This is a genomic window from Bacillus sp. AFS077874 (assembly GCF_002566505.1).
Lineage (GTDB): Bacteria > Bacillota > Bacilli > Bacillales > Bacillaceae_G > Gottfriedia.
The window spans coordinates 1-52,628 of record NZ_NUYF01000051.1; the positions used below are offsets into that span (position 1 = coordinate 1).

Consider the following 52,628-nt stretch of genomic DNA (forward strand, 5'->3'; position numbering starts at 1 on the left):
TTTAGTTTTCAAAGTTCACCTTGTCGCTCTGAGGCGACTTAAACATCTTAACATTTTATCTTGAATGTTGTCAATGTTTTTTTTAAAAGTTTTTTTCGTTGTCATTTCGTATTAATGTGACAACGTTTAATAATATAACACCTATAAAAACAAAATACAATACCTAATTTTAAATTCTTTTTATTCAGATAGTTTCTACCAGATTCCAATAAATAAATGATGTCCTTATTCTATTAAAAAGATACATCCAATCATAAAAAAACTGGCTAAAAGTATTCCTTTAGCCAGTTCGTTAAATCTTATTTATGTCTCATTAATGGGAACAATAGAACGTCACGGATTGAAGGAGAATTAGTTAACAACATAACTAATCGATCAATACCTATTCCAAGACCACCAGTTGGTGGCATACCATGCTCTAATGCTTCGATGTAATCATCATCCATCATATGTGCTTCGTCATTACCAAGCTCACGTTCTTTAAGCTGTGCTTCAAAACGCTCTTTTTGGTCAATTGGATCATTTAACTCTGTAAATGCGTTAGCATGTTCACGTGCCACAATAAATAACTCAAAACGATCAGTAAAACGTGGATCGTCAGCATTCTTTTTCGCAAGCGGTGAAATTTCTACAGGGTGTCCATAAATAAATGTAGGTTGAATTAATGTTTCTTCAACTTTTTGTTCAAAGAATTCGTTAATAATATGACCAACAGACATATTCTCATTAACTTCAACATTATGTTCTTTAGCATATTGTCTTGCTTGCTCAACTGACATCTCTGGCCAGAAATCTACTCCACAAGCTTCTTTAATCGCATCTACCATATGAAGTCTAGTCCATTTTGGCTCTAGGTTGACTGTGTACTCACCGTAAGGAATAGTAGTAGTACCTAAAACTTCTTTAGCGATATGAGCAATTAGATTCTCAGTAAGTTCCATAATGTCTGCATAATCAGCATAAGCTTCATATAATTCAATCATCGTAAACTCTGGGTTATGACGAGTAGAAATACCTTCATTACGGAATACACGACCAATTTCATAAACTTTTTCAAGTCCACCTACAATTAGTCGTTTTAAGTGTAACTCAATTGCAATACGCATATATAATTCCATATCAAGCGCGTTATGATGAGTGATAAACGGTCTTGCAGAAGCTCCACCTGCAATAGCATGTAGCATAGGAGTTTCAACTTCTAAATAACCTTGGCTATCTAAATAACGTCTCATAGATTGGATAATTTTACTGCGAGCAATAAATGTTTGTCGGCTATCCATATTCATTAGATCTAAATATCTTTGACGGTAACGTTGTTCAACATCTTGTAAACCATGGAATTTATCAGGAAGTGGTAATAACGCTTTTGAAAGGAATGTATATTCTTTAACTTTAATAGATAATTCCCCTACATTCGTTTTAAATACCACACCAGTAACACCTACAATGTCACCTAAATCAGTAATATCAAAGATTTCATATTGTTCTTCGCCTACAGCATCTTTACGAACATAGATTTGAACTTGTCCATTTAAATCTTGAACATGTGCAAATCCGGCTTTACCTTTACCACGTTTAGTCATTACTCGACCTGCTAATGAAACAACAATCGCTTTTTCTTCTAATTCTTCCTTAGAAAACTGGTCAAATTGTGCTAATAAATCATTTGAAGAATGTGTGCGCACAAACTTTTTACCGAATGGATCGATACCTTTTCCTTCAAGTGTTTTTAATTTCTCCCTACGTATAAGGGCTTGATCATTTAATTCTTCGTGACTCATTTTCTCAACTCCACGTAATTATTCAATAAATATTTAAATACAATATGATTTTAATAGAAAAACTGCCAGTATTTCGATCTGGCAGTTTTGTTTACTATAACTTATTATATTTTGTCAAGCGAAACCTGTCAAACTTACAAAGCTTGAGTAGCTTTCATTTTTTCTTCCACTTCATTAACGTATGTTGTTAATACTTCAACCATTTGGGTACGAGTACTAACCTCGTTAATTTGATTTCGAACTAATGCAGTGCTTTTCAAACCTTTTAAATACCATGCTGCATGTTTTCTCATTTCCATTACAGCTACATGTTCATTTTTCAAATCAATTAAACGATCTAAATGCAATAAACAGACATCAATTTTTTCACGTGCTTCTGGTTCAGGCATTAATACACCAGATTCCAAGTATTTAACAGTACGATAAATCATCCATGGATTTCCTAATGCAGCACGACCAATCATTACACCATCACAGCCTGTTTCATCTAACATACGCTTAGCATCTTGAGGAGTCTCCACATCACCATTACCGATTACAGGAATCGAAACCTGATTTTTAACTTCTTTAATCCAGCTCCAATCAGATTTCCCCTCATACATTTGATAACGAGTTCGTCCATGGACCGCAACTGCTTTTCCACCCGCTGCTTCAACTGCTCTTGCATTATCTACAACATAAATATGATCGTCATCCCATCCAAGACGCATTTTAACTGTAACTGGTTTACTTACATTCTGTGCTACAGCATATACCATTTCATGAATTTTGTTTGGGTCTAAAAGCCATTTAGCTCCTGCGTCTACTTTTGTAATCTTAGGAACAGGACATCCCATATTAATATCAATAATATCTGCATTCGTATTTTCGTCAACGTACTTAGCAGCTTCAACTAATGTTGATTTTTCACCACCAAAAATTTGTAAGCTTAATGGCTTTTCACGTTCATCCATATAAAGCATATCTAATGTTCTTTTATTATTGTGAAGAATTGCTTTATCACTTACCATTTCTGCGCAAACTAAACCTGCACCAAATTCTTTTACGGTTAAACGGAAAGCTGAGTTACAAACTCCGGCCATCGGTGCTAATACGACGGGATTTTTCATCTCGATGTCACCAATTTTCAGCACATCCCATCCTCCTTCTATTACAATAAAACTCTATATTGATAATTCCTCTACACTTACTTTTAATTGTTTTGCACAATCATGCAAAAATTGTTCAGTCGGCATACGATTCCCTCGCTCAACTTCACCTAACACAGAAACAGAAACTCCAAGGTTTTTTGCAAAGCCTTCTTGGGTAAAACCTTTTAATTTTCTAAAAGCCCTAATCCGTCTACCCCACTTTTCAGCTTCCATAATCGAACTCCTTTATCCTCTAAAAATTTAGTTTCAACCTTAATTGATTGGTTAATTTCTTTTAAGGGGATTAATACAAAGCTTCTTTCAAACATTCTCGGGTGCGGTATTCTTAGGTGCTCAACTTCTATATCTTCGTGATTATAGAGTAAAATGTCAAGGTCTATCGTTCTTGGACCCCAACGCAATTCCCTTTTTCTGCCAAGACCTTTTTCGATTCCTTGCGTAACATCAAGTAATTGAAGTGGTGTCAAATTGGTAGAAATTTTAATAACGAGATTTAAAAATGGATCTTGGTCTGTGTATCCAACTGGGTCTGTTTCATAGATAGAAGAGATTTGTTCTACTTGAATGTCGGGATGATTCTCTAATTCCCTAATTGCCTTTGTAAGAAAACCTTCTCGGTCGCCTATATTTGTTCCTAAACTTAAATATGATTCATTTTTCATATGCGACCTCTTGTTATTTCAACTGCTACAAAATCATAATGTCCTGGTATTGGTGGATCTGGTTTTATGACTTTTACAGTACATTGTTGAATTAAATCATATGTATTTAATATTTGTTTGGCAATTTCTTCAGCCACTGATTCAACTAAATCATAAGACTGACCTTGAACTACTTCTTCGCAGGTTTTAAATAAGTCTGCGTAACTTACTGAATACGCCAAATCATCTGTTTCTCCTGCTTTTTTTGTATCTAATTCGACAATTAAATCCACATTAAATCGTTGCCCTAATGTTTTCTCCTCTTTAAATACACCATGGTATCCATAAAACCTCATACCTGTTACGTAAATTTTATCCATTTTTTACTCCAATCTTTAACATAGCGTCCATCATTTTAGCCATACGGGAAATCGCTAATACATCATGTACTCGTACAATTTCGCAGCCTTTCGTAATACCTAAACAGACTGTAGCCCCTGTACCTTCCATTCGCTCATGTACTTCAGTACCAAGAACCTCCCCTATAAACCTTTTTCTAGAAGTACCAAGTAACACAGGATAATCTAGCGCTTTGATTTGCTCCATTTGGTTTAAAACTTCTAAATTCTGCTCAGCTGATTTCGCAAAACCAACACCTGGATCCAAAATAATCATTTCATCCTTTACGCCTGCGCGTTTTGCTATACTAATACTTTCAACTAAATCACAGACAAGATCACTCATTAAACTATAATAGTTTTCATCTGTTCGATTGTGCATTAAACAAATTGGAACATTGTACGCAGCAGCCACTTCAGCAATTTTAGGGTCTTTCTTTGCCCCCCAAACATCATTAATGATTGTTGCGCCAGCTTCAACGGCTTGTTTTGCCACTTCAGATTTATAAGTATCAATGGAAATTGGCACATCAATTTCTTTAGATAATGCTTTAATAATCGGAACAACTCTTCTTAACTCTTCGTCTTCGTCAACTATGGCAGCCCCAGGTCTTGTCGACTCCCCACCTACATCTATGATTTTTGCTCCATCAGCAATTAACTTCTTTGCATGTTGTATCGCTAATTCAATCTCGTTGTATCGACCACCATCAGAAAACGAGTCCGGGGTTACATTTAAAATCCCCATTACAATAGTTTCATTCTGAATTGGTAATGAGTAATTTCCACAAATCAAGGGTTTTGTTGCTCTTCTCACGCTTGTTCACTTCTTTCCATTTCATTCATGCTTAATAAGGATTTTCGGTGCAGTCTATAGTCCTTTTGCAAATCCTTTATTATGCTACTTTCACTAACATTAAAGAGCCGCTCGCCAATTACTGTAACGGGAATAATTTCTTGGATTGAGTTTGAAATAAATATTTCATCCGCTTTAAACAGCTCTTGCTCCGTGTAGAAGCCCTCTTCAACTGTCATCCCTTTTAATTTAGCCCAATGAATCACGAACTGTCTCGTTATCCCATTCAAAATTCCCGTATCAACGTGTGGTGTATATAATCGATCTTGGTTAATAAAGAAGAGATTTGAAACGATACCTTCTGAAAGAAACCCATCTTCGTTTAAAAAGATTCCTTCTATATTTGGTGAGTTACCAATCTCTTTTTTCCCGATAATATTATTTAAATAATGATGAGACTTTAATCGCTCTTTTCCTTCAGGAGAGTTTCGAGGGGTATTTAGTATTACCCCTTCTTTCTCTAAGATATTACTTTCATGCATAGGTTTAATAAAAATGATGGTATTTGGATTCGAATATTTACCAGTGTATAAACCTATTTCACCTTCACCTGCTGAAACATTCAAACGTATATACGCATCTTGTAATCCATTTAATTCAATTAAACTATTTAAAATCGTTTGTATTTCCTCATCTAGCAAATTCCACTCGATATTCAGGTTCAATAACGACTTTCTTAAACGCTTTAAATGATCAAATAATAAAAATGGATGCCCATTATAGATCCGAAATGTTTCAAATACTCCTAAGCCATATAAAAAGCCATGATCAAATGGAGATATTTTCACTTCATGATCGTTCAAGTATTCTCCATTAAAATATAGTTTCATACTGTACTCCTAGACGGTTTATATGCTTGTAAAAAGTTTCTAAGCATTTCTTTACCGAATTGTGACATAATCGATTCCGGGTGAAATTGTACTCCTTCAATCGGTAATGTCTTATGTTTTAAAGCCATGATTTCTCCCTCATTCGTCCAAGCTGTTATTTCAAGCTCCTCAGGGAACGTTTCTTTTTTTACAATTAAAGAGTGATATCGTGTAACATCAATTGGTGATGGTAAATCATTAAATAATCCTAAACCTTCATGTGTAATTGCCGATGTTTTTCCGTGCATTAAGCGTTCTGCACGCACTACGTCTCCTCCAAACACTTGAGCGATTGATTGGTGACCTAAGCATACGCCTAAAATTGGGATTTTCCCAGCAAAGTGTTCAATTGCTTTTAAACTGATTCCAGCTTCGTTCGGTGTACAAGGACCTGGTGAAATCATCAAATAAGACGGGGCTAATGCTTCGATTTCTTCTAAAGTAATTTCATCATTTCGTTTTACAATTAACTCTTCACCTAATTCGCCTAAATATTGAACTAGATTATAGGTAAATGAATCATAATTATCAATCATTAATATCATTTTACATTCCCACCCAACTTTGCTTTTTCTTCGCTTACTTTCTTAGCTGTCCATAAAGCTTGAGCTTTCTTAAGACTTTCTAAATACTCATGTTTTGGATTAGAATCAATAACAATACCAGCACCAGCTTGTACAAATGCTTGCTGATCTTTTGTAATCATTGTTCGAATCGTAATATTTAACTCCATATCTCCTGTGAAGCTAATCCATCCAACAGAACCTGTATAAATGCCACGCTTGGTTGGTTCTAGTTCTTCAATAATTTCCATCGTACGGATTTTTGGAGCTCCTGTTATTGTTCCCCCGGGAAATACTGCTTTTAATAAATCAAATGAATCTTTATCCTTTTGTAGCTCACCTCTAACATTTGAAACAAGGTGCATTACATGCGAATACTTTTCGATTACTAATAGTTCGTCTACTTCAACAGTTCCATATTCACATACTCTTCCTAAATCATTGCGCTCTAGATCAACTAGCATAATATGCTCAGCTTGTTCTTTTTCATTTGAACGTAGTTCTTCCATCAGTTGTTGTTCTTCTTCAACTGTTTTACCACGAGACCTTGTACCTGCAATTGGTCTTGTCCAAACTTCTTGATCACGCTTTGCTACTAATAGCTCTGGTGAGCAACTAACAATTTGAAACTCGTCAAAATCTAAATAGGACATATATGGTGAAGGATTTATTTCTCTAAGCTGCTCATATATATACAGTGGATCTGTTACAAGCGTCTCAGATTGTAGCACGGATAAATTCACCTGGAATACATCCCCCGCACTGATATATTCTTTAACGTTTCCAACAGCATCCGTAAATTTTTGTTCAGACATATAAATTGTTTTTTCAACCTCTTCGGTAGAAATTCTTCTAGATAAATCAATTTGCTCTATTTCACTAATGAAGAATTCTTCTAAAGAGTCAATTCGTTCTTGTGCCTTAACAGCATTATTCATTTCATCTATAACAATAAAATATAATTGATTTTCTTGATGGTCAAAAACAACCACTTCATGGAAGATTAATAAATAAACATCTGGAATATTGTAAACATCCTCAGCCATTGTTGGTAGGTCTTCGATATAATGGTTACAGTCATATGTGAAATAACCGATTGCTCCGCCTTGAAATGGTGGTAGGTCATCTCTTTTTTCCACTGTGTATTTAGATAGATATTCCTTTGCTAAATCAATTGGATTTCCTTCATACTCCACTTTTTCAGAGCACTCTTCAATCCCTACTTCGACCGTTAATTTATTATCCTTTCCATATAACTTCGCAACAGGATTAGATGCCATAATTGAATATCGTCCGTCACGACCACTCTCAAGAAGTACGGCATTCTTTTTCTCTTTTGCCGTTTCTACAAAGTATTTAAAGAAAGGTGTAGTATAATTGATAACTTTTGAAAAGATTTCATAATTCATGTGAATATCCCCCTCTGATAGCGCTTCTTTTTTCATTTTACACAAAAAGTAGGAAGTATACATCAAAGCATTTTATGGAAAAACAAAAAACCCCTTTGCAGCTAGCAAAGGGATTTTAAATTTATCATTTAATCCACCAAAAAAAAATTACTCAAATTGGAATAATGCTGTACTTAAATAACGCTCTCCATTACTTGGAATAATCGCAAGTACTTTTTTACCTTTTCCAAGTTTTTTTGCAACTTGTAATGCAGCACTGATTGCAGCACCAGAAGAGATACCTACAAGTATACCTTCTTCTTTTGCTACTTTTCTAGCTGTCTCCATTGCATCGTCATTTTTGATTTTAACGATTTCATCATAAATATCCGTGTTCAATGTTTCAGGTATAAAACCTGCTCCAATACCTTGAATTTTATGTGGACCTGGTTTACCACCTGATAAAACTGGAGAGTCTTCAGGTTCAACAGCGACAATATTAATCCCAGGGTAAGCTTCTTTTAAAACAGCTCCTACACCAGAGATTGTTCCTCCAGTACCTACTCCTGAAATAAATGCATCAAGTTGGTCTCCCATTTGCTCAACAATTTCAGGACCAGTTGTTAAACGGTGGACTTCAGGATTTGCAATATTATTAAACTGTTGTGGAACGAAATATCCATTTTCTTTTGCTAATTCATCAGCTTTACGAATTGCTCCTCCCATTCCTTCAGGGCCTGGAGTTAGAACTAATTCTGCGCCATATGCACGTAATAAGTTTCGTCTCTCAATACTCATTGTTTCTGGCATTACTAGAATTGATTTATAACCTTTAGCAGCTGCTACCATTGCTAATCCGATACCAGTATTTCCACTAGTTGGTTCAATAATTGTATCACCTGGTTTTATTAAACCTTTTTTCTCAGAATCCTCAATCATCGCAAGAGCAATACGATCTTTAACACTGCTACCAGGATTCATAAACTCTAGTTTTAAGTATATTTCCGCGCTGTCCTCGTCTACTAATCTGTTAAGTTTTACAATTGGAGTTCTACCGATTAATTCGTAAACTGAATTTGCAACTTTCATTTCATCCACTCCTAATTCCTAGTATATTGACCTGTTTAATATACATTATGTAAAAAACAAAAGAATCTGTCAATTACTTTCTCCTATACATAACTTGTATGAAATTCATAATAAATTATGAAAAGAAAGCTCGACAAATCCCTTTAATTTTCACCTACAATTTGTTAATTAATTCTTTTAATTGTTCACCAGAATAATGATAAGGTTGATTACAGAAATGACACGTTACCTCTGCTTCTCCATCCTCTTCTAAAATTAATTCTAATTCTTGTTTACCAATACTTAAAAGAGCACCCTCAATTCGCTCTCTTGAGCATTGACATTGGAATTTTACATCCATCGTTTCTAAAACTTTAACTTCTTCTTTTCCTAACACTTCATATAAAATTTCTTCTGGAGTCAGGCCTTCTTCAATTAGTTTAGATACTGGTTTAATCGTTTTTAAACGATTTTCAATTTTCGTGATACATTCTTCACTAGCGCCAGGTAAGATTTGAATAATAAATCCTCCACTTGCTAAAATCGAATGATCTGGGTTTACTAATACGCCGACACCTACAGATGAAGGTGTTTGTTCAGATACAGCAAAATAGTAAGTAAAGTCTTCACCAAGTTCACCTGATACAATAGGTACTGAGCCTGTGAAAGGTTCTCTCATACCAATATCTTTAACAACTGAGATTGTACCTACAGTCCCCACCGCTTTTGCTACATCAATTTTTCCATGTTTGTTAAGTTCAGTTTGTACATGTGGATTTTGAACATATCCTCGGACTTCACCTTTTGCATTACTATCGACTAAAATATGGCCAATAGGACCATTACCTTCAACCTTTAAAGTTAACTTCTCATCGCCTTTTAACATAGCACCCATCATCGTAGCAGCTGTTAGTGTACGACCTAATGCAGCAGAAGCGTTTGACCAAGTGTCATGACGTTCTTGAGCTTCTTTTACAATATTTGTTGATCTAACGCTATATGCACGGACTTCACCGTTAAAAGCTAATGCTTTTACTAAATAATCTTTCATGTTGTACCCCTTTTTATGAATTTCGTTTATAAATTAAATGTAGACCTTTTAATGTTAAATATGGATCCATGACATCAATGATATCCGATTCCTTAGATATTAATGATGCAAGTCCGCCTGTTGCTATAACAGTAGGTTCTACCTTTGCTTGATCTTTCATTCGTTTTACAATGCCTTCAACTTGACCGACATAACCATATAGGATTCCAACCTGCATTGCTTCTACAGTTGTACGACCGACAATATTAGAAGGTCTTGAAAGCTCTATACGAGGCAGTTTTGAAGCCTTTGTATAGAGTGCTTCTGTTGAAATATTGATGCCTGGTGCAATTGCTCCACCGATGTAATTTTTATTTTCATCTATATAACAATATGTAGTAGCTGTTCCGAAATCTACAATAATCAGCGGACTTCCGTATTGTGCAATTCCAGCAACGGCATTAACAATTCGGTCTGCGCCAACTTCTTTCGGATTATCATATTTTATGTTTAAACCTGTTTTTATACCAGGACCAACGATTAGTGGCTTTTGTTTAAAGTATTTTGTTGCCATTCTTTCCAGTGAGAACATAATCGGTGGGACTACTGATGAAATAATAACTGCATGAAACTCATCAAAACCAATACCTGCATATTCAAGTAATGAACCAATGACCATACCGTACTCATCTTCCGTTTTATAACGATTCGTCTCAATTCTCCAATGATGTATTAACTCATCTTCTTGGTAAACACCTAAAACAGTATTTGTATTTCCTACATCGATTACAAATAACATATACTCCACCGTCTCTCCATTTCAAAAATAAAACTTTTATTTTATATTTTTTGTCTCAAGTACATTTTTTAATCACTATAAAAATAATGATAACACAAGTTGATAGTAGTTTAAAAATAGATGCTTTCTGCTGTGGACATGGATCGTTTTGGTTTATTAAAACGCTTCAATGAACCTAATTTCCCCATGGTCTTGGCTTACTTGACTTTTCACCAATAAACAAAATTAAGAGTGTCTATAAAGACACTCTTAATTTTTTATTCAGTGATTTTAGGCTCAGTTGGTTCATCTTTCTTTTTAGAAATGTTAACTTTAATCTCATCATTTGAAGATGGAGATGTAGGAAGTGTACCTTGTTCCCAAAGACTCTTAATTCCTTTTGCATCTAAAGTTTCTACTTCTAATAAAGTGTTAGCAAGCAAGTCTAATTTATCGCGATGCGTCTTAATAATATCAGTTGCCTTTGCATAACATTCTTTAATGATTGTTTGAATCTCAACGTCGATTTCATAAGCAATTTTATCACTATAATTTTGTTCATTATTAAAGTCTCTACCAAGGAATACACTTCCTCCTTGAGATTGACCAAACTGTAATGGACCTAGTTTATCGCTCATACCGAACTCAGTAACCATACGACGAGCAATACCTGTTGCACGTTGGAAGTCATTATGAGCTCCTGTACTTACTTCACCAAATACCACTTCTTCAGCAACACGTCCACCAAGTAGACCTGTAATTTTATCAAGCAATTCTGGTTTTGTCATAAAGTAACGATCTTCTTTTGGAAGCATTACAGCATAACCACCAGCTTGACCACGAGGTACAATTGTTACTTTATGAACCATTTCAGCCTCATCTAACACTTGGCCGATAACCGTATGTCCAGCTTCATGGAATGCAACAATTTTTCGCTCTTTTTCAGATATAACTTTATTTTTCTTAGCAGGTCCCGCAATTACACGGTCAGTTGCTTCGTCAATATCAAGCATATCGATTTTCTTTTTATCACGACGAGCCGCAACTAATGCCGCTTCGTTTAATAAATTCTCTAAATCTGCACCAGAGAAACCAGGAGTTCTTTGAGCAATAGCTTTTAAGTCTACCTCTGGTGACAATGGTTTATTTCTTGAATGTACTTTTAATACCGCTTCACGTCCTATTACATCTGGACGATCTACCGTAATCTGTCTATCAAATCGACCTGGACGTAATAACGCTGGGTCTAAAACATCTGCACGGTTTGTTGCAGCGATGATAATAATACCTTCGTTAGCACCGAAACCATCCATTTCAACAAGTAACTGGTTTAATGTTTGTTCACGCTCATCGTGACCTCCACCTAATCCAGCGCCACGTTGACGACCTACAGCATCGATCTCATCAATAAATATGATACAAGGAGCGTTTTTCTTCGCATTTTCAAATAAATCACGAACACGAGAAGCACCGACCCCTACAAACATTTCAACGAAATCTGAACCACTGATTGAGAAGAATGGAACTCCAGCTTCTCCAGCAACAGCTCTCGCTAATAATGTTTTACCTGTTCCAGGAGGTCCTACTAATAGTACCCCTTTAGGAATTCTTGCACCTAATTCAGAAAATTTACGAGGATCTTTCAAGAACTCTACTACCTCTACAAGCTCTTGCTTCTCTTCATCTGCACCTGCAACATCTTTAAATCGTACTTTCTTTTTCTCGTCATTATAAAGACGAGCTTTGCTCTTCCCAAAGTTCATAACACGGCTTCCGCCACCTTGTGCATTATTCATTAGGAAGAAGAAAAGAATGAAAATAATTACAAATGGAATGAGTGAAGTGAAGATTTGCACCCATGCACTTGTTGTTTCAGCTGGATTCCAATTAGCCTTTATTTTATAGTCAGCAACTGCTTTGTTAACTATTTTTGTCGTTTCGTCACTAATTGGTACTTGAGTTTGGAAAGATTCGCCTTTTTTTACATCTGTAAAATGACCTCTTACTATGTACACTCCATTTTTAGGTTGGATAGATGTTAAACTGCTAACATCTCCTTTTTGTAACTTAGTATAAAATGTATCGTAACTTACTTTCTTAACTTGAGATTCTGGCCCATTGAAATATGTAACAACACCAATCACAACTAAGAAGATTAATATGTAAAAGACTGTATTACGGAAAATTCGATTCAATTCCAAACCTCCTCTCTTTCAATTTAATTACTTTATATAGTAGCATAGTTATACCATGTAAACAAACGAATAAAACTTGACTTATTTCGTGTAAACTTCAGGCTTTAAAATGCCAACATACGGCAGATTTCGATAACGTTCAATATAATCTAAACCATACCCTACTACGAAAGCATCTGGTACTTCAAAACCAACTAAATCAGCCTCGATATTTGCTTTACGTCCGCTTGGCTTATCTAATAAAGTAACGATTTTAACTGTATTAGCTTTGCGGTGTTTAAATAGTTCAACTAAATAATTTAAAGTTAGACCACTATCAATAATATCTTCTAGAATGATTACATCTCTTCCTTCAACAGAAGTATTTAAATCTTTTACAATTTTTACTTCACCAGAAGAAACTGTACTATGTCCATAACTAGAAACATCCATAAAATCAATTTCGATATATGTATCAATATGCTTGATAAGGTCAGACATGAACGGAAGAGCTCCTTTTAAAACACCCACTACTAGTGGAAAGCGGTCTTTGTACTCTTCTGTTAGTACTGCACCTAATTCTACTACTTTTTGTTGAATTGCCTCTTCACTTACTAATACTTGTTGAATGTCTTGTTTCATTTTTTCCTCCTAGAAACTCTTAGAAACCACCTGTATTGCAATGAGTGACTCATCTGTCGAAAAATTTCTTTCAAATGCAGATTTCTTTACGAAAGGTACCCATAATATATTATTTTGACTATCCGTAATTATTGGCCATTCATCACGTAATGATTGTTTCATTTTTTCATCAATAAATATATCTTTTAACTTTTTTGACCCATTCATACCCTTTAATGACATTCGATCACCATTCTTTCGATTCCGAACAATGAGTGGAAAAGAAACATCCTTGACAGAACAAATAAACATGTCATTTTTTTGTTCAAAACATTGATTGTTTAATTCAACTTTAATTGAAAAACCATTTGGTAGTTCGTACTCGCCAGGCTCATTAATAGAAATAGTATAATCCTTCACATTCACTTGTTCGAATGTAAAGAGGCATTCATTATATGAGCGTGTGACAAAAAGTCCTCCAGGCAAATGCTGCTCCCACTTAGATTTTTCATTTCGTAATAATGTCAGAATTGAATTAAGATGCCCTTGTGTCAAGCCTTTGGGGATAGATAGGTAGACATAATCTAATATTAGTTGAATACATCTTCTTTGTAAAGATATAGGCACATTTAAAAACTGTTGAACGTCAATAGTGACTGCTTGCTTTTCTTTATTTTTTATAACTGTATTCATTGCGTCTTCAGTTAATTCCATTAAATATAGATCATCTTCCAATTGCTGTCTACTAAACTGCTGGAATCTTTTATGTGCAGTTGGATTTTCTTCAAAAATAAAAGGTAGAATATGATGTCTAAATCGATTTCTCGTGTAAACATCTTTATCATTACTTGGATCTGTTCGAGGGATAATACTTTGTTCATAACAATATGTAGTTAATGCTTGTTTTCTTAAACTTAAAAATGGACGAATAATTTCGCCTGTACTAAAAGATCTCTTTTCCCTAATGCCAGCGTAACCGACCTGCGAGCTACCTCTTACTAACCGCATCAAAATCGTTTCAACTTGGTCCTCTCCGTGATGACCTAGCGCTAAATAATTCGCTTTATATTTCTTCATCGTTTCGTCAAAAAAACGATATCGACATTCCCTTGCCGCCAATTGACTACTTAATCCCGTTTCCTCGATATACTGATTCACATTTATACTCTTACCTTCATATTGAACGTTATTTTGGAGACACCAGTTCTTAACATATTCCAAATCATCTAAAGATTCTTGCCCTCTAAACATATGATCTACATGTGCAATAATAATCGAGAACTCATATTCCTCTCTAATTGATAAAAAAGAATGAGCTAACGCCATCGAGTCTGGACCTCCAGATACACCGATCACAATTACACTATTTCTGATAATATTGTTTTGTTTTATAAATTCCCTTAATTGATTAATTACCATTTACCTATACTCCTAATGAAAGTAAAATTCATATCTATATGTTACCATTCACACACTTGGAGTACTATAATTTACAGCTGATAATAAAAATATAATGCATAGGCCAAGCCCATTAACAAGAGAATGGTCGATGTTTCGAACCAGTGAATTCTTTTTTTCTTTTGCTTCACTTGGACGTTGTTCCCTGCTCTTGTCTGTGTTGATTGGTTAGGTTTTTGATTCTGACTAGTTGAATTTCTAGGTTGATTTGTAGACTGGCTATTTTTTTTTGAATGTGTTGATTGATTAGCAGTCTGATTTTGCTTTTTCGATTGCCTTGTTTGATTCATCGTTTGTGCTGTAGTAGCTTGATCCTTTTTACTCTTCTTCTTTTTTGTAGCATTTATCTTTTGTTCATACATTAATAGAGCTTGTTTCATAGCACTTGCATTAACATACTCTCCTCTTAATCCCTTCATTAGAAATTCTTTATATGGATTAAGGGTTTGTGTTTGCGTTATTACTTGTTCTATTTGATCTATTCCTAACCCGTTTTTTAAAAACTGCTTTTTACAATGCAAGTGGATAAAAATCATCGTAACAGCAAATAAGTCATAGGAAACTTCTGCTTTTCTAGAACCTAAGCCCCAGTAACCACGATCAAAGAACTCCGTAAACTCTTTAACTGCACGTCCAATTTGAGTAACTCCTCCAAAATCAATCCACTGGATTTTATTTGGTTCTTTCGTAACTAGTAGATTATCTGTTTTTAAATCCCCAAAAATAAAGCCTTTATGGTGCAATTTATCTAACAATGACAAAACTTGTATGATAAAAATACTACTCCATTCCATTCCATTTCTTTCAATAAATTTAGGTAAACTTACACCATTAACGTATTCCATAACATAGTAATAGCAGCATTCATTTGTTCCTGGATTTATATAGTCATCTACATCGATAAAAGAAGGCCCAAGGATTGAATCCTGGACCTGTGTGATTTTTTTTAAAACATTTACTTCGTTCGTGATATTAGTAGAATCTTTACTCAGCTTAATAGCAACATCTCCAGTTTTTCCAGAAGCTAGGTAAACTGTTCCATTTGCTCCATTTCCAAGTAAACTCTTAATTTCGTATTTGTTTTTATTCCACTTTCCAGTAATGAGAGTCCCAGGCGCTAAATTAATCTGCCCATTCAATTGATTGTTCATCATCACCATTATTACCTCTATCGTAGTTTTGTTCGTTAAAATAGTTTAAAGCCTCACGTAGAGCAGGTCCGGTTGGCGTCATACCGCCCATCGTTAACTTAGGAAAAATTGTGTTTAGTTTTTCTAACTTAGGTGTCCAATCTAGTAATTTATCTACATCGTCATGTTTCCCGGGAAATATAAATAACGAGTAGGCATTTTCTCCTGTTCTTGAGTTTAAACTAATTTGTAAATCAAATAATGATTCCTTAACAGTTTCTAGTTTGTCTTTCATACTAGCACTCGTATCTACTAAAATAATAACTTCTAAACCTACAGTTTCACCGATATCCTCTACAACCTCATATACCTCTTCTCGCTTTGAAGGAGGCAGTGATTCTATCGAATTGCTATCGCCTAATATTTGCTTTAATTCTTTATTAACAAATCCTTGAATTGTTTGTGTCATCGCTTTTCTAGTAACCATTTGGACAGTTTGAGAAAGTTGCTTTGTGTAAACGACTTGACTAATCCCTCCACCCGCTCTGGCAATTTCCTCGATTTCCTTTAAACCGTCACCACTTTGTACATTTTCATCTAAAATTCCAATTACATTTACTGTAATACCGTATTCTTGTGCTAGGCTTGAAACAGCTAACGGATCTTCACCATGGTTTGAATAACCATCAGTTATTAATAGAATTTGTTTTAACTTTCCCTTATACATACAAAATCCCCTCCGCGTAAAAGTTGTTACCATTTTGTCCAATTACGGGAGGGGATAAACCTTTATTTATTTTATTTTACTAAGCCATTGCACTATATGATGAGATAGATGACCACTCTGGCAAGTTTCGTTTAACAACAGCAACCACAACTGTCATATCATCATTAATATCACCTGTATTCGAACGAATAACTTCCTCGAGTAACAATTCTGCTACTGATTGTGGATCATCCGTTTCAAATTCACTTATTTTACGTTTCATCCACATTTCGTAATTTTCAACATGTTTAGGACCTTCAAAAATACCATCACTCATCATAATTAATAAGTCTCCAGCTTTAAGCTGCTCACTTACGACTTCTACATCAAATTCATCAATGATCCCAATTGGTAAATTACTACCTTCAATTTTGATTACTTGTTTGCCTCGTTTCACAAAGCTTGGCGATGAACCAATTTTTAAGAATTTTGCTGAAGCATCGTGTAAATCGACCATCGCTAAATCTAGTGTAGCAAAGACCTCTTCAGTAGTACGTAAAGATAGAATTGAATTAATCGATTTAATAGCGACGGTTTCTTCAATACCAGAATTTAATATTTTTTGAAGTAGTTTAAGTGTTTCATTACTTTCAATATGAGCTCGCTCACCATTTCCCATGCCATCACTAATCGCAATAGCGTGCTTTCCTGCTCCAACATCCATTATTTTAAACGCATCACCCGATATAAAGCCTCCACCTTTAGCTGCAGTCGCAACCCCGGTTTCAATAACAAATGCCTTATCTGATCCAAATGTAACTAAGTAATTACCTCCATTTGGTATTGTCGCTGCCTCTTCTTTTAATACGACAATCGTCTCTTTTAAAATATCTGATAGAATTGGCGCAATTAATTTTTGGCATTCACCGTACTCGTTTTCAAATGGAATTAATATATCTATATCGATATTACCTTGCTCTAAGTTATAAATTTCTACTTGGCTAACGTCAATTCCAAAGTTTAATAAAGCTTGTAGGATTTGGTCTTCCTGTAATTGATGATTTTCTTTTTCTCGTTGAATCTCTTTTGCAAAATCGACCATTACTTTTGAAACCCCACGCAATTGCTCTGCCACTAATCTTCTACTTTCTTGAACTTGTTTTTTAAGTCTTTGATTTGCACGGAAGTAGAAAACCTCTTGCTTCATTAAATCGGCCATTTTTGAAGAGCGTTGGCAATACTTCTCCCACTCTCTCATAAATTGGCCATTCTTAATGAGCTGATCCTTTTCAACTAAATGCATCATATTTTCCATGTATTGATATGTTCGGTCACCATTGTTTGACCAGCAATGGTCCTTTTTCATACAACTATTACAGCACTTATTTGAAATACTACAAATAAATAGTTCTTCATCAGTTAGTTCGTCCTCAATATGCGCAAACTGGCTAGGCTGTGAAAAACTTGCAGATAAGGCTTCAAACACGTTTGAAAATTGAGTAATCCGATTGGCTGTCAAATCTCTTATTTTACGCAAGTATTGTTGTTGATCTGTAGAATGTTCTTCTGTTCCTGGTACTAGTTTAGCTAATTGTTTAAGTAGGAAAGATGGTGTTATTAAGAATAAGACAATCGCTATTACTGATTCAATGATTGAAAAAATAATATCTGATTGTTTCTCAGCATAAAAGCTAATGAGGCATGTCCCAATTAATAGACCAGCTGCCGCACCTAATCTTTTTCCCTCTTTAAGGAGGCCACCAAGTAATCCAGAGAATGCTAATAAGCTCATTTGATACAGACTCGAAACACTCGCTAAACTTAGTATAAGGCCCGTTACAACCCCTACTGTACAACCGACCGTTCCTCCAGCTACGAAGGCAAATAGTAAGACGATATATCTAGTAACAATATGCTGAATAGATAAATCTTGAATATACCAATCAGTCGTCCCCGTCACAACTGAAGCTAAAAGAATAACTAAACAGACGATTTCTTCAACACCTAAAAGCTGTTTTCTTTTAGGAATAGCGAGTAGAGGTACACTTTGGAAAAAGATCATCGTTAAAATAAAACTTAATCCCGCTTCAACTGATGCCATCAAAACATCATACATCAAAACTTCTTGTTGAAAAGCATAAGTAATTAATAGATGACTAATAAATACTGATAAAAAAACTTGAAAAGGTACTAAACCTATATAATGTCGTTTAACTCTAGCGAAGAAAATATTAAGGATAAAAAATAGGATAATTGTGGCAAATGCATAACTAACCGTTTCAATTGATACAGTTAATGAACCGATCATAAGAGCAACAAAAGCTATTCCTGTACGCTCACGTTTCATCATATAAACTGAGGCAAAAAACGGTAATACAAACGGGAGTATATGTGATAGTATCAACGCTCGTCCTAATAAAAATCCCGTTAAAAAGATTAGTAACCCAAAGTCAAAGAATGCTCTCTCTAATTTGGATTTAATTGATTTAGAAGATTGCCGAAATACTGATTGAAATCCATTAGTAGGGACCAAGCTTGCTGAAGAATTAGAAGACCCTCTTTGCAGTTTCGTCATATTTCCACCTCATCCGAATTGGTTTATTGAACATATTTTAACTTGTCCAATTGAAGGAATATGTCAAAATGACAAAGGCAATTAAAAGTTTTCTTCGACGGAAAAAGCTTTTACGTACAACTGTTTTACAAAATATGAGAAAAGCTTGCAGCATAATTTCTCTAATAGGGTAAAAGAAACGCAATTATTAAATTTTATGTCAATCGAAATTCAGAATAAAGAGAGAAAGTATGGAATGAAGAATGGGATTAAGAGACGGAGACGCATGTTCCTGAAAAAGAAAAAAAACGCCTAGCCTCTCTTATAGAGACCAAACGTTTTTGTTGTTGTATGACCCGTACGGGATTCGAACCCGTGTTACCGCCGTGAAAGGGCGGTGTCTTAACCGCTTGACCAACGGGCCGTTAAAGGGAATGGTAGCGGCGGAGGGAGTCGAACCCACGACCTCACGGGTATGAACCGTACGCTCTAGCCAGCTGAGCTACACCGCCATTATCTTTAAACGACAAGATTTATATTATCATGGTACTAATTACCCGTCAACAGTTTTTGCAAAAGTTATTTTATTATTTTTTTCATACAAAAACGCACCCATTAAAGAGTGCGTGTTCTATATACCTATTTATGTCCTGAAAAGGTAGGAAATTAGCCTCGACGAGCTCCACGGCCACCACGTTTAGATTCTGTGTTGCGTTTTAATGAAGCTAGACGGTCTTCACTGTCTTTTAAAAATTTACTCATTTTTTGATCAAATGTTTCTTTAACCGGACGTTGATCCGAACGGTTTTGATTTTTGCCACGGTTACCACCACCGCCGCCTCCATATGAAGGTCTGCTTTGACGAGGTCTTTGCTCACGCTCTCCCTCTTTAACTGGTGGACGTTCTTTCGCTTTTTTGATTGAAAGACCGATTTTACCGTCTTTTTCAACATTGATTACTTTTACTTCTACTTCATCGCCAACTTTTAAATGTTCGTTAATATCTTTAACATAGTTGTCAGCTACTTCACTAATGTGAACAAGCCCAGTTACTCCTTCTGGTAACTCTACAAAAGCACCAAAATTTGTAATCCCTGTAACTTTCCCACTAACTTTGCTGCCTACCTCAATTGACATAAAAAAAATGCTCCTCCTTAAAAATGTTTAACTGGATTTACTATATTATATAAAATTATAAAAACAAGTGTCAATGAAACGATAATTACTTGATATTAGGAAAAATTATTTCTCCCTTTTTAGAAAAAAATAAGTTTTTTCTAGCTAACTCAATAATATATTGATCATCGTTCAATTGGTCAATCATGCGCTTTGAATCCTCTACCGTACTCTTTGTTTTCTTTAAATCAACCTTTGCTAGTTTTAATTGCTTTACTTTAGATGAATACACATGTTGTTGTGTTACATAGTGAGATTGTAATAAAAAGAATAGGGGGACAGTTAATAAGCAGAATAATGAAATTCGCACTAAAAACTTTTTAAAACTCCTTCTCCTAGGCTTAACACCATGTTCCTCAACTAAAGTAATATTTTGTTTATCTTCAACTTGTCTAGTTAAATCCAATTTTCTCGCATGTTCCACCTATTTCTTCCTCCTATCTAAAAGGTCCTTTACTTTTTTAATAGTAGTAAGGAAGATATTCTTGAATTTTCCGAAAACTCCTTTAAATTGGATTAAATAGTTTTTGACTCGTTTTGGCACAAAAAACCAACATACTCTGCCGAAAAACAAAAGAATTGATAGTACAACGTTGTAAACTAAACGGATTAGTCGAATAAGGAGTCCATAAATAAACAAAAGAATGACGATTATTACCTGAATAATCCACTTTATAGGTTTTACAATAAATATTACGATTAACTTTACTATAATGCGATAAATGCTAATAACCAGCTGAATAACAAGCTCTAATATTTTTTTATAAATAGTTCGAAAAAGACTTTGATATGCCGCATAACCACATAGTAAAGCTAGCAGTAAATAAAACCTAAGTGCACCTTCATTAACTAAGTATAATACATAAAAAACTAGTAGTGCTTGAAAAACCCAAAATAAAATATCAGTTGCAAATACAATCAATCGATTACGAGTACCTCGATATAAAAAACGATGGTATGTATCTAGTGCCATACCAAGATAAGCACCCATACCGACCATCGCTATCATTGAGTAGAACTGAACGTTTAAGCTCATTTAAATAGCTTGCTAAAGATTCCTTTAGCTTTCCCCGAGTTGTATTCGTCAATATAACAAAGTTCATTAATCTTTCCCTTGATTGCTACATGACCTTTTTCTACATCGAGGTTTTTCATTTGTAAATTATGACCTTTAATATGCAAAAAGCCTAAAGCTGTTTCTAATAGGAACTCTTCACTATCAAAGCTCTCAACCTGTTTTACTCCAGTAATCTCAAGATATCTTCTACTTTTTAACGATAAATCCTGCTCGATTATTTGGCTTGTATTTTTCGCATTTAACTCATACGGATTATTCATACTAGTCCCTCCATTTACATAAACTGTACCGCTTGTGAATCGATTCCTAATACAGTGTTATTTGTACAAGTATATGAAGGGACAACTTTTTTAGAACAAGCTATCTGACAGTTTTTCCTCGCTAATGATTGTATACATTGCATCTGCTTCTTCTTTTCGAACGGTCTCTTTAAGTAAATTAATTTTTGCTGTAACAATTTTTTGTCCGAATCGAATTTTTAATTCGTCATTTACTTTGACTTCTGTAGATGCTTTTGCAACTGTTCCATTGATCGTTATTCTTCCTTGATCAGCTACTTCTTTCGCAAGTGTACGACGCTTAATAATTCTCGATACTTTTAAAAATTTATCAAGTCTCATAATTTATTCTCCTCAATTCTCATTCAATTAGACATTATTCATATTTTTTAGCTTCATTCCATATCTCATCCATTTCTTCAAGAGATACATCAGAAAATGTCTTATTTATTTCACGAAGTCTTGATTCAATATATTGAAAACGTTTTGTAAATTTCATATTTGTTTTTAAAATCGCTTCTTCAGGATTTACATCAATAAAACGTGCTAAATTAACAATACTAAATAACAGATCACCAAGTTCCGCTTCAACTTTAGACTGATCATTCAATTTGATGGCATCGAGAACTTCAGCTAACTCTTCGTTAACCTTATCTACCACTGGAGGTAGTTCCTTCCAATCAAACCCTACTTTCGCGGCCTTACTTTGAAGTTTCTCTGCTTTTAATATTCCTGAAAGTTCCTTTGGTATGCCTGAAAGAATAGATTCAATGACAGGTCCTTTTTCAGCTTGTTTTAACTCTTGCCAATTTTTTAATACGTCTTCCTCATCATTTACATGAACTGTTGAAAAAACGTGAGGGTGACGATAGATTAGTTTTCTTACTAATCCTTGAATTACATCTTGGATTGAGAAGTAACCTTCATCTTCTCCAATTTGGGCGTGTAACATGACTTGAAGTAATACATCTCCAAGTTCTTCAATAATATGATCGTCATCTTCTTCATCGATTGCTTCAAGTAGCTCATAAGCCTCTTCTAATAAGTACTTCTTTAATGACTCATGGGTTTGCTTTTGATCCCACGGACATCCATTAGGGCCTCTTAAAGTAGCAATGACAGAACGAAGTGTTTCAAATTGATGATATAGATCCTCTTCGTTTATAACTGGAGGTACATAAACACTTGTCAAATTATTAATTGATGTATCGCGATCTAACTCATACAGTGGTACTCTTCTTATTTGCTCATCTGAACTACCTGCTGCCGTAACGATTACGACTTCATAATCATCAGGAAGCTGCTCCATTAGCTTTAATTTCGCATGTGAGGCAGTCATTTGATCGTAAACCTGGCAGATGATCAAATGCTGTCTAAACGTAATCGACTCCGCCTCTAAATCCGTTGCATCAACAAACTGGAAGCCTTCGATTGGATCAATTTTCAAACTTGTAAACATTGCATCTAAGAAGCTTTGTCCACCTTTGATGTCTAGCTGGATATTTCCTTTATCTGCAAGCTCTATTAATAGCTGAACAGTTTTTTCCGCTACAAGAGGATGGCCTGGTACAGCATATGTAATTGCACCTGCTTCAGAAGCTTTCACCAGTAGTTGAACAATTTCTTGATATACCTCTTCAAAACGATCATGTTTTTCATAAATTTCATCGAATGATTGGAACGTTAATCCTTCTATTTCTAATTCACTTATAACAGGGTGGTCTTTTGTACGTAAATAAAGATTGTCAGTTTTTTGTAACTCTTTATAGATACCAAATGGAAGCTGATTAAGGTCACCTGCTCCTAAACCTAAAACTGTAATCTTGTTCATTTTGATCCTCCTGTTCTTTTAAGAAAGCCATTTCTGTAATTTTTCACTTTTAACGATTGAACTTAGCTCTTCTACTGTAAATAACTTAATTTTTATTAATACAATCGCGAATACGATTGCACCTACAACCGCTGAAGATAGTGCCTCAACTAACATTCTTAAACGAAGTGGGTTAATAAACATCGCATATTTTTCAAAAACATATTCATAACCATATACACAACCATACATAACGGCTACAGATACTAATAATTTCACAATAAACTTAAAATCAAAAAATGCTACTTTTGACAATTTATATATATAAGCTAAGTTCAAAATCGTAACAATAATTAAAGCAGATACCGTTGAATAAGCTGCTCCTTTAGATCCGATTTGCTCCATTAAAATAACATTTCCAATAAATTTAACACAACCTCCAGCAATAACATTTAAAGCTGGAATTAAACTTTTACCTAATCCTTGTGCAATTGAAGATGTCGTAATCGATACCCCAGCAAAGAAGATCGATATACATAAAACAGTTAGGACATCCGTTCCTAGATCATTTCGATAAAGCATGATATTGGTCGGATGGATAATTGAAATTAAACCAATTGTTGCAGCTGCTCCTACTACAATACTTACTCTAATGGCACCTGAGATTCGATTATTAATAGAATGATGTTCTTTTCGAACTAATTCACTTGATAAGTACGGAATTAGGGCCAGTGAAAACGATGAAGCAATGACAGAACCTAATTGAATTAGCGGAAATCCACGATCATAAATACCCTTTACTAGCTTAGCGCCTTCAACATGATATCCATATTGTACTAATAACGGATAAAAAGAGAGTGAATCGATAAACTGAATGAATACAAGTACTAAACTACTTAAGCTTAGTAGGATACCTTGATATAAAATTGTTTTTAATTCTAAACGATAGGTTTTAAGTAAACCAAATGATGGTATGGTCAAACCAGATCCACGAAAAGAAACCCAATAAAAGAAGTACAGTATCGCTGCTATACTACCAAGTATTGAACCTGAAACAGCCCCTGCACCTACAATATAAAGATTGTCGGTCGTTTGCATTAAATAAAGTGAAAGCACTAAAATCGTAATAACTCGAATTAATTGCTCAATCACCTGACTGACTGAAGTAGGCCCCATATCCCCTAAACCTTGATAATATCCTCGAAATGCTGAAGTGATTGGGACAAATAAAAAGCCAACACTAACAACACGAATTAACATCGCTAGATGATCATCACGCATAAACTTCGCTATACTATTACTTCCTATGTATAAAGTAAAGAAACACAATATACCAATGACTAACAACATCATAAATGTTGCATAAACCAAATCTTTAGCCCCTTTGTCATCTTTTTTCGCCAATCTTTCAGCAACATAAGATGATAAAACTAAAGGAAAGCCATATGTAGAAAAAGCTAGAGCAATTGCGTAGACAGGATATACCTGTTGGTAAATATAGTAACCTAAATCGCCGGCAATATTTTGATATGGAATTTTATAAAACGCACTTAGTACTTTCGATAATAATGATGCTATTGTTATGAACAAAGCCCCTTGTAGGGCTGCTTTTTGCTTAGCTTTTTGCAAAAGGATAACAACTCCTTTGTTAGACGGTTCACCCTTTAATGTATTACATTAATAGGGCTTATGTAAAGAGTTGCCAAAAGAAAAAACCTCTCTTTTCCAATTTTAGCAAGTAATGGGTTTCTTTAAATGTAAATCCGGTAGTTTATATTAAAGGGAAAAAACAAAGACCAGTTAAGGTAATATTCCTTTACTGGCCCATGTTTACTTCATATATTATTATTGCTCCATTTGTCTAGCTAAGAAGTTAGTAGCAGTATCGATTGCTTTCTTTTCAACTTCAGATATTGTTTTATCCTTTGAAAAGATAACAACAGCTCCAATTGGATCCCCACTTGCGATGATTGCTCCTACTGCATAGGATTGATATTTTTCAATTACACTTTCGATAAATGAAGCTTCCCCAGGCTCGCTAACTACTTTTGAGTTACGCTCCGCCATAGTTTTTTCGATAATATCACCAATGTTTTTGTTTAAGTATTCTTTTTTAGAAGCTCCTGCAACTGCTACAACTGAATCTCGGTCACTTATAATGACAGTATGTCCAAGTGTGTCGTAAAGTGCATCAGCGTATTCCTTCGCAAAATCACTTAATTCACTAATTGGTGAATATTTCTTTAAAATGACTTCTCCATCTCGGTCCACAAATATTTCTAATGGATCACCTTCACGAATCCGTAAAGTTCTCCTAATTTCTTTTGGTATTACTACTCGACCTAAATCGTCAATTCGACGAACTATACCTGTTGCTTTCATACTTGTAAAGCGCCTCCTCACTTACTTGCATGTCTACGTTGGTGAAAGATATCCGAGTGACAATGAGGTAAGGTCACCCTTAATTAATGATAGTATCCTACACAACGAAAGTTCTATACAAAATAAGTGAGATTTTTTAACACCTTTACTAAAAATATAGTACTGTAAGCACTTTTTGGTAACTTTTAATTGCTATATCGCCTAATTAAAGCAACGATTCCCTAAGCATTTACACTTTCTTTTTTCACATTCTTTAATCCATTAATTAAACCTTCAAGCGTAGTAAGCCAGTCAGCTGGATTTTTTCCTTTTACGTCTAGCGTTACTTTTAATTTCGATCCATCCATGCCCAAACCAATGCCTCTACCGAATGAATTACATAATTGGAACAACTTCCCACCATCAATATTAGCACTTGCCTTCTCAGAGAAATAAACACTTACTTCTGATTTAACTTGTTTAATCAGTTCAATCTTCTCGGCAATAGCTAAAAGTTTAATATGAGCAACCTGACATAGGTAACCTACTTCTAACGGGAAATCGCCAAAACGGTCCATTAATTCCTCTTGTAAATCATTTAACTCTTCAAACGTTTCAACACGTCTAAATTGCTTGTACATCTCAATTTTTTGCTTACTATCTTGAATATACGTATCAGGTAAATATGCATCTACTTCAATGTCAATTTCAATTGAAATGATATCTTCTTTCTTAACCCCTCTACGTTGTTCGATTGCATCTTTTAACATTTGAGAATATAAATCGAAACCAACCGAATCAATAAATCCATGTTGTTGAGCTCCAAGTAAATTTCCTGCACCTCGTATTGATAAGTCACGCATAGCGATTTTGAAACCTGAACCTAGTTCTGTAAATTCTTTAATTGCTTGTAGACGCTTCTCGGCAACCTCAGTCAATACTTTATCCTGTTTATATGTGAAGTAAGCATATGCCACTCTATTCGAACGTCCTACGCGCCCTCTTAATTGATAAAGCGTTGATAGACCCATTCGATCTGCATCATATACAATCAATGTATTAACATTTGGAATATCCACGCCTGTTTCGATAATCGTCGTACTTACTAATACGTCATATTGGCCATCTAAAAAGGCATACATAACTGACTCTAGTTCCCCTTCATTCATTCGACCATGTGCTACAGCTACTTTTGCATCTGGTACAAGCATCGAAATCTGTTCAGCCATACGTTCAATATCTTCAACTCGATTATATAAGAAATATATTTGTCCATCTCGAGCAAGCTCTCTTTCAATCGCTTCTCTTACTAATGCAGCATTATATTCAACAACATATGTTTGAACTGGAAAACGATTTTCTGGCGGTGTCTCAATAACTGATAAATCTCTTACTCCTAACATCGACATATGCAATGTACGAGGGATCGGAGTTGCAGTTAACGTTAAAACATCTATATTTGCTTTTAGTTGTTTTATTTTTTCTTTATGAGATACACCGAATCTTTGCTCTTCATCAATAACTAAAAGTCCTAAATCTTTATATATAATATCCTTCGATAATAGACGATGTGTTCCAACTACTATATCGACAGAGCCCTCTTTTAAGCCTTTCATCGTTTCAAGCTGCTGTTTGCGAGATCGGAAACGATTTAACAAACCAATATTAATTGGATGATCTTGGAACCTTTCTCTTAAAGTTTCGAAATGCTGCTGTGCCAAAATTGTAGTAGGAACTAGAATAGCAACTTGCTTACCTTCAACAATTGCTTTAAAAGCCGCTCGAATAGCTACTTCAGTTTTTCCGTATCCTACGTCACCACAAAGCAGTCGATCCATAGGACGTTCTCTTTCCATATCCTTTTTAATTTCATGAATTGATCTAAGTTGATCGTCAGTTTCCTGATAAGGAAATGAAGATTCAAATTCTTGTTGTTCGAGTCCATCAGGTGAAAAAGCATAGCCTTTTGATGCTTCGCGTTCTGCATAAAGCTTAATTAAATCATCAGCTATATCCTGAACGGAGCCTTCAACCTTCTTCTTAACCTTTTTCCAATCAGTACCACCAAGTTTATAAATCTTTGGCTCTTTACCTTCAGATCCAACATACTTTTGTACTTGATCAATTTGTTCAATCGGTACGAATAATTTGTCGTCGCCATGATATCGAATATGTAAATAATCTTTATGAATACCATTAATCTCTAATGTTTCAATTCCCAAAAACTTACCAATACCATGATTTACATGAACAACATAATCTCCAACTTTTAATTCTGAGTAATTTTTTATTCGTTCTGCATTTGATAATTTTGTATTGATTCTTTTTTTCTTCTTAGCTTTTTTCGTGAATAACTCACGCTCTGTTATTAGAACAAATTTTTCTAAAGGAAGTTCGAATCCAGAACGAAGATCCCCTTTCATGATGTATACTTCACCATTTTTTATTTGCTCTAAAGAAGAGACAATTTTACCTTCAATGTTGTAATCTTCTAATATATTTTCAATTTTATTTGTTCTTTCGTCACTTTCGCCGAGCATAACGATTGTATAGTTATTTTTCTTCCAACGATCTAATTCATTTTTCAACAGATTCATCTGTCCATGAAACTCTTGCATCGATTTACATTGAATCGAAACTACTTGTTCAGGATGCGTATGAGGTACTCTTCTAGGGAAAAGACTCGTATGAATTTGTTGACGCTTTCTCGAATGTAGTAATTCAAAAAAGTCATGTGAAAAACTTACTCCATGTAATGCATTTCCTTCAGCTAGTAAAGACGTATACCACTCTGCTTCATCTTTTTTAAGCTGCTCTACGATTTCATGAACCCTTGAAATTTCATCAATAACAACAACAGTTTCCTTAGGAACGTAATCTAGTAAACTAAATTGGTTTTCATAGATTAGACCAAAGTATTTGTATATTTGATCAATCAATTGCCCTTGCTTTAGTTGTTCAATGTCATAGGTTACCTTTTCAACCAATAACTCTTTTACTTGTTGATCACTTATTTTTGATAGAGTTGTTTTAAATGTTTGTTCAATTCGTTGAACTCCTAATTGCAAATCAGTCTTAGAAATGATCCTTTCCGTCGCTGGACCAATATGGACACTCTCATATTTTGTAATAGATCTTTGAGAATCAGGAGAAAACGAACGGATTGAATCGATTTCTGTATCAAAGAGTTCAATTCGGATAGGATCTTCATACGTAAGCGGATAAATATCAAGAATTCCTCCGCGTACGCTAAACTCTCCTTTACTTTCAACCATCCCAACACGTTCATAGCCCATTTGAACAAACCTTGAAATCAAACTCGTTAAGTCGATTTCTTCACCAATTTCAAAATTAATCTGATAGTTAGACCATAATTCTGGAGATGGCAAAAAGCCAATTAATCCTGACACAGGTGTAACTACTACCGACGGTTTTTTTGACATCAAACTGTTTAATGCGATTAGTCTTTGCGATCTAAGCTCTGGGCTTGATACTGCAATCTCTGAAGCAATCAATTCGTTTGCAGGATATAAAAATACTTTATCTTCCCCAACTACTGATTTTAGGTCTTCCGATACTTTTTGAGCTTGGAGAAGATTATTTGTCACGATTAACTGCGTTTGTCCAGTTTCTTTAAAAACAGCTCCAGCAAGCAATGTCTTCGCAGACCCCGTTAAGTTTGTAACCAATTGTTCTCTTAGACCATTTTTTAGGCCATTTATTACTTTCTTAATATCTTTATACTGGTTAAATTGTTCAATTAAACCAATCACGAAGTCAATCTCCCCTAACAGTCAATCTAAGTCACAATAATCTTAGTTGAAGTTTATATTTATAGTTTTTTTAATTTGCTCCATTTTAAGTGTCATTTGGATAGATACACACACTTCATCTTAACAGAGTCTAGAAAAAAACAGAAAAACGCCTCAGTTATAAACCAAAGGCAATTTAATTTATGAAATTCTTATATTCATGGTAATGTGGAAACTCAGATAGAGTCATTTCGCAATCCTCGCACACAATATAAATTACTTGATTAGGAGATTGAATAAAATTTACAAAATCGCTTAATTCTTCATCGAAAGAATGACAATACGAAGATGAAACTTGTAACAACTGTTGTTTTTCAATACTACCCATTTGTTTACTACAATACCGACACTGACAATCTAATAATTCCATTACTTCCTCCATACTACATAAATTCATATATACAGTATGGATTGTACTAACTATACTTATTCAATGTGAAAGCTTAAATTCCTGTTTTTTATTTTTTATTATATTGATTCATTACATCCACGAAAGAATGCTTTAAAAAATATTCACATGCATCTGCGGCTCTTTTTACACCATCTACTACTTCAGCTATTTCTTCTTCAAAAAAGTTTGATAATACATGATTTACAACACTCATTCCATTTGATGGACGATCTACACCAATTCGAACACGTTGGAACTCTTGTGTTCCTAAATGCTGAATTAATGACTTTATACCGTTATGACCTCCAGCACTTCCTTTTGTACGTAGACGTAGCTTTCCGGTTGGAATATCCATTTCATCATATAGAACGACAAGATCTTCAATGTCAATATTAAAATAATCCATAAATGGTCTTACACATTCACCTGACAAGTTCATATATGTTAAAGGTTTTAACAAGAAAACTTTTTCTCCGTTCACAATTCCTGAAGTATAAATACCATTAAATTTTTGTTGGGTTAATGAAAAGCCCCATCGGTGAGCTAATTCATCGATCGCAATGAACCCAATATTATGCCGCGTTCTTTCATACTCTCTACCTGGGTTGCCGAGTCCTACAAACAACTTCATTTTAGTATCCTCCATTCTAATTCACTTGGTTATATTACGAAAAGACGTAACCACTTCTGGTTACGTCCTCTTATAAGTTTCAAAGCAAAGATGTAATTTTTATATTAATCAAATAAAGTACTTACTGATTGCTCTTCATATACACGAATAATCGCTTCACCTAATAAGCCAGCAACTGATAATTCAACAAGTTTATCAGTCTTTTTATCTTCAGTAAGACAAATTGAATTTGTTACAACTAATTCTTTAATACAAGAGTTTTCGATACGATCAATTGCCGGTCCAGACAATACAGGGTGTGTACAACATGCATATACTTCTTTTGCACCATGCTCTACTAATGCATTAGCAGCAAGTGTAATTGTACCCGCTGTATCAATAATATCATCAATTAAGATAGCCGTTTTACCATCAATATTACCGATGATGTTCATAACTTCAGCAACATTTGGTTTAGGACGACGTTTATCAATGATAGCAATCGGAGCTTTTAGACGATCTGCCATTTTACGAGCTCTTGTTACTCCACCGTGGTCAGGAGAAACAATTACGATATCTTCAAGCTGTTTTTTTCTAAAGTAATCTGAAAGGATAGGTACACCTAATAAGTGATCAATCGGAATATCAAAGAATCCTTGAATTTGTGGAGCATGTAAATCAAGTGTAATCACTCGAGTTGATCCCGCAGTTTCAAGTAGATTTGCAACTAACTTTGATGTGATTGGCTCACGTGAACGAGCTTTTCGATCTTGACGAGCGTAACCGTAGTAAGGAATTACAATGTTAATTGTTTTTGCTGATGCACGTTTTAAAGCATCAATCATAATTAATAATTCCATAATACTTTCATTTACAGGGAAACTAGTTGATTGAATGATAAATACATCACAACCACGGATACTTTCCTCAATGTTAATTTGCACTTCTCCATCGCTAAAACGAGAAACCGAACATTTACCAAGCTCTACACCAATGTGTTTTGCAATTTCTTCAGCTAATTTAGGATTCGAGTTTAGAGTAAATACTTTTAAATGCTTGTCTGGATAATGATTAGGCATGTTTCGTGTACCCTCCGCTTTTTTTCTTTTCTTTTTATCTATAATTAATTTTTATAGTAACCTTCTTTGTTCACTTGTCTTGCTCTTGCAATTGCTAGTGAATCTTCTGGAACTTCATCAGTAATCGTTGAACCAGCTGCAATGTATGAACCTTTTTTCACAGTTACAGGTGCAATTAAATTTGAATTACAACCAACAAAGACATTGTCTTCGATCGTTGTTTTAAATTTGTTTTTACCGTCATAGTTCACAGTGATTGAGCCACATCCAAGATTAACACCTTGACCAATTTCCGCGTCACCAATATAGCTTAAATGAGATGCTTTACTTCCGTTGCCAAAAGTAACTTTCTTAGTTTCAACAAAATTTCCAATTCGAACTTCATCACCTAATGTTGACGCCGGACGAATGTGAGCAAATGGTCCAACCGTAGTTGAATGACCGATTTTACTTTCATGTACAACTGATTGTTTAATAACTGTATCATTACCAATTTCACTATCGATAATTTCAGTATTCGGGCCAATTGTACTACCCGTCCCAATTATACTATTTCCATAGACCATTGTACCAGGGTAAATAATTGTATCCGAACCAATTTTTGCATCTGCAGAGATATACGTGCTAGCTGAGTCGATAATTGTAACACCGTTCAACATATGCTTTTTGTTTATAGTTTTGCGCATGATTGATTCTGCAATAGATAATGCATATCGATCATTTACGCCTAATGTTTCATCGAAATTTGCTGTTTTATAAGCAGCTACTATTTCGCCTTTTGCTTTTAGTATCTCAATAACATCTGGTAAGTAGTACTCACCTTGAGCGTTATTATTGTTTACTTCATTTAATGCTTCAAATAATGCTTTATTATCAAAGCAATATGTACCTGTATTGATTTCTTGAACTGTTAGCTCTTCTGGACTTGCATCCTTATGCTCAACAATTTTTAATACAGACCCATTTTCGCCCCTAATTATTCTACCATAACCAGTTGAATCCTCAAGGTGAGCTGTTAAAATTGTAGCTTTTGCCTGTAATCTTTCATGCTCATCAAATAAAGATTGAATTGTCTCTGGTGAAATTAATGGTGTGTCACCACAGATTACTAAAGTAGTTCCTTCTTTATCCTTTAACATTGGCGCCGCTTGTATAACAGCATGTGCAGTACCTAATTGCTCAGCTTGTAGAGCATATTCGCTATGATCACCTATTTGTGTTTTAACTAATTCCGCTCCGTGACCTACAACAGTTACAATATTTTGTACACCAACTGACATTACGTGGTCTACAACATGTTGAACCATAGGTTTCCCACAAACAGGGTGAAGTACTTTATATAATTTTGATTTCATTCTAGTACCTTTTCCTGCAGCTAGAACAATCGCATATTTATTTGACATAGTCATCCTCCATCAATCTAAATACCTATACCTGGTAGCTCAAAATGATAATTTTAATATTTTTCCACAAAATAAATCCATTTTATTATACCATAAAAAAAGAACCCATTATACATTAATGGGTTCTTTTTGGTCATATTTTTAAGAAGCACCTGCTTCTTCAAAGTCTTCTTCCAACTCACCTACACGGTGATATTCAGCTAATACAGAATCCTGTATTTTGCTACGAGTTGAAGAGTTAATCGGATGAGCGATATCACGGAACTCTCCATCCGGAGTACGTTTACTTGGCATTGCTACAAATAAACCGTTATTACCATCGATTACGCGAATATCATGAACAACAAATTCATGATCTAATGTAATTGATGCGATAGCTCTCATACGACCCTCCGTGTTTACGCGGCGTAGTCTTACGTCTGTCACTTCCATCTTGTTCACCACCTTTATCAACTTAAACCATAATTAGTAAGTTTCAACAATTATCAATAATTTCCTTCTTTTTGGAAAATTTTTTATTTAAATTATTTAATTTTTACAAAAGTTTACTATAGTAATGTCCTTAACTTATTTATCGGAAGATTTTAATTGAATTTTAATGAAAATAAAAAACAACCTTGTCAATCAATATCGAACATTTTAATAAACTATCATTGAACTGGTTTTTCTAAAAATTAGCTCTTAAATATTTTTAACTTCTCAAGAATAAACAACAACTACAGTTTGATATTATAAAACCGCTCAAATCATAAAAAAAATGAAGAAGTTGGATTAATAAATACTCAACATAATACCAACGAAATTCACAACTAGTTAATTTCATTTATTTTTCTATTTTTGAATATTAACTAAGTAATACTTCCACACAATAAAAAAAACCTGAAAAAAATTTCAGGTTTTTGTCTTATACTAATGCGATACATTCGATCTCTACTAGTACGTCTTTAGGTAGTTTTGCAACTTCGACACAGCTTCTTGAAGGTTTGTGTCCATTGAAAAACTCTTCATAAATTGCATTAAAATCAACAAAAGTTGTTAAATCTTTTAAAAATACCGTTGTTTTAATAACTTTTGATAAATCTGTTCCAGCTTCTTCTAGAACAGCCTTAAGGTTGGCAAACACTTGCTTTGTTTGTTCCTCAATTCCACCTTCTACAATATTTCCTTCTACAGTTAAAGGAATTTGTCCAGAAGTATATAATAATCCATTAGCGATTATTGCTTGAGAATATGGTCCAATTGCTTTTGGTGCATGATCAGTATGAATTAATTGCATTATGTATCTTCCCCTTCTTCATTATATACAATTAGCTTATCTATTTAATGACTATAAGCTTTCAGTTTTAATAAATGATTCTTCTTGGAAATTGCCTCTTTCAACTCGAATAAGCTGTTCTCTTTCATTTACCTCAGATAACTTTACAAGTGAAATATAATCTTCAACTAATCTTTCTTCGATATTTACTGCCTCAACTAATACACCAATTCCTGCAACATTTGCCTGGAATTCTTTAAGCAAATTTTTCATACCAGTAACCGTTCCACCAGCTTTCATGAAATCATCGATAATTAAAACATTTGAACCTGCCTCGATGCTTCTTTTTGCCAATGACATAGTTTGTATACGTTTTGATGAACCAGATACATAATTAATACTTACTGTTGATCCTTCCGTAACCTTGTTATCTTGACGAACAATTACAACTGGTACATTTAAAAAGTTTGCAACTGCATATGCTAAAGGAATTCCTTTTGTTGCGATTGTCATAACGATATCTATTTTTTGATTACTGAATATAGATGCAAACATACGGCCTACACTATTAACATAGTTAGGATTGCTTAATATATCAGTCATGTATAAGTATCCACCGGGCAACACTCGGTCTGGTTTTTGAAGTAGTTCACATAATTCTTCAATTACTGTATTTACTTCTTGATTACTAATACTAGGAATATACTTTACACCACCAGCTGCTCCTGGCACAGTCAATAGTGTCCCAATTCCTTGCTGTTCGAACGTCTGCTTTATAATACCTAAATCTTCACTTACTGATGATTTAGCAGACGCATATAAATCAGCAAAAAATGTTAAAGATACTAATTGTTGTGGATGATGCAACAAATAGTGTGTCATACCTACAAGACGAGAGCTTCTTCTAATTTTCATGCAGCACCTCAAATCACGAATATTTTATAAAAATTTTATAATAATATTCGTTTTTAATCAAGTTTTTCCCTTTCACCTAACATCCGAACGGCGTATACTTGATCGCAGAAACCTTTTAATCCATTATAAACACGATTCATCCTAGAATCATGGCGAACTAATCCGAATACTGTAGGACCACTTCCGCTCATTAAAACAGCATCTGCACCAAAACGTTTCATTTGATCCTTAATCATTGCAACCTCAGGGTGTAATTGCAGTGTAACTGTTTCTAATACATTTCCTAATGACAGACAAATATCGTCGTAATTTTTATTCGAAATGGCATTAACCATACGATCTACATCAGGATGTTGAATATTATCTAATTTAAGCTTTTGATAAACAGTTGCTGTTGAAACACCCTGTGTTGGTTTTGCTAGAATAACCCAACAAGGCGGTGGTGTATCGATATGTTCAATTTTTTCGCCACGACCTGTAGCTATAGCTGTTCCTCCGTAAACACAAAATGATACGTCCGACCCGATTTTAGAACCAATTACCGCTAATTCATCTAACGAACAATTTAAATTCCAAAGCTTATTTAGACCTCTTAGTACTGCCGCAGCATCTGAACTACCTCCGGCTAAACCAGCAGCAACTGGTATATTTTTAGTAATAAAAATATGCGCTCCTAATTTAACTCCGAACATTTCTTTGAGTAGCATCGCAGCTTGATAAGCTAAATTGCGTTGATCATCTGGCACGTAACGATTGTGTGATGTAACGACAATCTTATCTTCTTGAATAAGCTCTAATTCAATTCGATCAGCTAAATCGATCGTTGTCATGATCATTTTTACATCATGATAACCATCGCCTCTTTTCCCTACTACGTCTAATGAAAGATTTATTTTCGCAGGAGCCTTCACCATTAATTTCACTATTCTCACCTTCTTATGAACACTTACTTTTTTGCTATTGTATCATAATTAACTCATAAGAAAAATGTACCCCAATGAAAGTGAGCTAGAACAGTAAATTTTCTTTGGGAAGATTCACAAAAACCGAAGCATTTAGCTTCGGTTTGATGTGTAGACAAAATCGCTTGTCGAAGTGAAGATTGTTTATTGTTGCTTATTAGATAATTGTAACTCAGCTAATTCGATTGCTCTTTTAACCATGTTGCCGGCATCCTTCGCTCGAATGCCTCCCCAGCCTTCTTTTTGAACGACGTCATAGAAACCAAGATCTTTTGCAAGTTCCTCTTTAAAGCTCTGTGACATTATACCTCTTTTTCTTCTACCCAAAAAAAGCAACCCCCTTTTTCCACTTCGACATTGTTAGTATGTGTAAATCTGTTTAATTTCATGAATAATAAAAAGAAAAGGGACAGTAGAAAATTCTACTGCCCATTCGCCATCAGTCCACTTGTATGGTCATCACAGAAAAACAATTCAACTGTTTCTGTTAAAATATCTGCATAACTAAAAGATAAGCGTTCAAATGTGTTCTCTTCTTGATCTAATTGTACTACGAATATGGATGGATATGTTTCTGCTAATACACCGGAACGTTCCACAGTCTTTCTACGTCCGCTGTTTGCTTTCAATGTAAGTCGTTGTCCAACATGACTATCTAAAGTATCCTTTATTTCAGATAATTTTTTTGCCATTTCATACCACCTCACTATGACAAGTATACCATCTTATGTAAACTAAGTCAAAAAAGATAAAATTATACCAACGATACTGGTTACCTGTCAATATTTTTTTAAAAACACCCGATTATTATTTGTGAAAATCAGAAAATTTATGTATGAAAATAAAAAAAAGATTTTCTACATACGAGTTTTCTCGTTAATGTAGAAAATCTTTTCCTTACTCCTCTTCCATCGATTGGAAAGGTAGCCCTGTTCTTAAAATTCCTTTTGTTTCTACTCCGCCTAGTCCCTTTTCACCTGTAATTGTATTACGAACCACTTCATAAACATTTACTCGATCCATAAATGATGTGAAGCTTATCTTCCCAACGACATAAACTGGATCTAATGCATGTATGTTTACCCTAGTTGGTGAGCTTGCAAAGTTTGCTCCTGCACGTATAATCGCTTCAAAGTGAGATTGACATGCCCCAGCAAAAATTACAAGATGGTCTAAAGATGGAACCTTTTTTCGCGCTTCTTTTACAGCATCGACAAAATATCTTGAATGTCTGTAAGCTTCTATATCAGTAACGACCCCTTTTGCCTTTGTGTATGCATCATGACCAGTTATAACTAGTATATCGGGACGATAATGATCTAAGTAATAACCAATTTTTGTTGGTAATTCTGTTTCCTTACAATAGATTCCCTCAACGGGAACACCCATCTTATTATACATTTCAAGACATTTTTTTAAATATATTGGATCTCCATCGATGTGAAGAACCCGACCTGGTATTTGAAAAAGATTTACATCTGTTCTATATCCATTTGTTGCTTGAAATCTTCTTTTTTCTTTTTGCTCCAAGGCTTCTCTTTTAAATAGTTTGTAGTTTTCCTCAATTTGAACAGATGATCTTTTACCTTTTTCTCGATACTCTGATTCAATGATTACTCGCAGGTCAGATAAAGGCGCATCAGCAATTAAACGAAAATCGTCACCATATAGAACAGCAATGACTTCATCCCCGATTTGTTTTACCTCCACTACTCGAAAAACTAGGTCATATTTATAAGATGCTCTTTCTACTATATCCCCTACATTAATATTCACATGCCTTCCCCTCCAAAATTGCTTAAGTACACTACGAGTTCGCTCTCTTTTTTTAGATTATGTATGGACAAAAAAAAGGGTGAAAAGAAGGTTTATTGAACTTTTGTAGGGCATCCGAACTAAAATAAAGGAGCAAATAAAAAAGATGATTACAAACTAGTTGGTAAATTAGCTTATAATCATCTATTTTTTATTTTACTTGTTTATATAGACTATTACTTAATGTTGCAAATTCTTGAATTGATAAAGTTTCTCCTCTTCTTGTTCCTTCAATACCTGCCTCTAGAAGACAAGCTTCAAGTATTGCTTTATCCTTTTTTAGATGTGAAAAGTTATTTAATAAATTATTATTTAATGTTTTTCGTCTTTGAGCAAAGCTTGCTCTAACTACTTCAAAAAAGAATGATTCATCAATTACCTCAGCTGCTGGTGCTTCACGTTTTACTAGCTTTATAACAGCAGAATCAACGTTTGGCTGTGGCATGAAGACCGTTCTAGGTACAGTCATAACAGTTGAAGCATGTGTATAAAACTGTATAGCTATTGATAGTGAACCATAATCCTTTGTTCCCGGCTTAGCAGCTATACGGTCAGCTACTTCTTTTTGCAACATACAAACAATTCCTCTGATTGGTAATCCTTCTGTTAATAGCTTCATGATAATTGGTGTCGTTACATAATAAGGCAAGTTTGCGACTACCATTATATCTAACTCATTTGGCAAATACTCATTGATCGCTTTTTCAACATCTGCCTTTAGTACGTCTTCATTAACGATTTGTATATTGTCATATTGTGAAAGTGTATCTTCTAAGATTGGGATTAGTCTATTATCTATTTCAAAAGCTAATACTTTCTTAGCACGCTTAGCAATTTGCTCAGTTAATGCCCCAATTCCCGGGCCAATTTCAATTGCACAACTTTCTTCAGTTAAATCTGCATAACTTACAATGTTTTCTAGTATATTTGTATCAATTAAGAAATTTTGACCATAGCTTTTTTTAAAGAAGAAATCGTACTTGGCTAATATTTCTTTCGTTCGACTAGGTGTCGCGATATCCTTCATTATTTTTCCTCCATTAAAACTTTTTTTACTGCTTGCCCAAATTCATCTTTTGAGATTTGAAACATTTGCAGTCTTTTCTCTAGTTGCTTACCGTTTGTATAACCTATATTAAGAATTTTACCAAGCTTATCTCGTCTTTCACTTGAAGAGGGATGTCCAATTAATCCGGCATCTATTAAATCTTCTTTTGTAATTTCAGATTCAACTTCGATAAATTCCTGCTTAACATGAATTAAAGCATTTCGAATAGATTCTCTAGTAGCATGCTCGATTCCTAATCCTTTTTTACCTGAACGAACAGCTTCTTCCTTTGGTAAAAATGCATGCTTACATCCTGGTACATGCTCCTTAATAATCGAGCGTATACGTTGACCAGGATAATCAGGATCTGTAAATACGATAACTCCTCGAGTCTCCTGAGCATGCTTTATTAATTTTAAAGTATCCTTATTTATAGCAGAACCACTTGTTTCAATTGTATCTGCATCCACAGCTCTTTTAATTGCCGCCGTATCATCTTTACCTTCAACAACAATGATTTCTTTAATTTTCATTTGTTCCTCCAACCAATACAAGTATATGTAATCATACCATAAGGATAATAAAACTTCATACTCTCTTAAAAGTAGTATAAAAAAAAGCAGAAGGACTTATCCTTCTACTTTTATTCAATCAACGATCTATTTTAAAAATATTAGCTAATAATACGAATTTTTACAGTACGACGACCAAAATCAAAACAATCGTCTTTTGTAGGCATTAAAATATCGATTCTTCTACCTTTAATTGCTCCACCAGTATCACCAGCAATAGCAACACCATATCCTTCAACCCAAACCTTAGATCCTAAAGGGATCACTTTTGGATCAACTGCAATCAGTTTTGTGTTAGGATTTTTACGAACATTAATACCTAAAGCTGTTACACCAGACATCCCAGCATCGTAAGGAGAATATGCAGTTGCTTCAACATACATTTCTTTTACCTTACTACTTGATTTAGGCGCACTAGATTTTACTAATGCACTTGATTTTGGTACAGACTTTGTTCCAACTGCAACTACTCGATCAACTGGTTCTTTTAAAATAGTTTCATCAACTAGCGTTTTAGAAACTACCTTACCATTTTCTTTAATCAGTTCAAAGTTACGTTTAACAAGTCCTTTTACACCTTCTGAAATGACCGAAGATTCATCCTTATACATAGAAGAATCTTTTTGCTCTTTTTCTTTAAAATCTACAGGCTCTTCCACCACATCGTTGACTTTTTCGACACGGATAACTCGAACTGTATCATTTTGTTTGATCATTTCGCCGGCACCTGGTTCAACTCGGTCAAATTCGTTTAGTGTAATGTTCTGCTTTTCTAAAAAGTCAGCGACAGTAGTCGAAGTTGCAAATACTTTTTTAGAAACTCCTCCGTCATTTAATACCATAGGGAATGCTTTTTCGTAAGATACCTTACCATTTTCCTCTAACGGTGTTGACAGTGCAGGCATTATAACATCATCAGGATTGATCTTAATATTTTGTTCCTTTAATAATTCCTTTACCGTTTGAGCAGTTGTCTGAATGACTTTTTCTTGCCCATCGATCGTAAGTTTAACAGGTTTTGCTAAATGAACTGTAATATCCATATCGTCTGATATTTTCGTTTTGGCTGACGGATATATTTCATCTGCATTCGTAATATTAATATTTTGTTCTTTTAATAATTCAGCCACAGTATTTGCATGTGTTTGAATAACCTGTTCCTTCCCGTCTACCTCAAGAGTTACTTGTTCTTTAAGTCCCTCATATGCTCCTGTACCTACTGATCCAGTGAAAACTAAAGCTCCTGCAAGTTGTACTGCTAGTTTTTTACTACTCCCAAGTCTAGAAAGTAACCTATTCGCGTCTATCACGATTTTACTCCTCCTTTTCGCCTGAGAAAAAAGATTGACTAGCTCCAAACCTATTAACTAGTGCTTCTACTCTACTGAATGTATGTTTACTAGATTTAGAAGTAGAAGAGTTTTCTTTCGACAAATTCTTCAACTCTTCATACGTGAACTGTGACGAATATTATGTATTCGTACTAGTTCATGAAATCATTTGTTAATCTGAAAGATATTACACGCATTTTCGAAAGTTCGTTTTTGAACTTCTTCAACTGAAATGTTTTTTAAACGTGCAATTTCATCAGCAACAAGTGATACATAGCTAGGTTCGTTTCTTTTTCCTCTATACGGATGTGGTGTTAAGTATGGACAATCCGTTTCGATTAATAGATTTTCTAACGGAATCTCTGTCGCAACTTCTTTTGGTTTTTTTGCATTCTTAAATGTAACTGGTCCTCCTAATGAAATATAGAAGTTCATTTTAATACATTCTTTTGCAGTTTCCACACTTCCGCCGAAGCAGTGCATGATGCCACCTACTTCTGATGCATTTTCTTCTTTTAAAATGGTTACAATGTCTTCTGTTGCGTCTCGATTGTGAATGACAATCGGTAGTCCGCATTCTTTTGCTAATTGAATTTGTTTGCGAAATACTTCTTTTTGGATTTCTTTTGGAGATTTATCCCAGTAGTAATCTAATCCAGTTTCACCAATTGCTACTACTTTAGGATGTTTTGATAATTCCTTAATCCATTCAAAATCTTCTTCAGTTGCGTCAATTGCATCAACTGGATGCCAGCCAATAGCTGCATAAAGAAAATCATACTTCTCAATTAATTCCATAGCTTTCGTAATTGTTGGTCGATCAAAGCCAACAACCACTTGATGAACAACTCCTGCTTCCAGAGCTCTACTAATTACTTCTTCAAGGTCTTCTTTGTATTGATCTGCATTTAAATGTACATGTGTATCAAAAAGCATTTTTACTTCCCCTTTGCTCATCTGAGATTTAGTCTAGCATACCGTAAAATTTCTTACCTAACGCACAGTTAACAATTCCGTTACAAAAAAAAACAGTCAAAATTAAGCAATTTCTAATAAATTTTTAAAGATGTTTTAAATTAATTCCATGTTATATCAAGACTTTCATACTTTTTGAAACAAAATTCTGATAATTTTTTTAGTTTACTATTGTAATCAACCTGTAATATTTTCTTCATATAGTGACATTTTTTAACAATAACTTGTTAACACCTGCCATAAATCAACAAAATATTATCATATTTGTGATTCTTATGATATTTTTACAATTTTCTGCACAATACAACAATTATTTCAGTAAAACAAAACAAAAAAGAAAAGTATTTCATGTTAGTTTTTACACGAAATACTTTTCCTAGTAACATTATTTAATAATAGTACCGTTTGGTAATGATTGATCAATTGTTGCAAGTGATAGTTTACCTTCAATACTTCCTGCAAGGATCATCCCTTCGGATAGTTCCCCTCTTAGCTTTACAGGTTTTAAATTCGTTACACAGATCACTTTTCTACCAATTAAGTCTTCTGGTTTATAGTATTCCGCTATACCTGATACAACTTGTCTTGATTCATTTCCTAAATCTAATTGAAGTTTTAGAAGTTTTTTTGCTCCTTTTACTGCACCAGCTTCTTTTACTTCAGCAACCTTAAGTTGAACTTTAAAGAACTCATCAATTGTAATTTCAGGAACAGTTTCTTCCACTTTCTCTTCTACCACTGGCTTTACAGTACCTTGCATTTGTTCTTTAATATATGCAACTTCAACCTCTGTCTCTAAACGTGGGAAAATTGGTTCACCCTTTTGTACTCTCGTATCCTCCTGAATTGCTCCAAACTTATTCAGGCTGTCCCATGAAAGAATCTTTTCATCAACTAGTCCTAACTGAGTGAAAATTTTCGCTGGAGTCTGAGTTAAAAAAGGTTTTAATAAAATCCCAACTTGACGTAAAGACTCAGCTAAATGTGCCATTACCGATGCTAGTTCATTTACACGGCTTTCGTCTTTAGCAAGTACCCACGGCTGTGTCTCATCAATATATTTGTTTGTACGACTAACGAACTGCCAAATATTTGTTAATGCAACTGAAAACTCCATATTTTCCATTGCTGCTTCCACAGTTTCCTTCGTGTTCTTTGCCACTTGTTGAAGGTTTTCATCAAAATCTGTTACTGTTCCATTAACTGCAGGAATATTACCATCAAAATATTTTTGGATCATTGCAATTGTTCGATTTAATAAATTACCTAAATCATTTGCTAAATCAAAATTAATACGGTCAACGAATCCTTCTGGTGTAAAAATACCATCTGATCCAAAAGGAACTTCACGTAATAAATAATATCTTAGAGCATCTAAGCCATATCGGTCGATTAATACTACTGGATCTACAACATTTCCTTTTGATTTACTCATCTTGCCGTCTTTCATTAATAACCATCCGTGAGCAAAGACCTTTTTAGGTAATGGTAAGTCTAATGCCATTAACATAATCGGCCAATAAATCGTATGGAAACGTACAATTTCTTTACCAACTAAATGAACATTCGCTGGCCAATACTTTTTATAGTTTTCTTCATTATCTGAACCATATCCTAAAGCTGTAATATAGTTAGATAAAGCGTCAATCCAAACATAAATTACGTGTTTAGCATTACCAGGTACTTTTACACCCCAGTCGAATGAAGTACGTGAGACAGCTAAATCTTCTAAACCTGGTTTAATGAAATTGTTAATCATTTCATTTTTTCTTGATTCAGGTTGAATAAATTCTGGGTTTTCTTCATAATACTTCAGTAATCGGTCAGCATATTTACTCATTTTAAAGAAATATGACTCTTCTTTAACTAACTCTACTGGATGACCGCTGTCCGGACTCTTACCACCAATAATTTTTCCTTCTTCATTATATAGTGGATCAACAATTTGTGTTTCAGTATAATATGTTTCATCCGGTACAGAATACCAACCCTCATACTCGTCCAAATAAATATCACCTTGATCAAGTAATTGCTTGAAAATCTTCTCAACAATTTCTTTATGTCTGCTTTCCGTCGTACGGATAAAGTCATCATAGGAAATATCTAATTTTGTCCATAGATCCTTAATTCCAACAACGATATCATCTAAGTATGCTTGCGGTGAGACATTTAATTCCTCAGCTTTTCGTTGAATTTTTTGACCATGTTCATCAGTACCCGTTAAATAAAAAACATCAAAGCCTTGAAGTCTTTTATATCTAGCCATTGCATCCCCAGCAACAGTCGTATAAGCATGACCTATATGTAATTTTCCGCTCGGATAATATATTGGGGTTGTAATATAAAAAGTTTTATTACTCATTGACCAAAAATCCTCCTTCAAAAATTTCTAAATATTGACACTAAATTATTCGCATGATTTTGCATTTCATTATAAAATGAAAAATGAGTTATCTGCATATCCCCATCTACTATTACAACTTCATACTTATTTTATAAGTTAAATTTTACACAATAGTAACATCTATTTCTATTATTTCTCATAAATATACATACATTTTCTCTTTAATTAACTCATTTTGACATAGAAGCATTATGTAGCTCTGTCTTTTGGACTACATAGTACATTTATTTTCATAAAAACTTTATATAGGAGGATTAATTATGAAATCTACAGGAATTGTCCGTAAGGTAGACGAGCTTGGCCGTGTAGTCATTCCAATTGAACTTAGAAGAACACTAAATATCACTGAAAGAGACACACTTGAAATATTTGTTCAGGATGATCGAATTATCCTAAAAAAGTATGAACCAAATATGACTTGTATGATGACGGGAGAAATTTCTCAAAATAATCTTGAGGTTGCTGATGGCAAAATTGTTTTAAGTAAAAAAGGCGCAGAACTTCTAAAATTCGAGATTGAACAATTTATAGCTGATAATAATTAAATTGAAGAGGCTGCCTATTTTAATTGCATTCTCTAAAAGCTAGTAAAAATGAGTAGAGAATTACAAATAAATAAGACAGCCTAACTTCATTTTTAAACCTTATTAAATTTCGTGATATTCAGCGTAGACGTCCCTTTTATTTAATGAACGATCCTTCGCAACAAGTTTTATTGCATCTTTACTTTTTTCATTTTTTTCATTTATGTACCAATCGACATGTTGGTTAATGGTTAGTTCCTGCCACCAACACTCCTCATTGTTTTTCACATCTTCTTCAGATGCCCCTTCTAAAACAACTACAAACTCTCCACGTACTTCTTCATTCGTTGCCCAGTCTATTGCATCACTAACTGTCCCACGTAAAAACTCTTCGAACTTCTTTGTTAATTCTCTACAAAGTACAATTTTTCTGTCACCTAATACTTCAAGAATAACGTGTAACGTTTCTTTTAAACGGTGTGGAGACTCGTATAAAATGACTGTACTACGTTGCCCCTTTAATGGTTCCAATTGCTTCTTCTTATCTTTCTTTTGACGTGACAAGAATCCTATGTATAAAAACGAATCAGTAGGTAGTCCAGATGATATTAAAGATGTTAAAGCAGCATTTGCACCAGGTAAAGGAATGACTGAAATACCTTCTTCTAAACAAAGTTTTACAAGCTCATAACCTGGGTCATTTATACATGGCATTCCTGCATCACTTACTAATCCAACTTTTAATCCTCGTTTCAAGTCTTCTACAAGCTTTAACCCTGCTTTTTCTTTATTATGCTCATGATAACTCACTAATGGCGTTAGTATTTCGAAGTGATTACAAAGCTTTTTCGTGTTACGAGTATCCTCCGCTGCAATATAATCCACTTCTTTTAGTATTCGTACCGCTCTAAACGTCATATCTTCTAAGTTACCAATAGGGGTTGGTATTAAATAAAGACAGCCTAATTCTTCATTTAAGAAGCTCTTTTGACTTTTAATCATTACTCGTACCTCCTCTCATATATCGTTCTTTGTTTTCTCTTGATAATTGCTTAAAAGCGTATTCCGCTTGCATCGCTTCTCTTTTAGTTGGGTACTCCTCAAAAAATATACAATTTACAGGTGTCCTACCCCTTGTATACTTTGCACCCTTTCCATCATTGTGCTGTTTTATTCTACGCTCAATATTTGTTGTATACCCTGCATAGAAAGTTGTATCTGAACATTCTAGCACGTATAAATAGTGTTTATGATCTTCCATATAGAATTTCCTTTAACTCATCCGTATACTCGTTATTTTCCTCATATACGTAAATCGGAGGCAAAATTTTAAGGTCAGCCTTACCACCTTTAATACCTTCAATTAGAAGTGTATTAGCTTCCTTTCCCATTTTCGGATAGACAAACTGAATTCTTTTCGGCTCAATACCATGTTTACGCATTGTTGTAACAATATCCAACATACGTCCTGGACGATGAACCATCGCTAATTTTCCACCATGCTTCAAAAGTTGTTTACTTGCATTGATTACTTCTTCTAAATTCGTTTTAAGCTCATGTCTCGCTATTGCATAATGCTCATTCATATTCTGTTCAGAAGTCGGAATATCTTGAAAGTATGGTGGATTACATGTAACAACATCTACAAATTCTCTACCTATTTTATCTGGTGCATTTTTTAAATCGTCATGAATCATTGATATTTTTTCATCTAACTTGTTATATTCAATGCTTCTCTTAGCCATATCATATAGTCGCTCTTGTATTTCTACACCTATTATATTTGCTTTAGATCTTCGGTGTAACATCAATGGAATAACTCCATTTCCAGAGCATAAATCAACAATTGTACCTTTTTGGATCGGGACATATGTAAAATTCGATAAAAGAACTGCATCTAATGAAAATGAAAAAACAGATGGACTTTGAATAATCCTCATATTATCGGTTAATAAGTAATCTAAGCGTTCGTCACCTTTAAGCATAATTAGTTCCTTTCAAATTCATACCAATATTAACTTTTAGCATTGCCTAATTGGATAACAATTAACTAGCAATACATAAAAAGAAGCTATTCCATTTGGAACCAGCGCACTTTCCCTTTTTAAACAGCTGATTTCATAACTGTTTTCTAAAAAGGTAATCGCTCGCTTCTTCCGGAATAGCCTACCATTACTTTTTATCAAAGAAGGATAAACAAAACAGACAGTCCTCACCATGACGTACGCTTCCATAATGTAGATTACAAATATGGAAACCTTCTTGGTACAATCTTGCTAAATTATCATAGCCTTCCCCAAGATCCTTATCCTTTTGTACCTTTTTCTTCTTTGAGTCTTTTATTTGTTCTTTTTCTTCTATACGTTTATTTAGACCTAATCTTTCTCGTAAGTGATCATTCTCAATTTTCGTATAGTGATTTTCTTCTAGTAGCTCAGCAATATATTGTTTTAAATCACTAAGCTGTGTTGATAAATCTTGAATTTGTTCTTCCATATTGGAAAGAGATAAGAATATATTCTTCTTGTCCAATCTTACCACCTCTTAATCTGTGGTTTGTATTGACACGACTCCCTCGTGAATTAAATCATCTAGGGTATACTCCACAACGCGTTCTTTTTTGATCAATTCTACCTGAATAACTCGTTCTAAGATGTTCAATCCTACTACTCTTCCAGGACCTTCTGCTGTCTTGATGATATCCTCTAAGTCTGGAAGTTGTTCTTTTGCAGCCTCATACTCGTCATTTTCATATTTTAAGCAGCACATTAATCGGCCACAAAGTCCTGAAATCTTCGCCGGGTTAAGAGAAAGGTTTTGATCTTTAGCCATTTTAATGGATACTGGTTCAAAATCACCTAAGAATGTTGAACAACACAACATTCTACCGCAAGGCCCAATCCCACCGAGCATTTTAGCTTCATCACGTACTCCTATTTGTCTTAATTCAATGCGAGTACGGAATACTGCAGCTAAATCCTTTACTAATTCCCTAAAGTCTATTCTACCATCTGCTGTAAAGTAAAAGATGACTTTATTTCGGTCAAATGTATATTCGACATCAACTAATTTCATGTCTAGTTCATGTTGCATAACTTTACTAGAACAAACTTCATAAGCTTCTTTAGCTGATTGTTTATTCTCTTCAACAATCATACGATCATGCTCATCAGCTAATCGCATAACTTTTTTTAACGGAAGGACTACGTCATTTTCTCCGACCTTTTTATTTGGTACAACTACTTTTCCAAATTCAATCCCTCTCACCGTCTCAACGATGACAAAAGTATCTTTAGGGATTGCTAATCCATTTGGGTCGAAATAATAGATTTTACCAGCTTTTTTAAAACGTACTCCGACTACTTCGTACACAATCTACAATCCCTCCTGTAGCTCTATAATCATTTGCTCTAAAACCATTAACATATTTGCGTTGGATGTTAATCGCTTTTTAGCAAAAAGGATGATTTCTAAACAAGTCGTTATTTTCTCTAACGAAATACGATTTAATGCTTGTCTCATTAATGGTTCTTCATTTTTAAAAACAACATTTTGACCTTGCTCAGCATATATATATAGCATATCTTTAAAGGCTAATACAAGCATATCAAGCATCATTTGTAACTGTTCCTTCGTATCAAAATGACGAGAAACATTTTGTTGTATGACTAGAAGACTATCTTTTTTTGTCGTTAATAATGCTTCATATAATTCTATCACTAAATCTCTAGCTTGTGCAAACCATTCTTCTTCAGCAATTTGAAGTGCGACTGCCTCACTATTTGTTAATCTTGCTAATAATGGTACTAAGTTTGATTGAAGCTCTATATTAACTAAATGTTCTTCAAAATATTTTGTTGGTAATGGATTAAAATGGATTGATTGACAGCGAGATTGTATCGTTGGCAAAATTTGTTGTACTTGTTCAGTTAATAAGAATGCAGTTGTAATTGAGACCGGCTCTTCCAAAAATTTCAATAAAGAATTAGCTGCATTTGTCGTCATTCGATCGGCATGGTCTATTATATAAATTTTCCGATTTGATTCAACAGCTGTTTTAGAGAATTCTTCTTGTAATTGTTGAATTTGATGTTTCTTTATTGAGGCTTCTTCGGGCTCAATTACATAAACATTTGGGTGATTACCAGAATCGACACGCTTACAATTACGACAAGTTCCACAAGGTGTAGCGCCACTTACATTCTCACATAGTAATACTTTTGTGTAGTATAATGCAAGTTCGCGTTTACCCGTTCCTCTTGGGCCTTCAAATAAGTAAGCATGAGCTACCCTGTTCTTAATTACTGCATTTTTTAACATTTTTGTGGCAACTGGCTGACGCTCGCTTAGTTTCTCCCAAGATGTTTTCATGTTTACACCTACTTATATCTATAAATTAATCAATGATATTTTTAAATTGTATCGTTTTTTAAAATCGTTTTACCAATTACTTAAGCCTAACTTTTGGCCTAAATTCTCTATTGATGCAAGTAATTCCCAGTTAAGTTCCGAAAGTTTTCTTCTTATTCTATTATACCAGTTCCGTCACGTTATTGTTCATCTAATCAATTTTTGTAAATAATTAAATTTCTTCTATTTTTTCTAAAATGACATTCAAGGTATCATTAAATACTTTATTGACCTGCTTTGATGCATCAATTCGTTTAAAGCGCCAAGGCTCTCTCTTCATGATTTCAGCATATCCACTTTGAACTTTTAAATGAAAATCTAGTTCTTCTAAATCCAGTCGATTGATTTCTCTTTCATCTGCTTGGTGAACTCTATTTAGTCCAACTTTAGGGTCTAAATCAAAGTAAATTGTTAAATCAGGCATTAAACCATCGATTGCAAATTGATTGATATTATAAATTTCATCTATTCCAATTCCTCTACCGACACCTTGATATGCAAGCGAGCTATCTACAAATCGATCACACAACACGATTTTTCCTTCTGCCAATGCAGGGATTACTTTCTCTGCTAAATGCTGTCTCCTTGCTGCAGCATAAAGTAGTGCCTCCGTACGCTTGTCCATTTCAATATTCTCTGTGTCTAATATAATATTTCTTATATTTTCAGCGATCCGTATACCACCTGGTTCACGAGTGGATATAAAATTTACACTTCTTTTACGAAGTTCTTCCGATATCATATTTATAATTGTTGTTTTCCCTGCACCCTCTGGTCCTTCAAATGTAATAAATAAAGATTTCAAGTGTGTTTCCTCCTAAACCAATACTTCAATTTGTAAATTTTTATCTTCAATCAAATTTTGAATCGTCATTCCATATTGATATACATCATGAATATAATCAACATGCTTAGTAGTAACTAGTTCACCTTTTAGTAAAATTGGAATTCCTGGTGGATAAGGAACAATATTTTCTGCAGAGATTTCTCCTACCGAATCTGCCAAATCTTTTACCAACTTCCTTTTTTTCTTTAAGTCAGCGTAACTATGTAAAACTGTACTCGTAAAATTAGGTATATTAAGCTTAGGTTGTTTATTTTCAATATAAGCCATCGATTCAATTGCTTTTTTTATTCGATTAATAAGGTCATTAAAATCCATTCTTTCATCTAGCGGAAGGATGAACAGAACATGTCCCCAATCTGATAGCTCAGAATAGATTCCCTCATTTTCAAATATTTCCTGTAATTGCTTACCGGTCTGTCCTTTTTTACTTTTTACGATTACTTTTAGTAAATCTTGTGTATAGTTTATACGACTTGATGTAACAATTTGGATACTAGATAAATCATTAACTTCTTTAATAAATTCGGCAATTTTCTTTTGAAGTATTTTCACCTTATCATGAGAAAATGTTTCGACAAAACTCCTTGCGTAATCTAAGGAAGCCATGATTGGATAAGAAGGACTGCTACTTTGTAGCATTCTCAGCATTTCTCTTACTTTATCTTTGCAAACAAGTTTTGATTTTATATGTAAATAGGAACCCATTGTCATTGCAGGCAAAGTTTTATGCGCTGATTGTATGACAATATCGGCACCCATAGAGAGTGCATCATTTGGAAAAGGATCCCCAATTATAAAATGTGTTCCATGTGCCTCATCCACGATCGTTGGGATCTCCATACTATGAGCCAACTCAATTATATTTTTTAAACTTTGAGACATTCCATAGTAATTAGGATTGGTTAAAATGATTGCTTTTGCTTTTGGATAATTTTTTATTACATTCATCGATTGCTCACTGTTTACCCCTAGTGGCTGTCCTAACTCTTCATCAATATCTAATGGCAAGAATATAGGCTTAGCTCCAGCAAGTAAAAGACCATGAAAAATTGACTTATGACAATTGCGTTGTACCAATACTTCGTCATTTTCGCCACATAACGCTAAAATTGCAGCTAGGTTACCCACAGTTGATCCATTTACTAAAAAGAAACTTTCTTCTGCATTGTATGCTTTCGCTAACATTTTTTGAGCCTCACTGATTACTTCTGAAGGGTAATGTAAATCATCTAAGCCATTTAATTCCGTCACATCATAATTTAATATATTTGGTAATCCTAATTCATTTATAAAAGAGTGCTTTCCATTTTTATGACCTGGAACATGTAGAGATATTGTTTCTTTATTTGCAAACTGTTTCAGTGCATTTAGTAATGGTATTTTATTCATCAATAACGCTTCCTTTAATTTATGCAATTTATTTGTATGTATTGTTATATTAGAATATTTTTTATTGGGTTTTAATTTAAACATTCCAAACATACTTTTCGACACTTTAATACAATTACCTAATTCGAAAACCAATATTTTATAGACAATATAAAAACCGATTATATTTACAAGTTCTCTCCATTACTTAAAGGCCTAGTCACTATAGGGGTGACCAAACAGTAATAAATTATGGCAGAGGTACCTGTATATAGAATCGGTCCTTCACTTTATATCTTATTTTAACTTACAAAAACTTATTAGACTACTACTATTAGTCTATTACGCTCGTGCTAATCTCTAATTCGCAATTTCTTCTTTCACCGTACTAATACATCTTAACTTCTCTACAAAGGAATTGTATAGAGGTGCGTCTGTTTCAGTTTTTACGATTTTCTTTTCACACTCTTCACAAACGAATGCTTCAATAATATGAATGCCATGTTCCTTTTTCTCTTCACAAACTATACATTTTGATAAACCATTCACCTTTATTCCTCCTCTAAGTGTTATTCCAGTGCAATTTACGATTGATTAAACAATTTTATTTATTATATAGTTTTGCAAATTAAAAACTTTTTATACAATTTAGGGCCTATTTTTTTGTAATATATGAAAATAGTTCTAATTTTGTGCTCTATATTTTAAATATTTTTTTCTAACATGATACTACTTTCCTACTTTAATCTTATTTTTGTTCCTTTCAACTACTATAAAAGGACTACAATTCGTTTGTAGTCTTAGACTCGTCACCAAATGATTGTTTTCTTCGTTACTTCGCCTGCCTTCCTGTGCGGTGCTCATTACCATATAAGGTAAACTCCGTGCCACGAAAGAACTGCTACTTAAACAAATACCTTTAAGTGAAGTATCCGTGAAATTCGCTTTACTTAAATACATTGATCAAATTTCACATAATTTCACTTTGATTCATAAAATTTATTTATGTTTGTAAATACAAAAAAACATCAGCCGAAT

The 52,628-nt window shown here is 34.2% G+C and carries 53 protein-coding genes and 2 tRNA genes; 1 reads left to right on the plus strand and 54 read right to left on the minus strand.

Features of this window, described 5'->3' with window-relative positions; genetic code table 11:
• Window positions 1-299 precede the first annotated feature (299 nt).
• The 45 genes from lysS to metG form a co-directional block, all read right to left on the minus strand.
• A complete protein-coding gene (lysS, locus tag COJ46_RS21105; RefSeq protein WP_097979247.1) occupies window positions 300-1,781 on the minus strand; it encodes a lysine--tRNA ligase in 1,482 nt (493 codons plus the stop codon).
• A 134-nt stretch (window positions 1,782-1,915) separates the two neighbouring features.
• The gene (dusB, locus tag COJ46_RS21110) at window positions 1,916-2,914 is read right to left on the minus strand and encodes a tRNA dihydrouridine synthase DusB (RefSeq protein WP_097979248.1); all 999 of its coding nucleotides are present in this window, start codon (window positions 2,912-2,914) and stop codon (window positions 1,916-1,918) included.
• A gap of 30 nt (window positions 2,915-2,944) precedes the next feature.
• Window positions 2,945-3,145, minus strand: a complete 201-nt coding sequence (locus COJ46_RS21115) for a helix-turn-helix domain-containing protein (RefSeq protein ID WP_056474403.1) — start codon at window positions 3,143-3,145, stop codon at window positions 2,945-2,947.
• Window positions 3,097-3,594: a 2-amino-4-hydroxy-6-hydroxymethyldihydropteridine diphosphokinase gene (gene folK, locus COJ46_RS21120; RefSeq protein ID WP_097979249.1), complete on the minus strand. Its 498-nt coding sequence runs from the start codon at window positions 3,592-3,594 to the stop codon at window positions 3,097-3,099. The genes COJ46_RS21115 and folK overlap by 49 nt, the downstream gene beginning before the upstream one ends.
• Window positions 3,591-3,953, minus strand: a complete 363-nt coding sequence (folB, locus tag COJ46_RS21125) for a dihydroneopterin aldolase (protein WP_056474411.1) — start codon at window positions 3,951-3,953, stop codon at window positions 3,591-3,593. Before folB ends, folK begins: the two co-directional genes overlap by 4 nt.
• Window positions 3,946-4,719: a dihydropteroate synthase gene (folP, locus tag COJ46_RS21130; protein ID WP_097979283.1), complete on the minus strand. Its 774-nt coding sequence runs from the start codon at window positions 4,717-4,719 to the stop codon at window positions 3,946-3,948. Before folP ends, folB begins: the two co-directional genes overlap by 8 nt.
• A gap of 65 nt (window positions 4,720-4,784) precedes the next feature.
• Window positions 4,785-5,657, minus strand: coding sequence for an aminodeoxychorismate lyase (gene pabC / locus COJ46_RS21135; protein ID WP_098566261.1), 873 nt, complete (start codon window positions 5,655-5,657; stop codon window positions 4,785-4,787).
• Entirely contained in the window at window positions 5,654-6,241 is a 588-nt protein-coding gene (pabA, locus tag COJ46_RS21140; RefSeq protein ID WP_097979251.1) for an aminodeoxychorismate/anthranilate synthase component II, read from the minus strand. Before pabA ends, pabC begins: the two co-directional genes overlap by 4 nt.
• Window positions 6,238-7,668 (minus strand): anthranilate synthase component I family protein, encoded by a 1,431-nt coding sequence (locus tag COJ46_RS21145; protein ID WP_097979252.1) that lies wholly within the window; start codon window positions 7,666-7,668, stop codon window positions 6,238-6,240. The genes pabA and COJ46_RS21145 overlap by 4 nt, the downstream gene beginning before the upstream one ends.
• 147 nt (window positions 7,669-7,815) lie before the next feature.
• Window positions 7,816-8,736 carry a cysteine synthase A gene (cysK, locus tag COJ46_RS21150; RefSeq protein ID WP_097979253.1) on the minus strand — a complete coding sequence of 307 codons (921 nt, stop codon included), beginning with the start codon at window positions 8,734-8,736 and terminating at the stop codon, window positions 7,816-7,818.
• A 154-nt stretch (window positions 8,737-8,890) separates the two neighbouring features.
• Window positions 8,891-9,766, minus strand: a complete 876-nt coding sequence (gene hslO / locus COJ46_RS21155) for an Hsp33 family molecular chaperone HslO (protein ID WP_097979254.1) — start codon at window positions 9,764-9,766, stop codon at window positions 8,891-8,893.
• A gap of 13 nt (window positions 9,767-9,779) precedes the next feature.
• The gene (locus COJ46_RS21160) at window positions 9,780-10,544 is read right to left on the minus strand and encodes a type III pantothenate kinase (protein ID WP_097979255.1); all 765 of its coding nucleotides are present in this window, start codon (window positions 10,542-10,544) and stop codon (window positions 9,780-9,782) included.
• Between the two features lie 257 nt (window positions 10,545-10,801).
• Window positions 10,802-12,718 (minus strand): ATP-dependent zinc metalloprotease FtsH, encoded by a 1,917-nt coding sequence (ftsH, locus tag COJ46_RS21165; protein WP_098566262.1) that lies wholly within the window; start codon window positions 12,716-12,718, stop codon window positions 10,802-10,804.
• Window positions 12,719-12,799: 81 nt separating this feature from the next.
• On the minus strand, window positions 12,800-13,339 hold the full coding sequence (gene hpt / locus COJ46_RS21170) for a hypoxanthine phosphoribosyltransferase (protein ID WP_097979257.1): 540 nt from the start codon (window positions 13,337-13,339) through the stop codon (window positions 12,800-12,802).
• A gap of 9 nt (window positions 13,340-13,348) precedes the next feature.
• On the minus strand, window positions 13,349-14,737 hold the full coding sequence (gene tilS, locus COJ46_RS21175; RefSeq protein ID WP_097979258.1) for a tRNA lysidine(34) synthetase TilS: 1,389 nt from the start codon (window positions 14,735-14,737) through the stop codon (window positions 13,349-13,351).
• Window positions 14,738-14,808: 71 nt separating this feature from the next.
• Window positions 14,809-15,930 (minus strand): protein kinase domain-containing protein, encoded by a 1,122-nt coding sequence (locus tag COJ46_RS21180; RefSeq protein ID WP_097979284.1) that lies wholly within the window; start codon window positions 15,928-15,930, stop codon window positions 14,809-14,811.
• Window positions 15,899-16,633, minus strand: coding sequence for a VWA domain-containing protein (locus COJ46_RS21185; protein ID WP_097979259.1), 735 nt, complete (start codon window positions 16,631-16,633; stop codon window positions 15,899-15,901). The genes COJ46_RS21180 and COJ46_RS21185 overlap by 32 nt, the downstream gene beginning before the upstream one ends.
• Window positions 16,634-16,712: 79 nt before the next feature.
• Window positions 16,713-19,187 carry a stage II sporulation protein E gene (spoIIE, locus tag COJ46_RS21190; RefSeq protein ID WP_097979260.1) on the minus strand — a complete coding sequence of 825 codons (2,475 nt, stop codon included), beginning with the start codon at window positions 19,185-19,187 and terminating at the stop codon, window positions 16,713-16,715.
• 331 nt (window positions 19,188-19,518) lie between these two features.
• A tRNA-Glu gene (locus tag COJ46_RS21195) sits at window positions 19,519-19,590 on the minus strand.
• 11 nt (window positions 19,591-19,601) lie between these two features.
• A tRNA-Met gene (locus COJ46_RS21200) sits at window positions 19,602-19,678 on the minus strand.
• Between the two features lie 154 nt (window positions 19,679-19,832).
• The gene (locus tag COJ46_RS21205) at window positions 19,833-20,303 is read right to left on the minus strand and encodes a S1 domain-containing RNA-binding protein (RefSeq protein ID WP_056474447.1); all 471 of its coding nucleotides are present in this window, start codon (window positions 20,301-20,303) and stop codon (window positions 19,833-19,835) included.
• 85 nt (window positions 20,304-20,388) lie between these two features.
• The gene (locus tag COJ46_RS21210; protein WP_097979261.1) at window positions 20,389-20,766 is read right to left on the minus strand and encodes an FtsB family cell division protein; all 378 of its coding nucleotides are present in this window, start codon (window positions 20,764-20,766) and stop codon (window positions 20,389-20,391) included.
• A complete protein-coding gene (gene yabQ / locus COJ46_RS21215; RefSeq protein ID WP_097979262.1) occupies window positions 20,767-21,378 on the minus strand; it encodes a spore cortex biosynthesis protein YabQ in 612 nt (203 codons plus the stop codon).
• Window positions 21,375-21,680, minus strand: a complete 306-nt coding sequence (gene yabP, locus COJ46_RS21220; RefSeq protein WP_056474457.1) for a sporulation protein YabP — start codon at window positions 21,678-21,680, stop codon at window positions 21,375-21,377. The genes yabQ and yabP overlap by 4 nt, the downstream gene beginning before the upstream one ends.
• Window positions 21,681-21,770: 90 nt before the next feature.
• Window positions 21,771-22,040 carry an RNA-binding S4 domain-containing protein gene (locus COJ46_RS21225; RefSeq protein WP_056474461.1) on the minus strand — a complete coding sequence of 90 codons (270 nt, stop codon included), beginning with the start codon at window positions 22,038-22,040 and terminating at the stop codon, window positions 21,771-21,773.
• Between the two features lie 34 nt (window positions 22,041-22,074).
• A complete protein-coding gene (gene yabN, locus COJ46_RS21230; protein WP_097979263.1) occupies window positions 22,075-23,529 on the minus strand; it encodes a bifunctional methyltransferase/pyrophosphohydrolase YabN in 1,455 nt (484 codons plus the stop codon).
• An 18-nt stretch (window positions 23,530-23,547) separates the two neighbouring features.
• Window positions 23,548-25,137 (minus strand): putative polysaccharide biosynthesis protein, encoded by a 1,590-nt coding sequence (locus tag COJ46_RS21235; protein ID WP_097979264.1) that lies wholly within the window; start codon window positions 25,135-25,137, stop codon window positions 23,548-23,550.
• A gap of 216 nt (window positions 25,138-25,353) precedes the next feature.
• Entirely contained in the window at window positions 25,354-25,890 is a 537-nt protein-coding gene (gene spoVT, locus COJ46_RS21240) for a stage V sporulation protein T (RefSeq protein WP_069033960.1), read from the minus strand.
• Window positions 25,891-26,111: 221 nt separating this feature from the next.
• On the minus strand, window positions 26,112-29,642 hold the full coding sequence (gene mfd / locus COJ46_RS21245; RefSeq protein ID WP_097979265.1) for a transcription-repair coupling factor: 3,531 nt from the start codon (window positions 29,640-29,642) through the stop codon (window positions 26,112-26,114).
• 175 nt (window positions 29,643-29,817) lie between these two features.
• Window positions 29,818-30,051, minus strand: a complete 234-nt coding sequence (locus COJ46_RS21250; RefSeq protein ID WP_056474476.1) for an anti-sigma-F factor Fin — start codon at window positions 30,049-30,051, stop codon at window positions 29,818-29,820.
• 88 nt (window positions 30,052-30,139) lie between these two features.
• Window positions 30,140-30,703: an aminoacyl-tRNA hydrolase gene (pth, locus tag COJ46_RS21255; protein ID WP_088014772.1), complete on the minus strand. Its 564-nt coding sequence runs from the start codon at window positions 30,701-30,703 to the stop codon at window positions 30,140-30,142.
• A 104-nt stretch (window positions 30,704-30,807) separates the two neighbouring features.
• Window positions 30,808-31,761: a ribose-phosphate diphosphokinase gene (locus COJ46_RS21260; protein WP_069033957.1), complete on the minus strand. Its 954-nt coding sequence runs from the start codon at window positions 31,759-31,761 to the stop codon at window positions 30,808-30,810.
• Window positions 31,762-31,805: 44 nt separating this feature from the next.
• Window positions 31,806-33,164, minus strand: coding sequence for a bifunctional UDP-N-acetylglucosamine diphosphorylase/glucosamine-1-phosphate N-acetyltransferase GlmU (gene glmU, locus COJ46_RS21265; RefSeq protein WP_097979267.1), 1,359 nt, complete (start codon window positions 33,162-33,164; stop codon window positions 31,806-31,808).
• Between the two features lie 141 nt (window positions 33,165-33,305).
• The gene (gene spoVG, locus COJ46_RS21270; RefSeq protein WP_056474486.1) at window positions 33,306-33,596 is read right to left on the minus strand and encodes a septation regulator SpoVG; all 291 of its coding nucleotides are present in this window, start codon (window positions 33,594-33,596) and stop codon (window positions 33,306-33,308) included.
• 472 nt (window positions 33,597-34,068) lie between these two features.
• Window positions 34,069-34,440, minus strand: a complete 372-nt coding sequence (locus COJ46_RS21275) for a RidA family protein (RefSeq protein WP_097979268.1) — start codon at window positions 34,438-34,440, stop codon at window positions 34,069-34,071.
• Between the two features lie 51 nt (window positions 34,441-34,491).
• On the minus strand, window positions 34,492-35,334 hold the full coding sequence (purR, locus tag COJ46_RS21280) for a pur operon repressor (protein ID WP_097979269.1): 843 nt from the start codon (window positions 35,332-35,334) through the stop codon (window positions 34,492-34,494).
• Window positions 35,335-35,387: 53 nt separating this feature from the next.
• On the minus strand, window positions 35,388-36,257 hold the full coding sequence (gene ispE / locus COJ46_RS21285; RefSeq protein ID WP_097979270.1) for a 4-(cytidine 5'-diphospho)-2-C-methyl-D-erythritol kinase: 870 nt from the start codon (window positions 36,255-36,257) through the stop codon (window positions 35,388-35,390).
• 183 nt (window positions 36,258-36,440) lie between these two features.
• Window positions 36,441-36,599, minus strand: a complete 159-nt coding sequence (locus COJ46_RS21290) for a small, acid-soluble spore protein, alpha/beta type (protein WP_069033981.1) — start codon at window positions 36,597-36,599, stop codon at window positions 36,441-36,443.
• Window positions 36,600-36,718: 119 nt separating this feature from the next.
• A complete protein-coding gene (gene veg / locus COJ46_RS21295) occupies window positions 36,719-36,988 on the minus strand; it encodes a biofilm formation stimulator Veg (RefSeq protein WP_097979271.1) in 270 nt (89 codons plus the stop codon).
• A gap of 205 nt (window positions 36,989-37,193) precedes the next feature.
• Entirely contained in the window at window positions 37,194-38,072 is an 879-nt protein-coding gene (gene yabG / locus COJ46_RS21300; RefSeq protein WP_069033952.1) for a sporulation peptidase YabG, read from the minus strand.
• Window positions 38,073-38,262: 190 nt separating this feature from the next.
• On the minus strand, window positions 38,263-39,138 hold the full coding sequence (gene rsmA / locus COJ46_RS21305; protein ID WP_097979272.1) for a 16S rRNA (adenine(1518)-N(6)/adenine(1519)-N(6))-dimethyltransferase RsmA: 876 nt from the start codon (window positions 39,136-39,138) through the stop codon (window positions 38,263-38,265).
• On the minus strand, window positions 39,138-39,692 hold the full coding sequence (gene rnmV / locus COJ46_RS21310; protein WP_056474503.1) for a ribonuclease M5: 555 nt from the start codon (window positions 39,690-39,692) through the stop codon (window positions 39,138-39,140). Before rnmV ends, rsmA begins: the two co-directional genes overlap by 1 nt.
• A gap of 140 nt (window positions 39,693-39,832) precedes the next feature.
• Window positions 39,833-41,041, minus strand: coding sequence for a G5 and 3D domain-containing protein (locus COJ46_RS21315; RefSeq protein WP_141437852.1), 1,209 nt, complete (start codon window positions 41,039-41,041; stop codon window positions 39,833-39,835).
• A 186-nt stretch (window positions 41,042-41,227) separates the two neighbouring features.
• Entirely contained in the window at window positions 41,228-41,998 is a 771-nt protein-coding gene (locus COJ46_RS21320; protein ID WP_097979274.1) for a TatD family hydrolase, read from the minus strand.
• 424 nt (window positions 41,999-42,422) lie between these two features.
• Window positions 42,423-44,399 carry a methionine--tRNA ligase gene (metG, locus tag COJ46_RS21325; protein WP_097979275.1) on the minus strand — a complete coding sequence of 659 codons (1,977 nt, stop codon included), beginning with the start codon at window positions 44,397-44,399 and terminating at the stop codon, window positions 42,423-42,425.
• A 302-nt stretch (window positions 44,400-44,701) separates the two neighbouring features.
• Here metG and COJ46_RS21330 point away from each other — a divergent pair, with 302 nt between their 5' ends.
• Complete coding sequence (locus COJ46_RS21330) at window positions 44,702-44,986, plus strand: transition state genes transcriptional regulator AbrB (protein WP_069033946.1); 285 nt, start codon at window positions 44,702-44,704, stop codon at window positions 44,984-44,986.
• Between the two features lie 102 nt (window positions 44,987-45,088).
• On the opposite strand, the gene rsmI is transcribed toward COJ46_RS21330, so the two are convergent.
• The 9 genes from rsmI to COJ46_RS21375 all read right to left on the minus strand — a co-directional run bounded on the left by rsmI (window position 45,089) and on the right by COJ46_RS21375 (window position 52,139).
• Window positions 45,089-45,964, minus strand: a complete 876-nt coding sequence (gene rsmI, locus COJ46_RS21335) for a 16S rRNA (cytidine(1402)-2'-O)-methyltransferase (protein ID WP_097979285.1) — start codon at window positions 45,962-45,964, stop codon at window positions 45,089-45,091.
• Window positions 45,960-46,226 carry a GIY-YIG nuclease family protein gene (locus COJ46_RS21340; RefSeq protein WP_097979276.1) on the minus strand — a complete coding sequence of 89 codons (267 nt, stop codon included), beginning with the start codon at window positions 46,224-46,226 and terminating at the stop codon, window positions 45,960-45,962. The genes rsmI and COJ46_RS21340 overlap by 5 nt, the downstream gene beginning before the upstream one ends.
• Window positions 46,213-46,953: a tRNA1(Val) (adenine(37)-N6)-methyltransferase gene (locus COJ46_RS21345; RefSeq protein ID WP_097979277.1), complete on the minus strand. Its 741-nt coding sequence runs from the start codon at window positions 46,951-46,953 to the stop codon at window positions 46,213-46,215. The genes COJ46_RS21340 and COJ46_RS21345 overlap by 14 nt, the downstream gene beginning before the upstream one ends.
• 184 nt (window positions 46,954-47,137) lie before the next feature.
• Window positions 47,138-47,497: a DNA replication initiation control protein YabA gene (gene yabA, locus COJ46_RS21350; protein WP_069033942.1), complete on the minus strand. Its 360-nt coding sequence runs from the start codon at window positions 47,495-47,497 to the stop codon at window positions 47,138-47,140.
• Between the two features lie 12 nt (window positions 47,498-47,509).
• Window positions 47,510-48,337: a PSP1 domain-containing protein gene (locus tag COJ46_RS21355; RefSeq protein ID WP_097979278.1), complete on the minus strand. Its 828-nt coding sequence runs from the start codon at window positions 48,335-48,337 to the stop codon at window positions 47,510-47,512.
• A 3-nt stretch (window positions 48,338-48,340) separates the two neighbouring features.
• Window positions 48,341-49,336, minus strand: a complete 996-nt coding sequence (gene holB, locus COJ46_RS21360; protein WP_097979279.1) for a DNA polymerase III subunit delta' — start codon at window positions 49,334-49,336, stop codon at window positions 48,341-48,343.
• Window positions 49,337-49,547: 211 nt separating this feature from the next.
• Complete coding sequence (gene tmk / locus COJ46_RS21365) at window positions 49,548-50,180, minus strand: dTMP kinase (protein ID WP_097979280.1); 633 nt, start codon at window positions 50,178-50,180, stop codon at window positions 49,548-49,550.
• A 12-nt stretch (window positions 50,181-50,192) separates the two neighbouring features.
• Window positions 50,193-51,611 (minus strand): aminotransferase class I/II-fold pyridoxal phosphate-dependent enzyme, encoded by a 1,419-nt coding sequence (locus COJ46_RS21370; RefSeq protein ID WP_176522694.1) that lies wholly within the window; start codon window positions 51,609-51,611, stop codon window positions 50,193-50,195.
• Window positions 51,612-51,950: 339 nt separating this feature from the next.
• Window positions 51,951-52,139 carry a sigma factor G inhibitor Gin gene (locus COJ46_RS21375; RefSeq protein ID WP_286133695.1) on the minus strand — a complete coding sequence of 63 codons (189 nt, stop codon included), beginning with the start codon at window positions 52,137-52,139 and terminating at the stop codon, window positions 51,951-51,953.
• Between the last annotated feature and the right edge of the window lie 489 nt (window positions 52,140-52,628).

Coding starts and splice junctions, on each gene's coding strand:
- folB (WP_056474411.1), bottom strand. CDS start 3,953: ATGGATAAAATTTACGTAACAGGTATGAGGTTTTATGGATACCATGGT.
- holB (WP_097979279.1), bottom strand. CDS start 49,336: ATGAAAACATCTTGGGAGAAACTAAGCGAGCGTCAGCCAGTTGCCACA.
- COJ46_RS21340 (WP_097979276.1), bottom strand. CDS start 46,226: ATGGAAGATCATAAACACTATTTATACGTGCTAGAATGTTCAGATACA.
- COJ46_RS21115 (WP_056474403.1), bottom strand. CDS start 3,145: ATGGAAGCTGAAAAGTGGGGTAGACGGATTAGGGCTTTTAGAAAATTA.
- cysK (WP_097979253.1), bottom strand. CDS start 8,736: ATGAAAGTTGCAAATTCAGTTTACGAATTAATCGGTAGAACTCCAATT.
- COJ46_RS21320 (WP_097979274.1), bottom strand. CDS start 41,998: ATGCTTTTTGATACACATGTACATTTAAATGCAGATCAATACAAAGAA.
- COJ46_RS21205 (WP_056474447.1), bottom strand. CDS start 20,303: ATGTCAATTGAGGTAGGCAGCAAAGTTAGTGGGAAAGTTACAGGGATT.
- glmU (WP_097979267.1), bottom strand. CDS start 33,164: ATGTCAAATAAATATGCGATTGTTCTAGCTGCAGGAAAAGGTACTAGA.
- rsmA (WP_097979272.1), bottom strand. CDS start 39,138: ATGAAGGATATCGCGACACCTAGTCGAACGAAAGAAATATTAGCCAAG.
- folK (WP_097979249.1), bottom strand. CDS start 3,594: ATGAAAAATGAATCATATTTAAGTTTAGGAACAAATATAGGCGACCGA.
- COJ46_RS21330 (WP_069033946.1), top strand. CDS start 44,702: ATGAAATCTACAGGAATTGTCCGTAAGGTAGACGAGCTTGGCCGTGTA.
- spoVG (WP_056474486.1), bottom strand. CDS start 33,596: ATGGAAGTGACAGACGTAAGACTACGCCGCGTAAACACGGAGGGTCGT.
- metG (WP_097979275.1), bottom strand. CDS start 44,399: ATGAGTAATAAAACTTTTTATATTACAACCCCAATATATTATCCGAGC.
- COJ46_RS21225 (WP_056474461.1), bottom strand. CDS start 22,040: ATGAGACTTGATAAATTTTTAAAAGTATCGAGAATTATTAAGCGTCGT.
- pth (WP_088014772.1), bottom strand. CDS start 30,703: ATGAAGTTGTTTGTAGGACTCGGCAACCCAGGTAGAGAGTATGAAAGA.
- COJ46_RS21180 (WP_097979284.1), bottom strand. CDS start 15,930: ATGATGAACAATCAATTGAATGGGCAGATTAATTTAGCGCCTGGGACT.
- COJ46_RS21160 (WP_097979255.1), bottom strand. CDS start 10,544: ATGTTATTTGTAATCGATGTAGGAAATACAAATACTGTTTTAGGTGTT.
- spoVT (WP_069033960.1), bottom strand. CDS start 25,890: ATGAAAGCAACAGGTATAGTTCGTCGAATTGACGATTTAGGTCGAGTA.
- hslO (WP_097979254.1), bottom strand. CDS start 9,766: ATGAAAGATTATTTAGTAAAAGCATTAGCTTTTAACGGTGAAGTCCGT.
- yabQ (WP_097979262.1), bottom strand. CDS start 21,378: ATGAGCTTAAACGTTCAGTTCTACTCAATGATAGCGATGGTCGGTATG.
- COJ46_RS21250 (WP_056474476.1), bottom strand. CDS start 30,051: ATGGAATTATTAGATTGTCAGTGTCGGTATTGTAGTAAACAAATGGGT.
- rnmV (WP_056474503.1), bottom strand. CDS start 39,692: ATGAAAATTAAAGAAATCATTGTTGTTGAAGGTAAAGATGATACGGCG.
- spoIIE (WP_097979260.1), bottom strand. CDS start 19,187: ATGACGAAACTGCAAAGAGGGTCTTCTAATTCTTCAGCAAGCTTGGTC.
- pabA (WP_097979251.1), bottom strand. CDS start 6,241: ATGATATTAATGATTGATAATTATGATTCATTTACCTATAATCTAGTT.
- pabC (WP_098566261.1), bottom strand. CDS start 5,657: ATGAAACTATATTTTAATGGAGAATACTTGAACGATCATGAAGTGAAA.
- hpt (WP_097979257.1), bottom strand. CDS start 13,339: ATGAAACAAGACATTCAACAAGTATTAGTAAGTGAAGAGGCAATTCAA.
- COJ46_RS21145 (WP_097979252.1), bottom strand. CDS start 7,668: ATGAATTATGAAATCTTTTCAAAAGTTATCAATTATACTACACCTTTC.
- purR (WP_097979269.1), bottom strand. CDS start 35,334: ATGAAAATTAGAAGAAGCTCTCGTCTTGTAGGTATGACACACTATTTG.
- COJ46_RS21370 (WP_176522694.1), bottom strand. CDS start 51,611: ATGAATAAAATACCATTACTAAATGCACTGAAACAGTTTGCAAATAAA.
- folP (WP_097979283.1), bottom strand. CDS start 4,719: ATGGGGATTTTAAATGTAACCCCGGACTCGTTTTCTGATGGTGGTCGA.
- yabN (WP_097979263.1), bottom strand. CDS start 23,529: ATGAACAAGATTACAGTTTTAGGTTTAGGAGCAGGTGACCTTAATCAG.
- lysS (WP_097979247.1), bottom strand. CDS start 1,781: ATGAGTCACGAAGAATTAAATGATCAAGCCCTTATACGTAGGGAGAAA.
- COJ46_RS21185 (WP_097979259.1), bottom strand. CDS start 16,633: ATGTATAAGGGAAAGTTAAAACAAATTCTATTAATAACTGATGGTTAT.
- veg (WP_097979271.1), bottom strand. CDS start 36,988: ATGGCAAAAAAATTATCTGAAATAAAGGATACTTTAGATAGTCATGTT.
- yabP (WP_056474457.1), bottom strand. CDS start 21,680: ATGAATAATCCGTATGAGTTAAATGCGAAAAATACAAGCCAAATAATC.
- tilS (WP_097979258.1), bottom strand. CDS start 14,737: ATGGTAATTAATCAATTAAGGGAATTTATAAAACAAAACAATATTATC.
- COJ46_RS21290 (WP_069033981.1), bottom strand. CDS start 36,599: ATGTCACAGAGCTTTAAAGAGGAACTTGCAAAAGATCTTGGTTTCTAT.
- COJ46_RS21260 (WP_069033957.1), bottom strand. CDS start 31,761: ATGCCTAATCATTATCCAGACAAGCATTTAAAAGTATTTACTCTAAAC.
- COJ46_RS21275 (WP_097979268.1), bottom strand. CDS start 34,440: ATGCAATTAATTCATACTGATCATGCACCAAAAGCAATTGGACCATAT.